The sequence below is a fragment of the Acinetobacter sp. YH12052 genome (assembly GCF_013419835.1).
GTDB classification, from domain to species: domain Bacteria; phylum Pseudomonadota; class Gammaproteobacteria; order Pseudomonadales; family Moraxellaceae; genus Acinetobacter; species Acinetobacter amyesii.
In genome coordinates this window covers 57672-115342 of sequence record NZ_VOZI01000009.1, presented here as the reverse complement: position 1 = coordinate 115342, position 57671 = coordinate 57672, and the positions used below count along the sequence as shown (strand labels likewise).

Genomic DNA, 57671 nt, shown 5'->3' with positions numbered 1-57671 from the left:
TTAGATCTATGTTGGCGCTAACGCTTTATAAAAATAAAGCCCAATAAGCATTAAACGAATAAATGATAACTTTTTCATGTTGAAATCCATTAACATATAGATGCTTTATTTTTGTTTTAAAACGAAGGATTGGTCATGCAGCGAGTGGCAATTAATGGATTTGGTCGAATCGGACGCAATGTATTACGCGCTTGGTTTGAAAATCCAAAGGAATTTCACTATGAAATTGTTGCCATAAATGATGTCGCTGATGTGGAAACCATGGTGCATTTGTTTAAATACGACACCACGCATGGTCGTTTTGCAGGCCAAGTCGACATTCTTGAACAAGATGGCGCTATTTTTCTAGAGATCTCTTGTGCCCAAGCACATCTCAAAGTGCAAGTTTTAAATGAAGCACAGCCGAGTCTTTTGCCTTGGCAACACCTGAATGTCGATGTGGTACTCGAATGTACAGGTTTATTTAGATCGCGAGAGGCAGCCACACAGCATATTGGTGCAGGTGCCAAACGTGTGATTATTGGTGCTGCGCCGTTTGACAGTGTTGATGCTGCGATTGTGTATGGTGTTAATCATCATGAAGTCAAAGCGACGGATCAAATTATTTCGAGTGTGTCGTGTACCACGCAGGCTTTGGTGCCTTTAGTCAAAATTATTGATGATGCCTTTGGTATAGACACAGCACTCATGACAGAAATTCATGCTGTGACTGCGGATCAGTCTGTATTGGATCATGCACATCGTGACTTACGTCGTGCGCGAGCTTCAGGTCAAAATATTATTCCAACGACCTCTTCAGCTCTGGGTGCGTTGAAACGGGTCATGCCGAAAATGGAAGATCGAATCGATGGCTATTCGATTCGTGTGCCGACTATCAATGTTGCTGCAATCGATTTAAGTTTTGTGTCTCAATCAGTTATCACCAAGCATGAGTTAAATGCAGTGTTAAGCAAAGCTGCACGTTTTGATTATCATGAAATTATGTCAGTAACCGATGAGCCCTTGGTCTCAAGTGATTTTAATCATTCACCTTATTCATTGATTGTCGATTTGAATCAAACCATGGTGGTAGGAAAGCAAGCAAAAGTTTTCGCATGGTATGACAATGAATGGGGCTATGCGAACCGCTTGCTCGATTTATGTGAAAGTTTTCACTCTTTATAAAAATTCAAACTTATCCAATATAGAAAACATCTACTAGCTTGTAGGTGTTTTTTATTTTCTAAAATTAGATGAAAAATCATGCGTAATGACGTTGATGTATCTCGAAAATATTGAAAAACTTTAAAAAATATTCAAGCACAGCCGATTTATTGTTTAAGATGAAAGTCAAAGAAATATATAAAGAGTATTGAGCATGATGTTGATGTTACTTTGGGGATTTATTTTATTATTGGCGCTAGCGGTTATATTTTTAATTTGGCTACAGTTTAATCGTGACGTATCGCAATCTACCGCGCATGAAACCTTGCCACTTGAAGAAAAAGTGGTGCATCTTGAAGCCAACCTGAAAAAGACTTTGGAAATTATGCAAGACCTTGCAAAGAAAATGCATATCCAGCAAGAAGTTTTAGATCAGACCACACATAAATTACAGCAAGTAGAATTGCAAAATGCAGAATTGGTGAACATTTTGGCAAAAGTGGTCAAAACCGATCAAAGCTAATCGAAAGATAAAGAAGACTGCCCATAGCTCGATATCTGCATGAAGCATGTAATCTCAAGGTGTGGGTATTTTTTATCCAATAAGATGATTCTCAATATTTATTGTCATTGGGTTCAAATCGTAGTTCACGCGTTTTTCAACATATGATCGTATGGGACTAAATCAAAATTTGTCTTAACACGGCTGCTGAAAGCATGCTAATCACAACGGTAGGCAATAATGAAAAACGTGATGCTGCAAATAGGGTAATGGCCATCACGATCAAATCAGCAGGATTATCTTTAACAAAATAAGGCGCGATCACTGAGATCAACACACAGCCGGGAACAACTTCCATAATTTGACGTTGTTTGTTGGTGAGGCTACGGTTTTTCAGTAACACATAACCCAAGATACGGGTCAGGTAAGTGGTTAAGGCAATAAATAGAATCGCGATCAGGGTGCTAGAGTGGATCATACATCATCTCCAATTAGGAAAAATGCAGAAGCAATACCCGTAACTGCGCCAATCGGAACATACCAGCCCGCAGGGAGATACAAATAAGCCAGAGATGCGGCAATCAAACTGACCAGCCATGGACGCGCCGCTTTAAAGCCTTTCCACATGCCACGTAGTAAAACAAGAAATACAGCAGGGAAGGCCATATCAAAACCAAGTCGACTAATATCGCCAAGTATCGGTCCGATCATTGCTCCTAAAGTGGTAAAGCCGACCCACATCAAATATAGAGCACAGCATAAGCCTGCATAGAACATTAAACTAAAGGCGCGCTGAATTCCCAAAGAATTAGATTTTTTTTGCGCATCGGCCAAACCTACGGCCCAACTTTCATCGCACATAAAAAATAAAGCGGTATAAACCGTGCGATTCGGGAGATGTCGTAAATACGGGACAAGGCTCGCCCCCATTAATAGGTGCCGACTATTCACTAAAAACGTAATAAACATCAGCATGAGAATATTAGGGGGATTGGTCCAAACTTGCAAAATGGCAAATTCAGAACCACCTGCAAAGTTAAGACCAGTCAAAAGCGGAACTTCTAAACTAGAAAAGCCTTTATGTGTTGCCTGAGCACCCAGAACTAATGCAAAAGGAATAATGCCCAGCAGCATTGGAATAGATGTTTTTAGACCTCGTTTAAACTCAATAGAATGCTCTGAATGGGTATGATTGAGTGTACTTTGTCTAAACATCAACATGACGTTTTCCATGAAGCGAGATCGAAAGCAATATTTTATGGATATCTGAGCAGCATTTGGCAGCTGTTTTGTGAAAGATTGCTTTTATTGTGCAATGAAATTGCTAAAATAAAGATTATTGTGAAATTTAGTGTCTTTATTGATGGATCAGATAGATAAGCGCATTTTGCAAGCATTACAGCAAAATGGAAAACTACAAAATAATGAATTGGCCCAACTAGTTGGTTTATCACCTTCGCCGTGTTTGAGACGGGTTAAGCAACTAGAAGATGAAGGCTATATTGAGAAATATGTGGCTTTACTGAATCAGTCAAAATTGAATTTAAGTTTAACGGTATTTGCGCGGATTTGGCTAAAAGGTCAAGATGCAAAAACCGTGAATGATTTTGTCGCAGCGATTCAAACGATGCCTGAGGTCGTTGAATGTCAACTCATGGCAGGGGATTGTGACTTTTTCTTACGTATCGTCGTGGCAGATTTAGAAGCCTATCGAAAGTTTCAGATTCATCATTTAACGCAGATTGCCAGTGTGCAAAATGTAAAAACAGAGATACCTTTACAGGCCGTTAAACAAACTACAGCGCTTCCATTGGATTGATGTTCGTGTCTTAAATTAAGTTATTGAGCCTGATCATATTTATAACTTTGTTTAAAACTTCATCTATAGAAAGCAGGGTGCTGATTATTTTTTATCAAATGGTTAAAAAAATAACGTTCACAGGATTTTAAAATATAAGCATAAACATGGATTTAGTTGTAAAAGTTAAAGCTGTAGATGAAGTAATGAATGCTGAAGCATCTTTTATGAAAAAGTCGTGTGCAAGCGTAAAACTATCGTGCTAAACTAGGAGAAATCGGGTGTGCTCCCGATTTTTTTATGCGGATTTGTTCCGCGCTGACAAGAATTTAGGTTTACAACATGCCCATTTCAGAGACATGGTTATTACCTGATGGTGTAGCTGATGTACTGCCAGAACAGGCGCAAGTGATTGAATCTTTGCGTCGTGAAGCATTAGATTTCCTCGCATCTCGAGGTTATCAGTTGGTGTACACGCCATTCATTGAATACATCGAATCTCTATCTTCTCTTTCAGAATCGAATCAAGATTTAGACTTAGCCACTTTTAAAGTGATCGACCAACTTTCAGGTCGTTTGCTTGGTGTGCGTGCCGATATGACACCACAAGTGGCTCGTATTGATGCGCATGTACATCCTGTCGAAGGTGTAGCTCGTTATTGCTACGCTGGTACAGTACTACATACTAAGCCACAGGGTTTTAATACCACACGTGCACCTTTACAGTTAGGTGCAGAATTATTTGGTTCAGACAGCATTGATGCTGACGTTGAGCTGATTGATGTCATGATCAACTTGCTTGCTAAAGCAGGTCATGCAGATGGTATCCATCTTGATTTAGGGCATGTCGGTTTATTCCGCAGCATGGTAAAACAAGCTGGCTTGAGCAAAGCGGTTGAACGTCAGTTATCTGACTTGTATCAACGTAAAGCTCTACCTGAACTTGCTGAATTCACACAAAGCATTCCAAATGGTGCTGACTTCTATACATTAGGTCGTTTTGCAAGTGACTTAGATGCACTGCAAGCAAATTTAAGTGCTGAAGTTTTAAATAACGAAGCATTTAAACTTGCATTTGATGCAGTGAAATCGACACAAGCCGCAATTCAGGTGCGTTGGCCAGAACTACATATTGGTATCGATGTTGTAGAACTTCGTTCATATCATTATCACACTGGTTTAATGTATGCCGTATATGCACCAAACCGTGCTGCGCCATTGGCTCAAGGTGGTCGTTATGACGGTATTGGTGAACACTTCGGTCGCGCGCGTCCAGCAACAGGTTTCTCTTGTGATCTATATGCATTAACTGCAGGTCAAGTTCAGAAAAACCAAGTTTTGGTTGCACCAAAAGGCATCGAAGCAGATTTATTAAAGGCAATTGAAGCAGCACGTACCGAAGGATTCAGTGTTGTTCAATTGTTAGGTAATGATGATTTAAGCTCAGCACCGTATGCAACGCACCAGTTGGTGAATGCAAATGGCGAGTGGACAATCAAACAAATTTAATCTCGGATGTGCCTGCGGGCACACACGTTTTTTCCAATTTTAACAGCATGATGCAATGAGGCTATTATGGGCAAGAATGTTGTGGTACTTGGTACCCAATGGGGCGACGAAGGTAAAGGTAAGATCGTCGACCTGCTCACAGATCAAGCGGCTGCGGTAGTTCGCTATCAAGGCGGACACAACGCAGGTCATACACTTGTGGTTGGTGGTAAGAAAACTGTTTTACACCTCATTCCATCTGGTATTTTACGTGACAACGTATTGTGCTTAATTGGTAATGGTGTTGTTTTATCACCTGAAGCTTTAATCCACGAAATGGAAGTTTTAGAAAAAGAAGGCGTGCCTGTACGTGAACGTCTACGTATTTCTCCAAACTGTCCGTTGATCCTTCCACACCATATCGCCCTTGACCAAGCACGTGAGAAAAAACGTGGCAATGCGAAAATTGGTACAACAGGTCGTGGTATCGGTCCTGCATACGAAGACAAAGTGGCTCGTCGTGCAATCCGTGTTGCTGACTTGGTTCGTGGTGGTGCTCATCTTAAAGCTCAACTAGAAGAGCTTCTTGAATACCATAACTTCCAATTGACTCAATTCTTCGGTGTTGAAGCCGTTAAAGTTGAAGATGTGATCGCTCTATGTGACGAATGGCGTAGAGTCATCGAACCTATGGTGATGGACGTTACTGGCGAACTTCATGCTTACCGTAAAGCAGGTAAGAAAATCATGTTTGAAGGTGCGCAAGGTTCACTTCTTGACGTTGACCACGGTACATATCCGTACGTTACTTCTTCAAATACGACTGCTGGTGGCGTAAGCTCAGGTTCAGGTCTTGGTCCATTACACCTTGACTATGTATTGGGTATTACTAAAGCGTACACAACTCGTGTAGGTGCTGGTCCGTTCCCAACTGAACTTGTTTATGATGCTGCGAACGATGTTGGTGATGCGATCGGTAAACACTTGGGTACAGTAGGTTCTGAGTTTGGTGCGTCTACTGGCCGTCAACGTCGTTGTGGTTGGTTCGATGCTGAAATTCTACGTCGTTCAGTAGAAGTAAACTCACTTTCTGGTATTTGCTTAACTAAACTAGACGTTCTAGATGGTTTAGAAGAAGTGAAAATCTGTGTAGGTTATGAAGCAGCTGATTCTGGTTGTGTAGGTTCTTCTGATGCGCTTGCATTTGAAACTTTAAAACCGATCTACGAAACTATGCCAGGTTGGTCTGAGTCTACTTTCGGTGCGAAATCACTAGATCAATTGCCACAAAATGCAATTAACTACGTGAAACGTTTAGAGCAATTGATTGAATGTCCAATCGACATCATTTCAACTGGTCCAGACCGTGATGAAACAATCGTATTACGTCATCCATTCGACGCATAATGTGCTGTTGAATTAAGATGTCAAAAGCCTCGCGAAAGCGGGGCTTTTTTTATATAGCGAAGAATAAAAATTCAAAAAACGACAGGTATTATTAACTGATAAACGCAGTAATATCCGACGTGCCATTTGATTCAAATAAAAGAATGATACGCGGTAAGGTCATCCGCAAGTGTTTGAGACAGGAAAACTTTTAATTAAAAATGTTTTTGCAATACTGTGAATAATTTGACACTAGTGAACGAGTTTTGTCGGTGAGGTGCATTGCACCGCAAGATGGTTTCCTTGCGAAGCACGTTTCTCATTTTGCCAAATGAGAAACAACGTTTCGTAAGAGGTACCTCCAGCCGAAGGCTAATCCTTTTATTTAAACCCTAGATGTAAGACTCCGTTGAATATACTTAAAAGTATTTAAAAAAATGTGAAATTATTTTTACGGGGTAACATCAGATATTAAATTTAAATAATGGAAAAATAAAGATTTTGAAAAAAATAAGCATAAAAATATTGAGTCAGTCAATTTTTTGTATATATTTGACACTCTTTATAAATAACTAGAGATCATGATGAATTATAAAAAATCTTTGGCATGCTTTGCCGTAGCAGCTTCTTTATCAGGTTGTACCACGATTGCTGATCTTGCAGGTGCTGATTCTGCATCTTTGAACTTACAAGCAACACAGTCTTATAACGCAATGCTGAAAGACGCTCAGACCAAACAAGTGCTCGATACCAAGTCTGCGACTTATCAAAAAGTAAACCGTGTTTTCTGGAAAATGAAACCATTTGCAGATCAGATGAATCAAACGGGTCAAGCTTTTGAGTGGAAAGTTGCCGTGATCAAGTCTAAAGAAATCAATGCCTATGTTGCACCCGGCGGGAAAGTTGTTTTCTATACAGGAATTGTCGAAACACTCAAACTCACGGATGATGAAGTCGCAGCAATCATGGGCCACGAAATGGTTCATGCTTTAGAAGAGCATGCAAAAAATAAAATTGGCGCTTCAGCACTGACCAATCTTGCGGTGAGTATCGGTTCACAATATGTAGGCAATGCTGCAGGTGGCTATGGTGCAACCTTGCTTGATTTGGGTAGTCAGTTCGGTGTGGGCTTACCATATTCACGTAATTTGGAAAGCCGCGCAGACAAAGGTGGCCTAGTGATGATGGCAAAGGCTGGATACAATCCAGAAGCGGCGATTTCATTGTGGAAAAAAATGAATGCAAATGACAACAGTGGCAATGATGCACTGAGCAAATTTATGTCTACACACCCAAGCAATAATGACCGTATTGCTGCTATGCAAAAAATGATGCCAGAAGCACAGCAATATTATAAAAATGCGACACCTTCGAGTGTACGTCGTTAATATCGGCTGTTTTCAAGACTAAAGTTGCATTTTAGTACGCTATACACATTGTGTTGAGTTGCTAAAATGCAATTTGAATTAGGAAGAGAAGTGCAGGATGCAAAAGAATATTTCGACCACCATTTTTTATTCTTTATTATTTGCGATGGGGGGAGCACCCACTATTGCTATGATGATCATTCGTGCCCAAACTCAAGATCCACAATTAATTTATCAAGCCCTGATTGGGTTGTCGGTGATTATTGCCTGTATTCTTGTACCTATAGTTTTGATACAAAATGCTGTCCTATTTTTTAAGCGAAAAAATGTGCAGTTAGAAGAAAAAATTAAGCCATTAATGCATGTGTATTTGGGCTTGAATGTGGTTTGTTTAATCTATTGGTTGGTTCTTCAATTTTCAGCTTAAAAAAATTACATAAATACTATTATAAGTCGCTATAACTTCGTTTTAAGCTCCAAACCATAAGAATATAATATCCATAAATTCACTTATATTTTAATGGTCTGGAGTATCCTTAATGAAAAAAATAATTCTAACGAGCCTGTGTATGGCTGGTGTAATGACGATTTCGGGCTGTGCGACAGTGGCAGATATGGCAGGAGCGGATACTGCTACATTGAACGCGCAAGCAACACAAAGTTATAACAAAATGGTGACAGATGCGCGTTCTAAAAATCAGCTCGATACCTCTTCGAGTACATATAAGCGCATTAATACTGTATTCCAAAAACTGCGTCCTTATGCAGACCAAATGAACCAAACGGGTCAAGCGTTCCAATGGCAATTGGCAGTCATGAAATCAGACCAAGTCAATGCCTTTGTCGCTCCAGGCGGTAAAGTTGTATTTTATACAGGTATCGTCAATAAACTGAATTTAACTGATGCAGAAATTGCAGCAGTTATGGGACATGAAATGGTCCATGCTCTTGAAGAACATGCAAAAAGTAAATTGGGTGCTCAAGCCTTAACGGATCTTGCGCTGAATATTGGTTTAAGTGCCGCAGGCAATAATGTCGGTCAATTGGGCACTGCTGCTGCGCAGTTAGGTAGTCAAATCGGTATAGGGTTACCGTATTCACGTTCTCTGGAAAGCCGTGCTGACCAAGGTGGTTTAATGTTAATGGCACGTGCAGGTTATAACCCACAAGCGGCGATTACACTTTGGGAAAAAATGAACAAGCTTGAAGGTGCGGGAGGTTCATCATTCCTGTCTACGCATCCATCAAACTCACAACGTATTGAAGCGATGCGTAAAAATCTACCTGCAGCGCAGCAGATTTATAACCAACATCGTTAATTCATAAGAATTAATTATCCGTTTTAAAAAGCAGGCCGTGGCCTGCTTTTTTGTATTTAATAGTTTGAAAAGTTCTTATATGGCATACCTATATCAGGCGCAATAAAAAAGGCAAAGTAAAAACTTTGCCTTTTTGCACTAGAGATCAGAAGATCTTAGTGGTGGTGACCGCCTGCACCGTGTACGTGACCGTGTTCAAGTTCTTCAGCAGAAGCCTCACGGATTTCAACGATTTCAACTTCGAAGGTTAAATCTTGACCAGCAAGTGGAAAGTTCGCATCAACAACAACGTTGTCGCCTTCAACCGCTTTAACTGTCACGATTTGAACGCCATCATCAGTTTGAGCTTGGAATTGCATACCTGGTTGGATGTTGTCCACGCCTTGGAACATTTGAGCAGGAACTTCTTGAACGAGATCAGGGTTGTATTCGCCATAACCTTCAGCAGCAGGTACAGTTACAGTGAATTTTTCACCAACTGTTTTGCCTAAAAGAACTTTTTCAAGACCTGGAATGATGTTACCAGCGCCGTGCAAATATGCTAGTGGCTCACCTTGAGATTGGTCGAGAGTTTCACCCTCTGCATTAGTCAATGTGTAGTGGAAAGAAACCACAGAGTTATTTGCAATAGCAGTCATGTTATTGATCCATTCAATTTTTTAAGGGTTACATCATAAAGTGAAATTGCACTTTTGTAGACTAAATTTATCAAAAAAATGCAATTTTTAAATGCTTATGATGCTTTTTTCATTAATCGGGGCAAATCTGTAAATTTCAATGCAATTTAATTTTAGGCGCAATTTTTCGTGTAACAAAATCTTTAGCCGTTAATAGTCCTGCATGTGCATAGCCGTAAATTGTAGCTTGATGCATTCGATAAAGTGAAACGTACATTGATTTGGCAACAAAGCCTTGAACATTGACCTGACCTAAAAGTTCACCAACCGCTTTATGCTTGCTTAATGAGACTAGGGAGCCTTTGTCTGAAAATACGAACATTGGGAGTTGTTGACCACGGATACGCGCCTTTAAACAATCCACGAGAAATGACGCTTGTTGGCTAGCAACTTGAGCGCGTGGGCCGAGGACAGGCTCATCTGCACGCGGTTGGCAATGTGCACAATCACCAAACGCGAAAATATCTGGGTGTGCCTTAGTTTGTAATGTTGCATATACACTTAAACGCCCCATGCGGTCTTTTTCAAAGCCTTCAAGTTTAGAAATTACTTCTGGTGTTTTAATGCCTGCCGCCCAAACTTTTAGTTCGGCTTTAATTTTGCTTCCATCATTAAAATAAACATGTTCAGCATCGACTTTTTCCACACGTTTAGAGGTTAAGACCTCAATTTTCATGCGTTGTAATTGCTGCTGTGCATGCTCGGCCATTTTTTCAGGGAGTGCAGGCAGAATCCGATCAGCACCTTCAATCAAATTGATCTGTACGCTTTGAGGATGAATTTTATTTAAACCATATTTATAAAAATTATTTTTGGCTTCAACCAATTCTGCTGAAAGTTCAACACCCGTTGCACCTGCGCCAATAATGGCAATTTTCAACTCACGTGCTGTATTGCTATTTTGGGCATCCAAATATAACTGTAAGAGATCTTGTTGGAAGATTTCAGCTTGTTGCAGGCTGTCCAAATAGTGACAATGTTCATACACGCCCGGCGTGTTGAAATCGTTGGAAACTGAGCCTAAAGCAAGAACAAGGGTGTCATAACTCAGTTGCAGTTGTTCTTGAGTAGATTCATATTTACCTTGTTGGACTTTGCTGAGCTGAATGGTTTTTTCAGCAGGATTGATATCTTCAAACTTAGCCAAGACAAATTCATAATTATGCTTCGCAGCATGCGCATAGTAGTTGATTTCTTCTTCGCTGACTGACATCGTGCCTGCGGCAATTTCATGTAAAAGGGGTTTCCAGACATGCGTGAGTTTCATATCTACGAGGGTAATGCGCGCTTTCTTTTTTTTTCCCGAGTAAGTCACCGAGTTGCGTAACCAGTTCTAAACCACCAGCACCACCACCGACAATGACAATATGGTGTAACTTGGAGTCATCAGCGTTATTCATTGAATTACCTATTTTATTATTGTTGAAAAAAAGAAGATGGCACGAGTATGCCATCTTCTTTATTGCACAAATAACGAATTGTCTTACAAGTTACATAATCACATCATTGACCTAAAGGGTAGGTTTTAACTTCTGCTGCATCCGTATTAAAGATGCTAAAAAGGCCTTTGATCCACATCATGAAACGCTCAAAAATATTGGCTTCTTCAATTTGCACGTCATCTTCGATATCAAAGGTATTGATCAGCTGGTTATTTTGATAAACCGTAACGGTGGCTAATTTCATCACTTCAGCCAAAGGCGCAGTGAGTTCTTTTTCATTCACTTCAACACTCAGTTTAGTCTGTGTTTCATGAAGTGGCTCAATGGCTTGAATTTGACCATTGCCTGTATTTAAAAGAATACGTTGCTGTGTGGGATCAAAAGCTTTTAAATCGATGGCATAAGCTTGATCATAAAGCGAAGTTGTAATCAGCTTAGGTTGTTGAGTTTCAACCTTAAACATTTTCAAAGTTGATTTAATCACAGGTAATTCTGCAATTAATTGCTTATCTTTGATTGCAACTTCATTACGTGTATAGGTATAAGCCAAGTTCATGAGGCTGTGTGCTACTTCTGCACGTTTTAAACCACTTTTTGCCCCTAATACCACAACAATCAAACGACGTTCTGGCGCGTCGGGATTTGCGATCAAACGGTTTGCTGTTAAAGCTAAGTTATAACCTGCAGCTTTGGTGAAACCTGTTTTTAAACCATCAACAGTAGGATCTTGTTTTAATAAGATATTTGTTGCACGGTGGAAGCGTTGGTTATAACTGAAACTTTGTTGTTTTGAATAATATAAATAGTCAGGTGTTTCGGTCACCAGTGCTTGTCCTAAACGAGCAAGGTCAGCCGCCGAAGAATAATGTTCTGGCATGGTAATGCCGGCTGGATTTTGAAAGTGGGTGTCATTCATGCCCAAAGCTTTAGCTTCTTTGTTCATGCGTTCAATAAATTTTGGAATATCACCAGAGATACGTTCAGCTAAAGTCACAGCGGCATCATTGGCAGACATGACCACAAGACCTGCCAAAAGCTGATCAACTGAAATTTGTTCACCAGCTTTGAGATACATTTGTGATTCATCCCATTGAACCACTTGTACGACAGGGGTGGCGGTCAGGATTTCATTTTTCTTTAAATGACCTGCTTTAATTTCCTTCAAAGCAATATAAGCCACCATCATTTTGGTAAGCGAAGCAGGGGCACGCTGAACATGGCTATTATGTTCTGCAATCACCTGACCCGACTGAGGGTCTAAAATGGTCCAAGCTTCAGCTTCAACGGTTTCAGGGACAATATTTAAAAGGGCAGCATTTGCTATCGTGGAGCATAGAAAACTAAGCACCGCGATGAGGTAGATCACGTGTTTCAATGAGGTTCCTTAACCAACCATTCCGTTGGTGGTAAAACGAAAAAATTTTTAGGCATGCTATGCCTTTTTTTTTCTGCTGACTAGTCATTATTGTAGACAATTGCGACAGTTCCGCATTCAGTTGTAAAAAATGTTAATCTAATTGATAAGTTATCTTTTATTTATTTTATATCGCCCATTATGTTGCATTATCAAATCGAATTTGACGATTATCGTCAGCATCTAGTCCATGTCACTGCACGTTTCTTGGCAAATCCTACACAGGTGCTTTCGTTGCCTACTTGGATTCCCGGAAGTTACTTAATCCGTGAATTTTCGAAGCATATCGAAGCCGTTCGAGCATATGATGAAGATGGGCGTTTGTTACAAATTGAGAAATTTGAAAAAAATAAATGGCGTTTATTCAATACAGATCATGAGTTGATCACGGTTGAATATGATGTATATGCCTTCGATTTATCGGTCCGTGGTGCTTATGTCGATCAAAGCCGTTTATATGTCAATCCAGCTTGCGCATGTTTAGGTTTAGTTGACCAAGAAGATACAGCCATTGAGGTTGAAGTTTTCTTGCCACCCGAGTTAAAGCATTTCCAACTTGTGACTGGATTAAAGTCAAAAAGTTTAGTGAAAGGTCGTTATACCTTATATGCAGATAACTATGCTCAGTTAATTGATGCACCGTTTGAACTGGCGGAACAAACCCGTTTTAGTTTTGAAGCCAACGGCATTCCGCATGAGTTTGTGGTGTCGGGCAAACATGCTATGAACGCGCAGCGTATGCAGCAAGACATCGAAAAAATTTGTTCGACTGAAATTTCAATGTTTGGTTCGGCGCCATTTAAAGACTATACCTTTATGACCATGGCAACGGCGAATAGCTATGGTGGTTTAGAGCATCCAAACAGTACGAGTTTAATTAGCCCGCGTGATGATTTACCAAAAGCCAATGAACCTGTAGAACCATCGGCAGATTATCAACGTTTCTTAGGGTTATGCAGCCATGAATATTTCCACTCATGGTTGGTAAAATTTATCCGTCCAGAAAACTTTGTGAATTATGACCTCAACAAAGAAGGCTATACCTCTTTGCTTTGGATTTTTGAAGGTTTTACATCGTATTATGATGATTTGATCTTGCTGCGTAGCGGTGTGATCAATCAGGATTCTTATATCAAGCTTTTAAAAGCACAAATAGATCGCTATTTGCAAAATCCGGGTCGTGAGATTCAAACTGTGGCTGAATCAAGCTTTGATGCATGGGTGAAATTCTACCGTCAGGATGAAAACTCAAATAATGCAGGTACAAGTTACTACAACAAAGGCTGCCTCGTGGCGCTGTGTTTAGATCTAGGCTTGCGTTTACGTGGTTCAAGTCTTGATGCCTTAATGCGTAAGTTATATGCAAATGCGCAAAATGGCATTCAAGTCAATGAACGGACTATTTTCAATTTATGTAATGAATTAACAGGTGATGATTGGTTAGAACAAATCAATCATTTGATTAATACTACGGATGAATTGCCGTTAGACCAGTTGTTCCCAGAGTTTGGCTTAAGCTATACGCTAAAAAATGACAAATCATTGCCATTTGGTCTAAAACTGGCTGATAAGCCTGAAGGTGTGTTGGTTCAGTCTGCTCGTCGTGATGGTGCAGCGGCAAAAGCTGGTTTGTCTGCGAACGATGTGATTATTGCGATTGATGGTCTAAAAGCGACCGTTAAATTGGTAGAAAAATATGCCAAGCAAGACGGAGCTTATAACGTACTGGCATTCCGCCGCGATGAACTGATGAGCTTTGAAGTGAAAGCAGCAAGTTCAGAATTGTCGGAAGTGGAACTTAAAGTGGAAGATCAAGCTAAAGCTGAGAAGTGGTTGAAAGCTTAATTTGATAAGTATTTAATTTTCATGTAAAACCCATACTTAGGTATGGGTTTTTTATTAGAAAAATTATGGAATTGGGGCTGCAACAATTAAATTCATTAGCAGGGTTGGTAGATGATTTATTATTGGATACAAGGCGAAAAGCTGAATTAATAAAGTGGTTTAATTTTCATTTTGATAACGAGTTCACTTTTACTGATGATGGCTGTAAAGGCTATTTTTACTATATTTTAGCGAATTGTAGTTCAGAAATTTATAAATATCAGGATGAACATTGGTTTTCGAAAAACTTAATAACTACGGTTAATTTGTATGAGAAGTCATTATATATCCTTAAAAAAACAAATGATAATCATGGATTATTATCATTTGTTTTAACAAATTTTGGGAATTTTTTATCTTCAATAGGGCGCAGTTTTTGTGCTCAATATTATTGGGATCAAGCAATAAAAATGGATAATAACCCTGTAGCGTTAGTTGCTAAAGCACAAGGTGTAATTTTTAGGTCAAGTCAACTGTATGACCAATCACATGCAAATATTCATTACTATTTTGCAAATCAGTTGATAAAGCAGGCATACATGAGTTTTGATGCTTTAGAAGAGGAACAGAAAATTCCGTTAAAGGAGACAGGTGATTTATATCATTTTACTTGTTGGTATCAAGAGCACTTCCAAGATACTGATTTTGATTATGTAAAAGAATATAAACAAAAGACAAAAACTAAGGCTGAGCTTAGGTATCTAGTTTGGAGTGCAGAAAACAAATTATTTTTAAATGACTTAAACGATTTATTTGAGGATGAAATTGTACTTCAGGACATTTTGGGGCTTCCTGATATGACCTATAAAATTAATTCGTCTTTGAGCCTTAAAGAAAGTCTCGTATATCATTCAAATTTTGATGAGCTTAGAAATGAATATACTTATGCTAGATTTTTAATTTTTCAAGCTTCTGAAATAAAAACGGATACTCAACATTTTTATAATAAAACCTATCCACATGTGTATGATACTTTACATGCAATTGATAATTTAAAAACATCACAAATGAAATCGGCTTTTAGAATTTTATATTCAATTTTTGACAAAATTTCATACTTTTTAGCTAAGTATTTAGATTTAGAAATGAATGATCGTCAAATTACTTTTTCAAAAGTTTTTGGATGGAATGAAAATAAAAAATTTAAGCCACGTGATAAACTGAAGGATTCAAAGAACTACTTTTTACATACATTGTTTTATATTTTAAAAGAAATTGAATCTGATCAGCTGAATGGTCATGATAAAGTGAGCGAATTAAATTCTAGAGAAAAAATTGAAAAGCCTAGATTATCAAAAATTCGTAACTGTCTAGAGCATAGGTCTTTTAGAGTTATTGATGATTTTGGATATGAATTAAATACCAAATTTGATATGACGTCAGAATTTGCATATCAGAACTTAAAAGATCAGCAGAATATTTTAATAAAACAAGGCGAAGTAGAGACTTTTGAATATCTGGAAATCTTAGAAAAGATAAAAGAAAAAGAAAAGAAAGCAAACTATATTTTAGAAATACCTTTATCAGAATTTGAAAACTCATTAATGGATCTTGTTCGATTAGTTAGAAATTCTTTGATGTATTTATCTTTTGCAGTGCAGTTTGAGGAAAAGATGAAACCTCAACCTGAGGGGCTAATTTTACAGCGAGAAATTCCATTAAAATAAAGCCCACTTTCGTGAGCTTTAATTCTTAAATCTTAACGTCCGTTACGACCGCGGCCACGTGGAGCTTTGGTATTTGGACGAGTTGTACCATTGGTACGGCGTTTTGGTTTTTCGCTCTCATCCATTTGCCAGATACGTTTTGTACCAGACTTTTTCACTGAGCCATCTTTATTCTTACGAACCATTGGCTTACCACCTGTACCGCCTGGTTTTTTCACATAAGAGCGTGAACGGTAAGGTTCTTCAGCAGGTATATTTTGAAAGTCAGGGTACAGTAAAGGCTCAATTTCTTTGGTTTCACCTGGCTCTAAAGCCAATTGAACTAAATCAATTGCACCAATACGTGTACGAATTAAACGTAAAGTTGGGAAACCGACTGCTGAAGTCATACGACGAACTTGGCGGTTACGGCCTTCACAAATTTGGATTTCAACCCAAGAGGTTGGAATATTTGCACGGAAACGTACAGGAGGATCACGTTCCCATAACCATTCTGGTTGTTGCACTTTGATGGCTTTGGCTGGCAAAGTCAGACCATCTTTCAGCTCAACGCCTTTACGTAATTGCTCAAGTGCTTCTTCTGTGATGTCACCATCGACTTGCACTAAGTAGGTTTTGAACTTTTTATTTTCAGGCTTGGTAATGTACTGATTTAAACCACCATGATCGGTTAAAAATACCAAACCTTCAGAGTCCATATCTAAACGACCTGCAATACGTAGACTAGGATCGTCCACGAAGTCAGATATGGTCATATGCGCTTCGTCTTTACGGAATTGGGAGAGCACGTCATATGGCTTGTTTAAGATGACGATTTTCATAGGAAATAACTTCTATTAAATACAATAATTCAAATTGGTTAAGATTTATTCAACAGGGAAATGCAGCTATTTCCCATCTAAATCTCAAAAAAGGTAGATTTGCTTTAGAGTATTATGCGTGAAGCGCAATTAAAAGTCTTATCAAACAGCAATTATTTTTTCACTCGCTTCTCAGGGAGGGTCATAAAAATGGGTTATCAAAAGATCGTCGTTCCAGTGGATGGGACAAAAATTACAGTAAATTCAGACTTATCATTCAATGTTCCCAATAATCCAATTATTCCATTTATTGAAGGCGATGGTATTGGTGTTGATATCACTCCAGTGATGAAAACCGTGGTGAATGCCGCGGTACAAAAAGCTTATGGTGGAAAACGTGCCATAGAATGGATGGAAGTTTATTGTGGTGAAAAAGCCAATAAAATTTATGGTACCTATATGCCCGAAGAAACCTTTGAGGCTTTACGCGAATTTGTGGTTTCAATTAAAGGACCGTTAACGACGCCTGTAGGTGGTGGCATTCGTTCGCTAAATGTTGCACTACGTCAAGAATTAGATCTCTACGTCTGTGTGCGCCCAGTACGTTGGTTTAAGGGCGTTCCTTCACCTGTTCAGCATCCTGAACGTACAGACATGGTGATCTTTCGAGAGAACTCAGAAGATATTTACGCAGGGATCGAATGGAAAGCAGATTCGCCTGAAGCCAAGAAAATGATCAAATTTCTCAAAGAGGAAATGGGCGTCACTAAGATTCGCTTTGAGGAAAATTGCGGTATCGGGATTAAGCCTGTATCTAAAGAAGGTTCTCAGCGTTTGGTGCGTAAGGCCATTCAATTCGCCATTGATAACGATAAGCCGAATGTCACTTTGGTGCACAAAGGTAATATCATGAAATATACCGAAGGAGCGTTTAAAGAGTGGGGCTATGAAGTCGCAGTTGAGCGCTTTGGTGGTGAATTCTTGGATGGCGGTCCTTGGGTCAAAATAAAAAATCCGAAAACGGGTAAAGAGATCGTGATTAAAGATGCGATCGCAGACGCTTTTTTACAACAAATTCTAATGCGTCCGACCGATTATTCAGTTATTGCTACCCTGAATTTAAACGGTGACTATATTTCGGATGCCTTGGCGGCTGAAGTTGGCGGTATTGGTATTGCACCGGGTGCCAATATTGGTGGCGCGGTACAAGTTTATGAAGCGACACATGGCACTGCACCTAAATATGCGGGTCAAGACAAAGTAAACCCTGGGTCTATTATTCTGTCTGCAGAAATGATGCTGCGAAATATGGGCTGGACTGAAGCGGCAGATCTAATTATTAAAGGTATTGCGGGGGCGATTGAAGCCAAAACAGTGACCTATGATTTTGAACGACTCATGCAAGGTGCAAAACTCTTGCGTTGTTCGGAGTTTGGACAAGCCATCATTGAGCATATGGACTAACTTTATTTGCTAATCTAGGTGTAAAAAAGCTAGATGCATAAAAGGCTAGGTAAAAAGGATTGAATCATTCAGTCCTTTTTTAGGACTAAACATTAAAAACACAGAATCATAGCTTCACAATACCATTCAAAAAACAGCAATCAAAAGGTGACTTCACGCAATCAATCAGATGGTCTGGCATGCTTGTCATGTTACCAAAAGTTTAAAACCGCACTATTAGCGTGAACTTAGGTAATGCAAAAAAAAGAGGGGGATTGATTTCAAATTAATTATTCGCCAGTGATTTTACAATGACGTAATTCGAAACATTTATCGGCTTGGATCCTTGAAAATTAGCGGTACATTGGTTGTTGTCCTTTAGTAGATGTACATCTAGTAACAGTACATTGTGATACTTATGATGATAAGGAGAAATGAAATGTCTCGTAAACAGCATCAACAAAACCAACAATCTGATCAACAACAGCAGCAAAATGATCAGCAACAGCAACAGCAACAGCAACAGCAACAAGACCAAAAGAAACAGAAACAACAGCCGCATCAACGAAATCAGCGTCAACAACATCATTAGTAGGCTAAAGACTTTGTGAATCAAAGTTCATTTGGCCGAATGGTTTTTAATTGATCGAAATTTAAGTTTTATACGTAGACGAGAAGGAGATGAATTTGTCTAAGAAAACCAAATCACTTAAAAAGGAAATTAAAGCGAGGTTGAACAAAATTTCAAAGCATAATTCTGCTTTGAAAAAGTTAAAGAAAAAGCTGAAAAAAGCTTAGTCCATTCACGATTTATCAAAAAGAAAAGACCTATTTAAATAGGTCTTTTCTTTATATACATGATTGGTGATGTAGTTGAATGTCTTGTGATCTACCTAGACGAGATGCTTACTTAATTTTGCTGTTCGAGTGAACCAAAAGAGTTGCATTGTTCCAATGCAGAGTACGCATGCGGCCAAAATAAATTGCTGTGAATAATCAATACCAATTCGCTGTAAAAAACTAAAGCTTAAACCACCGATCAATTGAATAGATGCAAAGCACAGAGTTGCAATACTCCAGAGCTTTTTATAGGCGCTACCATAGATTTGCAAAATGGTATAAGAGGTGAGAAAAACCACTGCTGGATTGAGCAAGCCTGTCGCAAAAGAAGACAAAAAAGTAAAAAGTGGATGGATATTAATAATTGCTATAAAAATCGCCAAGACATAGCTGCTATATAATATTTTAAGAGCACTAATATTTCCCAGTTTTTGTGCCAAGCAGTAAGCAGCAAAGGCTCCTAAAGCACTTCCTAGACCATATAAAATCCAATTGAAATTGATCCCGATCGGGCTCAGGTGTAGGGTGTGAGTTAAATAGTCAATCCAAAATAATGAATGGGGCACGTAAGCAAATGCACTGGTGCTATACACAATTAAGAGACAATAGAAAATTCCATCGACTTTATGTTCTACTGCAGGAATCGCGGTGAGTGTTGTGAGCTGTGATTTAAAACTCTTCAAAAGCACGCTGATTAAAATACAAATCAGGGTTGAAAAAGAAAACAAAATCAACCAAGCCCACATTGTCGAAATATCTTGGATGTAAGGCAAAAATAGCGTTGCCATTAACACCCCTAAGCCAATACCACTGAAACCAATAAAGTTGATTTTAAAGCGGTCTTGAAGCTGTGAACATTGGGCCACGACACTTGGGGAGAGGATCATTAGTAAGCCGCCGCTGATCCCTGAAATAACGCGCCAAGTGCTATACCAAAGTTCTGAAAAACCTGAAAATGCACAACTGAGTAAACTGAGTGTCCCTGCAATAGCTGCGAGTTGGATATAATTCACCATGCTTTTATTTTGGGGTAATTTCATGGCCCAAAATGCACCGATCAAGTAGCCGAGCAAATTGGCACTGCCTAAGATGCTGGCAAAACTTGGGCTCCAACCAAATGCTTCACGGGTTGAAGGGAGGAGTGCGGTATAGGAAAAACGTAATATCCCGATGCCTAGGCACATGCTTAGACAGAGAAATAGGCTCAGTTTAATTTTGTTAGAGAACATCCTGTACTCATGTATTTTTATGATTGGTTAAAAAATAACATGAATAGGCTATAGAAAAATCAACAGATCTTAAAGTTTTGACTAAGGTCTAAGCTAAAAATTAATTCTTAAAAACTTAACTATTCAAAAAGATAGCTGTGGTGTGCGTATAGTAAGAAATCAAATTTAAAGATACAGTAATAAAAAACCGTACATGGCGTACGGTTTTTTTATTTTTAAAGCACTTATGAATTAACGCATTTTCGCCAAGAAACGACCTAAACGAGTGAGTGCTTCACGTAGTTCATTTTCAGCAGGCAAGAACACCACACGGAAATGATCAGGTGTCGGCCAGTTAAAACCCGTACCTTGAACCAACAGTACTTTTTCAGCACGGAGGAAATCTAGCATGAATTTCTCATCGTCTTGGATTGGGTAAATTTCAGGATCCAATTTAGGGAAGCAGTACATAGCACCCTCTGGTTTCACACAAGATACACCTGGAATATCATTCAACATTTCCCAAGCAATGTTGCGTTGTTCATATAAACGACCGCCCGGACGGATGAGATCATTAATCGATTGATAACCGCCCAAGGCTGTTTGAATCGCATATTGCGCTTGGTGGTTGGCACACAGACGCATCGACGCGAGCATGTCTAAACCTTCAATGTAGTCTAGCGCACGTGATTTATCGCCTGTAATTGCCATCCAGCCTGAACGGTAACCGGCTATTCGATACGCTTTAGATAAGCCATTGAAAGAAATACACAGTTGATCACCTGCCAATGAAGCAACAGAAACATGTTCAATACCGTCATAAACGATCTTGTCGTAAATTTCATCAGCAAACAAAATTAAATCGTATTTCTTCACAAGAGCCACAATTTGCTCAAGCACATGACGTGGGTAAACCGCACCTGTTGGGTTGTTTGGGTTAATCACCACGATACCGCGGGTATTCGGGGTGATTTTACTTTCCATGTCGGCAATATCTGGATACCAGAAATTTTCTTCATCACATTTATAGTGAATAGCTGTACCGCCAGAAAGGTTAACTGCTGCTGTCCAAAGCGGATAATCCGGCATTGGCACCAGCATTTCGTCGCCATCGTCGAGCAAGCCTTGCATTGCCATCACGATCAGTTCAGATACGCCATTACCGACATACACGTCATTCACGTGCATGTTTAAGATGCCTTTTTGTTGATAATACTGACAAATCGCTTTACGCGCAGGGAAGATGCCTTTTGAGTCGGTATAACCAATTGCATTTGGCAGGTTGAGTGCCACGTCGTTAATAATTTCTTGAGGTGCTTCAAAACCAAAAGGAGCAGGGTTACCAATATTTAATTTAATAATTTTATGGCCTGCCTCTTCCATCTCATTGGCCGCTCGTAACACTGGTCCGCGAATGTCGTAGCAAACATGCTCGAGCTTAGACGATTTCTTAATTTCGCGTGGGGTGTTAAACGTATTCGGCATTTTTATATTCTCGGAAAGAGTGGAGGTCACTTTTGCATAACGGTATAAATAGCTTTTAAATGTCTCGGTCGTTACTAAATCGAGATGATGTTCGTCTCTGAGTAAAGCAACTATTTTTTCATGCGTAAACCCTGCCTGTTGATATTGTTTGATCACGGGCAGCAGATTTTTAAAAATTACGCTCTTTTTCTGCGACATTTTTTAATCCTGAGCAAGAGTAGCGCTAAGATTATCACTAAAGTTGCTCACAAAAAAGCATTTAATTTGGCATTTTGCTTACCATTGATTTAGATTTGCTTACCTTTTGCTTTTTTGGTCATTATATAGATTTTGTAAATTGTTGAATAAAGACTAGAAATTTAAGATTGAATGACGTAAATATAGGATTATCCTATTTTAAATACCACGATATAAAGGGACGTCATCATGGGAAAACTCAATAAAACAGAAAGAGAATGGCAAAGAGAATTGTCACCAGAAGAGTTTCGCATAACGCGTCAGAAAGGCACGGAGCAAGCTTTCACTGGAAAATATTGGAATACTAAACAAGCTGGTACTTATGTATGTCGTTGTTGCGGGGAACCGCTTTTTTCTTCTGAAACAAAATACGATAGCGGTTGTGGTTGGCCGAGCTTTTATAAGCCGATTGAACCTGCTGCGGTGGAAGAAAATGTAGATACGACACACGGTATGGTCAGGACAGAAATTGTTTGTCATCATTGTGACGCACATTTAGGGCATGTTTTTGCTGATGGCCCACAGCCGACTGGATTACGTTATTGTATTAATTCGGCATCCTTAGAATTAGAAACAAAAGAAAAAAATGATGAGGAAACTTATCCATGACAACTATTCACCAGTTTGAAGCAGAATTACTGGACGGAAGTAATAAATCCTTTGCAGATTATGAAGGTAAGGTTTTATTAATTGTAAATACCGCCAGCAAATGTGGGTTCACTCCTCAATTTGCAGGTTTGGAGAAAATTTACGAACAATATAAAGATCAAGGTTTGGAGGTTTTAGGCTTTCCATGCAACCAATTTGGTGGACAAGATCCGGGCTCGAATGATCAAATTGGCGCGTTTTGTCAAAAAAACTATGGCGTATCTTTCCCGATGTTTGCCAAAGTAAATGTAAAAGGCCCTGAAGCGCATGTGATTTTCCGTTATTTAACCAATAACTCGAAAGGCGTATTGGGAAATGGCATTAAGTGGAATTTTACGAAGTTTTTAATAGGGAAAAATGGTCAGGTCTTGAACCGCTATGCACCCACGACAAAGCCTGAAACCTTGAATGAAGATATTGAAAAAGCTTTGGCTCAGTCAAAATGAAGTGAATCATTGGCCGAACTGAGGTTGATATAAAGGCGCGGAAGCGTCTTTATTTTTTGGATGTTTTATACTGAAGTGTCTTTATTTGAAGGTCATAACATTGTTTAAGCAGATGGTTAAACGTCGAATTTGTGTTTTAACGTTTTTTTTACTCGTATTTGTGGGGTTAGCTTGGGCAGATAGCAATCTGAGCGCATCTGAAGTTGTAAAAACGTCTGTTGATGCCAGCAATCTAGACCGCACGACAGATGCTCGGGTCAATGCATTATTGCAATTATTAAAAACACCTGTTGAAGAATACCAACCTACGCGTGTTGCCGATGTAATTGATCCACATGTCAAACCGAAAATGTATGAAGTCTCTTGGGTAAATGCACCACAATATGTGCTGTCTGTGTCTGAAATGAAAACATATAAGCATCCTGTCAAACTACAGCTCACCGTGATTGCTGCAACAGGCTATATTGGTAGCTCAAAACTCATCGCAAGTTCAGGCTCTAAAAGCTTTGATCAAAAAGTACAAAAATCCCTATTGGTTGCGCGACTTGAACCCATTCCGATGGTCGATAAAAATCTCAGTTATACCGTTGAACATGAATTTGCTATTCATCCACCTCAATAAGCCTGTAGTAGAAGGCATATGTTAATCATTGTCTTAAGCTCCGAGAATGATTTGTCATTGTTTGGGTTTTCATCTGATAGATGAAGCTTGAAAATTGGTTTCATGAGTGGAAATTAAATTACTTAATCCTTGTGTATTTGATGAATGAAATCGCTCTTCGGCAATCAGGTGGGTGTAATTCATTAAGTTGAGCTTAATAAAAAATTACAATTAAAAAATAAAAAGTAATAAATAAAAAGCATCGTAAAAGATGAAATGAAAGAATAAATGCCAATCATTATCATTTATTATGTGTGCGTATTTTCTAGGATTACTCTCCCAATGTTAAAAATGAAGCAGCTCTGTGTGATGATGGCGTGTGCTACACAAGGGTTCACATATGTTTATGCGAATGAAGTCGCTGAAACGGAACATCCCGCTGCCAATATCGATAGTACTGAAGTTCAAACGCTAGAAGCCATTAATGTGGTCGTGAGTGCGGATGCTTCTGCAAATGGCTTGATGAAGCCTTATGCAGGGGGGCAAGTCGCGACAGGTGGTAAAGTGGGCATTTTCGGTAATCAGAAAAATTTAGAAACACCATTTAATATCACCAGTTATACCCAGCAATATATTCAAGACCGCCAAGCGAAAAGCGTTGGGGATGTGCTACAAGCAGATGCTGGTGTGCGTACCGCCAAAGGTTATGGGAACTTTCAAGAAGCCTATTTTATTCGTGGTTTTGCACTGGCATCAGATGATACGGCATATAACGGGCTGTATGGCATATTGCCACGCCAATATATTCCAACAGAACTGTTTGAGCGGGTAGAAGTCTTTAAAGGCGCTTCGGCATTTTTAAATGGTGCAATCCCAGGTGGAACAGGTATTGGTGGGTCGATTAACTTACTTCCGAAACGTGCTAGTAATGATCCATTAACACGTGTGACGGTGGGTACAAACTTCAATGGTGCCTATGTAGCATCGGATGTGTCACGTCGCTTTGGGGCAGAAGATCAATTTGGGGTGCGGGTCAATACCGCATACCATGATGGCGGAACCGAGATTGATCAAGAAAAGAAAACACTTGGATTGGCTTTGATTGCTGCGGACTACAAAGGAGATCGTTTCCGCCTATCTGGTGATTTGGGTTATAACAATAACCGCCTTTCAGAAAATCGACCAAGTTTGCGTTTAACCAATGCAGTTACACAGCTTCCGAGTGCTGCTCAGTATGCTAATTATCATGGCCAAGCATGGACTTATTCAAACGAAGAAGATTTATTCGGAAGTGTACGTGCAGAATATGACTTAACCGATGCAACGACAGCCTATGCAGCATATGGTTTTCGCAAATCAGAAGAAGCCGGTGTTTACTCAAGTCAACAATTAAGTGATACCGCAGCAGGAACGGCAAAACTTTCTGCATCGATGATTCCACGTAAAGATCGTAATCACTCAGCAGAACTGGGTGTCAAAACTAAATTTGAAACAGGTGTTTTAAAACATCAAGTGGTCGCTTCTGGTTCTTTATATCGTGCAGATAAACGCTATAGCTATGGTTATGCCACCAGTTTGAATGATAATTTTTATGATCCGATTTACACCGAAGATTCAAACATTGACAAATGGTTGGGGGTAGAAGGGACTTATCCAAAAGCGGGTGTCAGTACCTTGAAAAGTTTTGCCTTGGGCGACAATATTTCGATGTTAGATGATCGTTTGACCCTCATGCTTGGTGCGCGTTATCAGGAAGTTGATCAAGACGTATATTCTTACGGAACTTATAAATACAATATTAATAAAAATCAGCTTACTCCGGCATTGGGCGTGAGTTATAAATTAACGCCTGAATGGTCTATGTATGCCAATTACATCGAAGCTTTGGTTCAAGGCGAAGCGATTTTGGATAGCGAAGGTAATAACTTTATCGCCGATCCATTTGTCTCGAAACAAAAAGAACTGGGCGTGAAATATGAAAATGGCTTGATTGGCGGAACATTGAATTATTTCTATACAGATCGCCAAAAAGCCTCAGTGAATAGCTCAGGTACAGCACAAATCAGTCAAGCGACGAATATTCACCAAGGGCTTGAATTTAATGCCTATGGTCAATTAACAGATTCAATCAAAATATTGGGCGGCGCAACTTGGATTGATACCGAGCAAAAAGACACTTACCAAGGTTTATTTGATGGACATCGTGTGATCGGTGTGCCGGAGTTCCAAGCCAATGTTGAAGCGGATTGGAAACTACCGATTGAGCAAGATATTAGTGTAAATGGGCGCGTTGTCTATACGGGTTCAACTTATGCAAACAATGCCAACACATTGAAACTTAAAGATTGGACACGTGTAGATTTGGGTTCAAACTATAAAACGCAAATCAAGAGTGTACCTACCAGTTTGAATTTTAGTGTGACTAATGTTTTAGATAAAGACTACTGGGCTTCGGCATCTGTGAACGACTATACGTATTTGTCACTGAGCGAACCTCGAACATTTAAATTGAGTGCTACATTTGATTTCTAATGGTTTCTCAATAATTGATTCTTATTGAATGTTTCTAAATAGTTATTACTAAATGATTTTCTTTGAATGATGTTTAAGAAATAACTCAAATAAAAATGCCCCAAATCTGGGGCATTTTTTGTTCTAAGCAAAACGCTTTAAATCAATTAAAGTACTGCTTTTAAGCGACGAATCACTTCTTCACATTGGGCAATATCGGCAACAAGGGCTAAACGCACATGATTTTCGCCCGGATTACCTTGTGCTGTATCACGCGATAAATAACGGCCTGGAAGCACTTTAACGTGTGCTTTTTCCATGAGCATTTTGGCAAAGCTTTCATCATTATCCACTTTTAACCAGTAGTAGAACCCTGCATCAGGTTTTTGTAATGGTAGTAGGTGACCCAGTTCGCGTTGGAATAATTCAAATTTTGCACGGTACTGGACGCGGTTTTCTTCGACGTGTGCTTCGTCATCCCAAGCTGCAATTGAAGCTAACTGGTGTTGAACAGGCATCGCAGCGCCATGATAAGTACGATATTGTAAATAAGGTTTTAAAAGCGCAGCATCACCTGCAACAAAGCCAGAACGCATACCCGGTAAGTTAGAACGCTTAGACAGTGAGTGGAATACCACGCAGTTCTTATAATCATCACGGCCTATTTCAGCACAGACTTCAAGCAGACCAACAGGTGCTTCATCAAACCAAAGCTCTGAGTAGCATTCATCAGATGCAATCACAAAATTATATTGGTCAGACAGTGCAATCAGTTTTTTAAACTGTTCTTTAGAAAGTACCGCACCTGTAGGATTACCCGGTGTGCAGACAAACAGTAAAGCGGTTTTTTCCCAAACTTCAGCTGGCACAGCGTCAAAGTCGCCAAGGTAGTTATTTTCTTCTGTACAGTTAATGAAGTAAGGTTCTGCACCCGCAAGTAAAGTTGCGCCTTCATAGATTTGGTAGAACGGATTTGGCATCACCACATATGGGGCATCTTCACGTTTAATCAAAGCTTGTACAAACGAGAAGATCGCTTCACGTGTACCAGACACAGGCAATACGTTGGTGTCTGCACTGATGCTATTGAGTTTAAAGCGACGAGTTAACCAATTTGCAATGCTCGTGCGAAGCTCAGGTAAACCCTTGCTGTTTGGGTAAGTAGATAAGTGCTGAAAATTATCAATAATGGCCTGTTTCACAAACTCCGGTGCAGGATGCTTTGGCTCACCAATCGATAGGGGAATCAAAGGCAAATCTGCGGGTTTCACATCCTGAAATAGCTTATTTAGCTTTTCAAATGGATAAGGGTGCAATAATGACAAACTGGAGTTCATGGAATGGATACCGATAATTTAAGTTAATGATGACTACAAACCTGATTCGATGCTTCATCGAGTGCTGACTTTAACTGTGCAGCAAACGTTTCCGCTTCTGAATCACTCATAGGTGAGCCATCTTTTTTAGTGACATAGAAAATATCTTCAGCACGTTCACCGAGCGTTGCAATTTTCGCAGAGTGAATATCTAGACCTTGCATCATAAATAAACCACCAACTTTAGCAAGTAAGCCCGGATGGTCAAGTGTCGCAATTTCAACCATATTTTGTTGAAGTGCTTCATTGAAAGAAATACTCACGGTATTTTCAATATCAAAATGACGCAGTTGACGTGGGATACGACGTTGCATCAGGCCTGGATACTTATCAGATTGGCTTAAGGCTTTTTTGAGCGCTTCAATAACAGTTTGCTCACGTTCAGGATCTGTTAATAAGGTGCCAAAACGGTCAAGTACAACATAAGTGTCCAAACTAAATGCAGTGGATGCAGTGATAATTCGAGCATCCTGAACATCTAGATTCATTCTGTCCAAAATAGCCACTGTGGTCGCAAACAAGTTAGGTTGATCTTGAGTGTAAATAAAGATCTGTACCGCATCTTGTGCAAATTTGCGATGTGCTCGCATCATCACCAATGGTTCTGCATTATTGCCATGTTTTAAAATGGCGCGCGTATGCCATGCGATTTCATCGGCAGATTCTTTCAGGAAATATTCATCACCGAGTTCTTGCCAAACAGTTTCTACATCGTAGAGCGCAAAATCATTGACTAACAGTTCGCTGGCCGCAAATTTAGTGTCTTCGATCAGCATTGGATAGTCTACAGGACGACCCAAACCTGAACGAATCACATCACGCGCTTGTGTATACAGTTGACGCATGAGTGATGCACGCCATGTATTCCAAAGTGTCGGATTGGTTGCGTTGATATCAGCAACTGTTAAGGTGTAGAGATAGTCGAGATGTTCCATATCACCCATTTTCTCAGCAAATTCTTTCACCACATCTGGATCGGAAATGTCTTTTTTCTGAGAAGTAACGGACATCAATAGATGGTTTTGAATCAACCATGCGACAAGGTTACATTCACGTTCAGTAAACCCATGGGTACGGCAGAAATCAATTGCATCCGCAGCACCAAGTTCACTATGGTCACCACCACGACCTTTGGCGATATCATGGAAAATTGCCGCTAAATATACGATGTCACGGCGCGCCAGTCGTTGGAATACAGAGCTAACGACAGGGAAGTCCTTGGCAAATTCAGGTTCTTTAAAACGGTTTAAATTACGCAGTAATAATAGGGTATGGGCATCGACAGTATAAATATGGAACAAGTCGTATTGCATGAGTCCCATGATTTGCCCAAAGGCAGGAATATAGTTGCCGAGCACACCATACCGCTTCATCGCCACCATGGTGTCATATAAACGGTAGGGTGAGCGAATGATCGCCATAAATAAGGCTTGATGTGCAGGATTGTCACGGAAGTTTTGATCAATACGTTTTGCCGCAAGAGACAATAGACGTAAAGTTCGGGCACGAATCCCTTCAATTTCTGGACGATTCGCCAAGAGGTAGAAAATTTCTAAAATAGCACTTGGATTTTCAGAAAAAATTTTATGATGCTGCACCGCCAATTTGCCATCGACTAATTTGAAATTGGTATTGATCTCTTCAATTTTACGTTCATAGTCAGGCAAGCGCGGTGTGATGACCGATTCATTGAAATAAGCCAAGAGCATTTCATTTAACGTCGTCACTTGCTGAGCGCTACGGTAGTAACGTTTCATGAACTGTTCGATTGGATAATTTGGTGATTTACCTTCTTCACGTTGATAGCCAAATTTAGCGGCAATGTCACGTTGATAATCAAACAATAATCGGTTTTCGTCGCGCTTGGTTAAGCGATGTAAATGATGACGGATTTCCCAAAGAAAGCTTTCTGTTTCTTCAAGAACGCCAAGTTCAAACTCTGAAATAAAACCTAGATGTACAAGGTCATAGATGCGATTGACACGGAAATGACGCTTTGCAATCCATCCGATTTGGTTGATATCACGGATACCACCGGGCGCATTTTTAATATCGGGTTCTAAGTTGCTTTCGGTATTGTTATGTTGAGCATAGCGTTTTGCTTGCTCTTGCATTTTTGCATCATAGAAGGTTTTATCCGTCCATGTCTGCGATACGATACGGCGTGGCCATTTGGCTAGGTGTTCATTGCCCACAATCAAACGTGCTTCGATCAGCGCTGTTGCCACGGTTAAATCATTGGTGGCTTGAGCAACACAATCGTTAATAGTACGTACACTGATGCCCGGTTTGAAATTACCAACATCCCAAAGTGTTGAAATAAAGCTGGAGATGAGTTTTTCTTGTTCTGGGCTGATTTCATCCTCAGACAAAATCATGATATCGACGTCGGAGTATGGCAGCATTTCACGGCGACCATAGCCACCTACAGCAAACAAACCGAGATCGGTTTGGTCGAGTTCAGCATGTGTCCATAAGAACTTTAAAGCTTCATCGATTAGATTCGATCGCGCCAAAATCACATCACGAATCGACTGTCCATTTTCAAAGCATTCCTGTAGCTGATTTTCAACATCTGAGCGCCATTGGTTAATCGCCTGAATGTCGTGGTTACTTTTAATGTAATTCAGCAGAGGAAGCGTATTGATCATGAACAGTGGTCCGTTAAGGTGTTACAAACTTAGTTTTGTTGAACACTGACTTGTTGTGCAGCATGTTGAGCAAGTTCACGCGCATGATCTGTGGTTTCAGCACGTGCTGTTGCTACGCCCATACGGCGACGTTTAAAGCCTTCTGGTTTACCAAAGAGGCGTAAATCGGTGTCTGGATTAGCCAAAGCAAGATTTAAGCCAGTAAATGATAAATTGGTATCATCCACGCCTGCATAGATGACTGCGCTCGCAGCAGTACTGTGTCGAGCAGTATTCACAGGCAGACCAAGAATGGCACGTGCATGCAGTTCGAATTCGCTTTGGAATTGCGATGCAAGAGTGACAAGGCCTGTATCGTGTGGACGAGGTGATACCTCACTAAACCATACTTTATCGCCTTTGACAAACAGTTCCACCCCAAAAATGCCACATCCACCTAATGCAATGGTTACTTTATTGGCAATACGCTTGGCTTCCTCTAATGCAAGAGCAGTCATAAGTTGTGGCTGCCAACTTTCAACATAGTCACCAGAGTCTTGGCGGTGGCCAATTGGGTCGCAAAATGATGTTTCAATTTCACCTGTTTCTGCATTTTTAGCTCGAACAGTCAGCAGGGTGATTTCAAAGTCAAAGTCAATTTGTGATTCCACGATCAGGGTGCCTTGATTTACACGTCCACCTGTTTGTGCATATTCCCAAGCAGCATCGACTTCATCAAAGCTTTTTACACGTGACTGTCCTTTACCCGAAGACGACATGACAGGTTTAACAAAGTTTGGATAGCCAATGTCATCGCATGCTGCACGGAACGCTTCAAGGGTATTGGCAAATCGGTAGGCTGAAGTTGGGAGTCCAAGCTCTTCGGCAGCTAGACGGCGAATCCCTTCACGGTTCATCGTCAGGTTTACAGCTTTTGCTGATGGAATTACTGTTGCGATATTTTGTTCTTCAATCTCGACCAAAACTTGAGTCGCAATGGCTTCAATTTCAGGGACAATCAAATGAGGCTTAACTTGAGAAATTAAGGCTTTAAGTGCCTCAGGATCTGCCATATTTAAAGTATGAGAAAAATGTGCAACTTGCATGGCAGGAGCATGGTCATAACGATCGGCAGCATGAACTTCTACACCCAAACGTTGCAATGAAATCACAACTTCTTTACCGAGTTCACCAGAACCTAACAGTAAGACTTTATACGCTGAAGACTGAAGTGGAGTACCAATAGTGACGCTCATGTAAATCATCCATGCTTGATTTTATGGGAATTTAAGCATAGCAGAACTTGTTCGAGAGATAAGAGAGTGTTCACATAAATAAATGATATTGTCCAACAATTTTTTTTATATCTTTATGGGGGAGCGTTCGTGTAATTATTTATCTGTTAAAATCTTTAAAAAGTGGTAATTAGTTGTTTTTAGTTAAATTCACTTTAAATATGCCTACATTTTTTACAGATGCAGGTAATGGCTCAATATCCAAATTTGCACATTGCAGTGCACGGAGCTGCACAGATGTTTGACGGAAGTTGGGCCAGTACAGCAATTCGAGCAGTGGTACGGCGCATATGCATAAAATCAATATTAAGCTAATTAAAATGGCAGTGAAATAGAGCGCGTCTGCAGCTACCGATAGAAGGTGAAATGATGAATTGAGCCATGCGCCAATGCTGAAAATACACAATAGAAAAATCAATAAGAAGTCGGTCAGCTGCAGAAAATTGCTAAACAAGCGGGGTATCGATATGTGTGAAAACATCAGGCGGCGTGGATGTAAGTGCAGAATCTGCTGTGTGTAGTTATATAAGCCCACAATCGTCTTTTGCTGATTTTTCTCTATATAAATGGCGCGGATCAGATCTGCAGGTTGGCAATGTACAGCGCAGAAATTACCACTGAACAGCTGGCTTTGAATGAAGCATTGAAAATATACGCTTTCGATGGGTTTTTGCAGTCCCCAGCTTAATTCAGATGGTTGTCTAGAATGATATAAATTTTGCCTTGAATAAAATGGAACTTTGCCATCTATTGGTTTTCGCTAGATTTTTTATGTTATGCGTTGACTATCTCATAAATATTGCAGAATAAAAAGCACAGGCTAAAGAAGCATGTGTTCGAGATTTTATTTGGATTGTCGCAGACTCGGCTTTAGAGATGAAAAGGTATATAGGTATAGACTAAGCCATAAGTCAGGGCCGCAGTGAGCGTAGCAGGTACAATTTTTTTAAACTTGAAATACAAGCCTGCAAGCACAGCAAATCCAACCAACATGGCAAAGCTTTTGTTTGGTGTTTCAAGCAGAGGCGGTAAGGTTGCAACCACCAACATTGAACTAATTGCAGCGATACCAATCGAGCCCAAAGCGATTTTGAGCCATAAAGAACCACGCTGCTGTGAACCTTGCTGAAATTTCTGAATTACAAAAAATGGCCCAAACCGTGATGCAAAATTCGCAATTCCGACCAAGATCCCGACCAGGATAATTTCTAGATTCATGATGCTTCACCCATATGCTCAGGATCAGGTTTTTTTAAAACATAATGTTTGAATAAACCGGCAAAAATACCAGAAGAAATACCGATAAAAATCGCGGCAGACAAGTCAATAAAGTAGCAGGCAATCGCAGAAACAATAATTGTAACCGTGACCACAAATGTATGTTTTTTCTCAAATGCGGCAAGTAAAAAGCTTAAAAACAATGCAGGCAGTAGAAAGTCGAGTGCGGCTTGTAAAAATTGTGGAAGGTTGCTGACTTGATCGGCAAATAAACCGCCTAAAAATGAGCCTGTTGCCCAAGACAGCCAACTAAATAAGCTGAGTCCTAACATCCAAGATTCTGACCATTCTTGACGACGTTGCGACAGTTTGATCATGCCTGATGCGAAAACTTCGTCGGTTAAACCCCAAGCCCAAACTGCCGTTTTCTTTAAGTTAAGTCGATCTTGAATCAGGTTTTGTAAGGCAGGGCCATAAAGTAAATGGCGTATATCGAGAGCAATCACAGTGAGTGCAGTCATCCAAATGGATGTTCCACTTCCCAGTAAAGCAACGACGAGAAACTGACTGGCACCGGCATACATAGAGCAAGATAAAAATAAGGCTTCCCACGCAGTGAAACCAAATTGAGTCGCAGAAACCCCAAATGCAAAAGAAACAGGAAGATAGGTAAAGATAATGGCTTGACTATCTTTAGCACCTTGCCAAAAACTCGCAGGCTGAACTGTAGGAAGTTTGTGCTCAGACACGACACACCTTTGAAAGAGTTGAACAACAGGTCAAATGATGATTGAGTATTGTACTCGAATTCACTAGCATATTGCCGAATATGTTTGCTGAAATGAGCCGGATATGCAGAGGTTAAAGATGCGTGGGATACTGATTGTTTCATTATTGAGCAGCACGGTGTTGTTACAGGCCTGTGGTAATGATGGAGCTGAACAAGCTCAAGTCGAAATTAAAGCAGCACCAAAATTAACCAATGATGCAACGGAGTATGCTGCCAAAGCTTGGGCATTTATCAATGAAGTTGATCCGATTGTTTATGCAAAGCAAGTCGATCAGATGGAAGAGAAAGTCCGTGTTCCAGCGCGTAAATTGAGTACCGAATGGCGTATCAATGTCAAAATGACCGATTCTGTGACTGAAGGTAAATATGCACTGTGTCGTAAGGCTTTAACAAGTCTGGAAATTTGGGCACGTGAAAGTATTGATCAGAGTTCGACTGTTGCACAGAAGCAAGCTGATTATGAGCGTGATAAAAATCAATGCAAAGGTGCGATTGAAAACCCTGAACTCGGAAATACCGATCCGAAAAAAGTAGGCGTTTAACCCGATCAAAGCAGTGAAGATTCACTGCTTTTTTTTTGGAAAATATCAAAAAACAAGAATAAATCTATAATAGATGATTGATAATTTTTCCTCAAAGTATCGCTATTTCATATAAAAAATAAATCAGACTGCTGTCTTTGCGTTGAGCTTAGTTTCAAATTTACATGTTTATTTTTTGAATTTAAATAGATAAAGCATTGATAATGAATTGTAAAAATATCTTTTGAGAAAAATTTATTGTTAAAAACTCCCCATTATAGAACGCTAGTCGTCTGACTTTCTCTTTAATTAATATCTTTAAAATATTAATAATACAAAGTATGAATAATGTGATAAAAAAATTAAAATTATCATTATTTGATAAATTGTGTAAAAATAACTGCGTATAAGATGAAGTATGTAAATTAAATTAAAGACGTTGAATAGGTGATTAAGATGAAAAAAACATTAATGCTGTTATCGGTTTTGGCTGTTTTGACTACAGCAGTCAATGTACAAGCAGCGACTGAAGACAAATCAGAAGCATCAACTCAAGAAGTTGCAGCATGTACAAATGGTTTTGACAGTGTAAATGTTTGCCAATTATTGTCTTGATCAAAATTCGATAAAGCGAAGTGCCACAAATAAAAGCAAAATAATTATAAAGAATCATTCTGGTGCAATTAAATGCACTTATTTAAATCACAAATGTCAGACATCATGCACAGGAAGTGCATGAGCAATCTGATGTAACTGCGCTAGATCTAAAATTTCAATTTGTTTAAACGCTACACGAAGCACCTGCATTTTTTCCAACTGCTGAAGCTCCTGATTGACTGATTGTCTTGAGCAATTCATCAGTTGCGCGAGTTGTTCCTGTGAGATGTGTATGGTGTGTTGCTCAATTTCCAAATGATTTCCATATCCATTTAAAATAAACAGCAGACGCTGTGCGAGACGTTGACTTAAACTTTGCGTTTGTAAGGCTATGAGTTCCATAAAGGCATAGCGAAGTTTTTGACTGGTGAGCTGGGCAATATGAAACCAAAACTCAGGGTGTCGTTGTAATAATTGCTGAATTGCTTGAGCCGGTAAGTGTAATAAGGTGGATTTTTTGATACAGATGGCATCGTGAGAGCGTGGTAATTGGTCAACCAAGGATATTTCGCCAAACCACATAATTGGCTCAGCAATGGCGGCAATCGCTTCTTTGCCATGAATATCAATATAGCCTAAGCGAACTGCGCCATCTAAGACTGCATACATACCATTAAAACGCTGTCCTGATAAAAAAACACGTGCGTCTTTTTCGAAAGTTAAGGTCAGGGCATGGCGGCAGATAAAGTCTTGGAAGGAAATATTTAAGCCTGAATACCACACATTTTTATTGAGTTGATGCACATATTGAGCGTCCAGCACAGCATATCCTTATTTTATGGTCCAACTTGTCTATTAGATGACAACTTTATTGATGCATTTTTTATATAGTGAAATGAGTGAATGAACAAGGAGTAAGTTAATGAGCAAACTTGAAAGACTGTTAAGCCAATATGCAGCATATCATTTAGATCGAAAAAATGTGCTGACGCATTTTGTGGGTATTCCGCTTATTGTATTTTCGATTATGTGTCTAACCGCACGAGCAGGGCTAATGATTTCAGGTTTTGAACTGACCCTTGCATTGTTGTTGATTATTGCCAGTGTCATTTATTACCTGAGTTTAGATAAAATTTTCGGTTTGATTATGCTTTTGGTGTTTGCCGTCACATATCCCTTAGCCTTAATGATCGCAAAAATGAGCCTTATGTCATGGTTGATCTGGAGTGTGGGGATCTTTGTAGTGGGTTGGATCATTCAATTTATCGGTCATTATTATGAAAAGAAAAAGCCTGCGTTTATGGATGATGTCATTGGCTTGGCAATAGGGCCTTTATTTGTCCTAGCAGAGTTTGTGTTTCTACTAGGCTTTCGTAAAGAGCTTGAACAACGCATGCTGACAGAAGCAAGAAGACAGCGTGCAGAGATGGATGCAAAAGCATTACATATTGCTCACCCATAAATGATTTAAATAAAAAAGCCGGATAATTCCGGCTTTTTTTTGCGATGTACTTATTCTCAACTGTTTAGGATTTCACAGCAGCTTTATGTTGTTCCGCTGCGACCTTTTGTACAGCGATTTTTGCTTTTGCGTCAGTATTTGCAGCTTTGGCAGCATGGGCTGAAGTTTTAGTTTCTGATTTTGCTTGTGTTGCAAGATGCTGTGCTTGAGCTGCATCATGTTTTGCTAATTTTTGATTATGTTTCACTTTACTCTGAGCCAATTGGCTGGCTTGTTTTGCATCGTGTCGAGCGACTTTTGCATCATGCTGCGCAACTTGTGCTGCATGTGTAGCAGTACGTTCCTGATGTTTTGCATCTTTAGCAATGGAAACACAAGTACCACCTTTATGGTTTGCACCTGTACCACCTGTAAGTGTGGTGCCTTGTGGACATGCAAACGCAGTTGCACTAAGCATTGTAAAGATACCTGCTGTTAGAATTGTGCTGATTTTTTTCATTGCTATTGTTCTATGAAAATAGGCATTAGTGCCTATGAATAAATTTATAGCAGAACGGTAGAGGTTTAAGTCGTTGCACTGTGGTGACTCGGCAACCAAATCATGTATTCGTGTCGATATAATTTTGTTTTTAAGCAGGTTTTAAGTTTTTAAATATGCTTATTTTTTTGGCTTGAGCTTTTGCCTGAAATTAAAAAAGCCAGCAAATTGCTGGCTTCTTATGGGTGCTGTTTTATACGTTAAAACGGAAGTGTAAAACATCGCCATCTTGAACGATGTATGTTTTACCTTCTAAACACCATTTACCAGCTTCTTTAGCGCCAGCTTCACCGTTATATTGAACGAAGTCGTTGTAGGCAACACATTCAGCACGAATAAAGCCTTTTTCGAAGTCAGTGTGAATCACACCAGCAGCTTGAGGTGCAGTTGCACCAATTTTCACTGTCCAAGCACGAACTTCTTGTACACCCGCTGTGAAGTATGTTTGAAGGCCGAGTAAGCCATAACCTGCACGAATAACTACGTTTAGACCAGGTTCTTCCATGCCTAAAGCTTCAAGGAATTCCGCACGGTCTTCGTCTTCAAGTAATGAAATTTCTGCTTCGATTTGGTTGCAAAGTGGAACCACAATCGCATTTTCTTCAGCGGCTAATTTTTGTACTGCTTCTAAATGAGGGTTATTTTCGAAACCATCTTCTGCAACGTTGGCAATATACATGGTTGGTTTAAGGGTTAAGAAGCCATAACCACGCACCAATTTACGTTCATCTTCATCAAGGTCAGCTGCACGCGCAGGTTTACCTTCATCCAGTAAAGGTAAGATTTTGTCTAAAACAGCTTTGGTCGCAATCGCTTCTTTATCGCCACCTTTTGCAGATTTTGCTAGACGTGTAATTGCTTTAGAAACAGCTTCTAAGTCAGCAAGTGCAAGTTCAGTGTTGATTGTTGCGATATCGTCAAGTGGATCAATTTTGCCATTTACGTGAATGACATTCTCGTCTTCAAAACAACGTACAACATGTGCAATAGCATCCGTTTCACGAATGTTGGCTAAGAATTGGTTACCAAGGCCTTCACCTTTAGATGCACCAGCAACGAGACCTGCGATATCCACAAATTCCATCGTGGTTGGGACAACACGTTGTGGGTTTACAATTTCAGCAAGTTTATCCATACGTGGGTCAGGTACAGGTACAATCCCAGTATTTGGCTCAATTGTACAGAATGGGAAGTTTTCAGCAGCAATCGCAGCTTTGGTTAATGCGTTGAAAAGCGTTGATTTACCAACGTTCGGCAGGCCGACAATACCACAGTTAAAACCCATGAAATAACTCACAAAGTATTATAAAAAAATTGTGGATGATTTTACATGAAAGCCATAATAAAGTCAGGTGATATGGGCAGGAGAATGTATATCTTATTGAATCGCGCAGAGATAGAGATGAATTCACGTCTGAATAATGCTTGAGTTGCACTACAGATGCAGAATAGGTGCAAAAATGACATTGTGTTTCAATAACACAGTGACTAAAGTATCCCTATAAAATTACTGGGTTTTATAAACTACAGTTACAACAAAAACTTGGAGCATTTATGCGAACTCTCTACCAGTTTCCACTCTCACATTTTTGTGAAAAGGCGCGCTGGTTACTCGATCATAAAGAGTTGGATTATGTGGCTCATAATTTAATGCCGGGTGTACATCGTGCATTTGCACAGCTTAAAACAGGGCAAAACAAATTACCGATTTTACGTGATCAAGATCATTGGGTTGCAGATTCAACTCAAATCGCCTTTTACTTGGATGCGACCTACCCCGAACATAGTCTGATCCGTCCAGATGTCAAACTGCGTGAAGACGCTTTAGAAATTAATGAACTCTCCATTGAGTTAGGGCAACATGTGCGCCGTTGGGGGTTGGCACATGTATTAAATGAAAGTGAAGAATCACTTGATATTTTAATTGGTGAAAAAGGCTATTTACGTCAGTTTGAAAAATATTCAAAACCGATTATAAAGGCACTGGTTTCTAAGGGTTATCAATTAGATACAGATAAGGTTGCGGCTTCACGTGAGCGACTGGATGAAATTGTGGTTGATTTAAATCAACGTCTGATTGAACAAGGTGGGCGTTATTTTGTGGGCGACCGATTAGGTTTAGCCGATATTGCGGTGTGTTCAATGTTAGCGCCGTTATTAGAGGTTGTCGGAACGCCGTGGGAAAAAGAGCATGGCGAAACCTTGTCAGAAGAGTTCAAAGCTTATAAAGCCTATTTGAGCGATTTGCCTTTAGGTCAATATGTACAACGCATATACCAAACAGAACGGAATGCACGGGTAGATTGGCGTGGTGTATAAGCCCTTTATATGAAACTTTGCGTCATACTGCTTAAAAAAAGCGCGCCTAATGGCGCGCTTTTTTTAAGCCACTTAATACTTACTTGGTAATATAAAAAATCAAAACGTGATGAAAAAACATTCATTTAATCAAGATATTTATGCAAATTATTATTTATATGATGCATCTGAGCTTTATTATTTTTAATAAATCATGCTATACATGAGAAAACTTGCACATAAATGCTGATTTTAAAATTTAAAATAACATTGAAAATGACAACAGGTGTTTGATGAATCGGGATCATCAGCACTGTTTTCAAAAATGGCTGGAGTAGACCGATGGAACTAGACCGTTTTGATAAACAAATTTTAGAAATTTTGACCCATGAAGATGTCAATTTAAATGAACTATCAGAGCGGGTGAATTTATCGGTCAGTTCCGTTCATCGGCGGATCAAACAATTGATTGATCACAATATTATGAGCGGTTTAAAGCGTGAAATTAATTATCAGAAATTAGGGTTTAGTCTACATGTAATTTTACAGGTGTCACTCAGTAAACATGATACGGATACTTTTGCAAAATTTTTAGAAGAATTAGAAAGTATTCCTGAAGTGATTAATGCATTTTTAGTGACAGGGCAGTCAGCTGATTTCTTGGTTGAAGTGGTGGCACGAGATATGGAAAATTACAGTGAAATTTTACTCAAGCGTATTGGAAAAATTGAACATGTGGTCGCATTACACTCGAGCTTCGTGATTAAACAATATAATGTCTTTAACTGTAATGGATTGTTAAATAAGGTTTGAGTGCTGCACTTAATTCAAACTCATTATCCCTTGAAAGCTTAGCAATAAAAAACGCACCGATGGGTGCGTTTTTTATTTCATAATGAAGAAATTATAGAGCTTCTAACTCAGCCATCACTTCATCGGTGAATTCAACGTTGGTATACACGTTTTGAACGTCGTCAAGATCTTCAAACATATCAATCATTTTGATGATTTTTTTCGCTTGTTCGATATCTGAAATTAACGCTTTAGTTGAAGGGTTCATCACCACTTCGGCGTTATCAGATTTTAAACCTGCTGCTGCAAGCGCATCCTGAACTTCACCGAAAGTTTCAGGTGTAGTGATAACTAGAATTTCTTCTTCGTCCACTTCGATGTCTTCAGCACCCGCTTCTAAAGCGATGTCCATAATTTGATCTTCTAAAGAAACATCTTCAAAAGTAATCTCACCACGTTTGGTAAACATATAAGCCACTGAACCTGCAGTACCTAAATTACCATCAGTTTTAGAGAAACAGTGACGAACGTCAGGAACAGTACGGTTCAAGTTGTCAGTCATTGTTTCAATGATGACAGCAACACCACCAACGCCATAACCTTCGTAAGTGACTTCTTTTAGATCAGCATTTTCTTCACCGCCTACACCACGTTGGATTGCACGGTTAATGGTGTCACGTGTCATGTTTGCAACTAATGCTTTTTCAACAACAGCACGTAAACGTGGGTTAGACGCTACATCACCGCCGCCTAAACGTGCAGCTGTCACGATTTCACGGATAAATTTTGTGAATACTTTAGCGCGGCTCGCATCTTGTTTTGCTTTACGATGCTTAGTATTAGCCCACTTGGAATGACCCGCCATGCGAAATATGCTCCTTGTAGATTGGCCTTATGCCTATCAAATTGAGCAAATTCTACCATAATGGCTTTTTTGTGTGAAAGTACTGGATTTCAGGAATTGAGTAGTTGAAAAAAAAATATCCAAATTTGAGAAAATAATGCGAAATGTCTAAACGCTCGTACTGTAATTTTTCTTATGATGAGAATTGGGCTGAAAGGAGCGAGGTGATCTTGTTATAAAAGGAAGATATAAATGTACAATGCATGGAGCACGATACATTTATATCTTTAAGTACGTATATCTTAAAAAAACGTGAATGGCACTTAGTCTTTATTTTTAGGTTCTGGGATCACGATGTCTAAACCTACTTTATCTTTATAGAGCTGCTTAATTAAAGCTAAATCGTGATCGAGGTCAGTTGGGTAAATCTTACCGAAAATACCGCCTTGTTTGGTTTTTGAGTTGGCATACATTAATACAATTGGCACACCTGCAGCTTTAGCGATATACCAAAAGCCTGTGCGAATCGGTTTTCGTGCTTCACCACGTTCTGCTCGTGTCGCTTCTGGAGCAATGACTAAATTAAATTTTTCATTGGCTTCAAAATGCTCAACCATTTGAGTCACGATGTCTTTATTGGCTTTACGGTCTACAGGAATACCGCCAATCGCTTCAAGAACAGGTTTAAATGGACCTTTAAAGAGTTCTTTTTTAATCAGCGTGTGAATTTTAATGTCGTAAATTTGGCAAAGGGCCAGTGAAAGAACAGCATCCATCATTGAGGTGTGTTCAAAGCCGACGATCACTTGTTTATTTTCTAAAACATCAGGTTCTACGTGGTATTTCCAGCCCGCCAATTTAAATGCGGATTCGCCAATAAATTTTTTCAACATAGTCGGTGATACGGTGATTTAAAAAAGGTGTAATTTCTGCTTGTTTGGATCATGAGTCAAGAGGATTTAAGTGAGCTTTGATCTGAATTGTGCATATATTACAAATCGGAATAAGAAGGGGGATTGAAGACTGATACTTTTTAGCAATAAATCGGCTAAATTTTATATAGCAAAGCTATCATCATAGATAAAAATACTCTTAAAAATTTGCTAAATATGGCTAGGCACCGTCAGAAATTCTTATTAGACTTTTGTCGTAGGTTAAAACTTTTAACCTGTTGGTCTTAACTCGTTTTCTAACGGAGAACTCAAGCATGATTTATTTAACTGCTGTGTTATTCGCTGTTGCTATGTTTGCTTTGATTGTTATTTGGTCAATTGTTGAGTTTTATTTGGACTTAAGAAAGCCTGAGCAGGTTGAGTCTTAATATTTGTGCTTTTAAAGTGTGAAATATATAGTATTTCTAAAAGTCATGAATCAAAAAACATTTGCTTATAATGAATAAAATAATATCTTTTAAGTATAACAAATCGTGACTTTATTTAAGGGTATCTAGAACTTAAGCCTTTAAATTTTTCTTAAATGTATTTTTTTATAACCTACTTCTCGTATTAACCAATTGTGGCTTACTCAAGCTGACTTGAAGTTTTGTACGTATCTATATGTTATCTGCCATATCTTTTAAAAGCTTATACAAACTTTACTTAGCTTTTAACATTAAAAAACCCCTCACGATTAATGCACGTAAGGGGTTGTTTTATATGGTGGGCCCACACAGACTTGAACTGTGGACCAACGGATTATGAGTCCGTTAATATAAAAATAAAAAATCAACGACTTAAGTGAATATAATTAATAATATCATCTATTTAATAAATTTTTAAAGTTTACTATTCACTCTTTTTGTTGATTGATATATATTGATTTTTAGTACTATTTGCTTACCAGATGCTTACTAGAATGAAGTTTACAAAACCAGCTATAGACAAAATTGATTGTACAGATAAGACCAAACCAACTTTTTTTTGGGATGAAAGAACACCTGGATTCGGCGTTAAAGTTACACCTAAAAATAATAAGAGCTACATTTTCCAAGGCCGTATTGGACTTCAAAATCGCCGTATCAAAATTGGCGATGTTAATACGTGGAAATTAGAAGATGCTCGTAAATATGCACAAGAATTAGCGATTATGTGCAATAAAGGCATTGATCCTTTTATTGAGCGTAAGAAGGCTTTAGCTGATAATAAAGAGTTGTTAAAACAAGAAAAACGTAAGACTATTAAATTTAAAGACGTATGGTATGAATATTTAGCAGCAAGGCAACCTAATTGGCGGCCAAGAAGCTATCAGGATCATATCGAATTATCGAGAGGTGGTTATGATCCTGAAAGAAAAAGTGTGTATGCCAGTCAACCCATTTATCAACTGTTTGATTATAAACTTTCTGAATTAACTGCAGATGTATTTTGTGACTGGCTTGATCAAAATGACTACCGTCCAACAACATCAGGTAAAGCATATCGACTCACACGAGCTTTCCTCAATTGGTGTGAGGAACATGAGGATTATGAGAATCTAGTGCCTCCGAAATCATATAACTCTAAAAAGGTTAAAGATAAAGTCCCTTCTCCAAAAGCCAAAAATGATTGTTTAATGAAACAGCACCTAAAACCTTGGTTTGAAGAAGTCAATAAGTTAACTAATAGAAAAATCGCAATTTTTTTGATATGTAGTTTAATCACCGGTTGCAGAAAAAATGAGTTACTTTCATTAAAATGGAAAGATGTCGATTTTCGTTGGAAAACTGCAAAGGTAAAAGATAAAATTGAAGATACAGGTCGCCTAATCCCTCTCACAACATTTGTTGAAATTCTTTTATTAGAGCTAAAGAAAAATTCTGATTCTGAATTTGTATTTAGCAGTAAGGACTCTGAATGTGGCTATATTGTTAATCCCTACGATAGCTTAGAGAAAATATGTAAAAAATTAAATATTGTACTTACCCCCCATGGCTTAAGAAGGTCGTATAAAACGTTAGCAATTTGGGCTCAAATTAATGAAGGATCTTTAGCACAGATTTCTGGTCATAAGCCAAGTGCGTTAGTTGAAAGGCATTACATTGTACGCCCAATGGATATGCTACGCGAAACACTACAAGAATATGAGAATTGGATTTTGAATTGTGTTGGAATATCGTCAATTTAGTTGAAAAATAAGCGATTTATTTCAATTTAAAATATTTTTACCAAAAAAAAAGAGAGAAAATATAGATTTTATCTTTATATAATAGACCACTTGCGTTAGTAAAATTTAAACAGTCGCGAGCTATATTTTATAAGGTTTTTAGCTGATTTAAAAATTAAGTAAAACATACTTTCGGAAGAAGTCTAATATATTGAATAGTTCTATAGTAATAAGTTTAATGGCATCTTTGTTTATCTTTTGCAATTAGATTCTTTTATTTTTAGAAGGTATTACTATTCATTTAGAAGTTGTAGGTAAATAGTAATACTCGTAGAATACGATTTTTAATAAAGTCTCTTTATCCTAAAATCTTTTTATATAGATCTGCAAGGCTCTCATCTATGCAAGGTATTAAATGGCTTGTTTTTGGGTGGGAAATAAGCTCATCTTCAATTTTTTTAGATTTTTCTCGAATTTCAATATCCCAATTACTATTTCTGTATTGTCGCCAATTTAATTTAATTTTAAGTGGTCGATTATATCCCTTTAATTCCATAATAAATATCTGATCACATATTTCATCAAATAAAAATATATGTGATCGCTGAAGATAAGTGGTTTTTTCTAACACTAATTCTAAATTGTTTATAATTAGTGAGCAGCAATCATTTACTAGACTTGTACTTCCAATAGTATATCCCCACTGATGTAATAAATATAATGCACACAGGCTATCTAAAGAGCCATATTTAGCTAATTTTTCTAAATCAGATTTATTAAAACCTTTTATATGTCTATTTTGTATTAAATTTTCAATTATATAATCAGGAAGATTGTTTAGTTCTAGTAGTATTAAATATTCTTCTGTGGTTCGATATTTTAAATTTTTCCATATAGGATGATTGATAATATGAGATGAGCCGATACATTTTGAATCTACTGTTTTAATCCAATCATCTTTAGGTGTTGATAATCCAAATTTATATTTTTTAAATAAATTTGTTACATAGCCATTTTTTGGTTCCTTATAAAGTAACTTCTCTAAACCAAATTCATTTCTAATTTCACCGGAATTTAATAATTTATTATAAAAGAAGTCATACCAGCTTATTGTTTTTGCAAAATCTATCCTAGTTCTTAGTGGTCGGCCCATACATCATTCAGCTTTACTAATATTAATAGGTATGATTATACGAAAAATAGTAATGAAATGGTGTTTAAAATTACAATTTCTTTACTATTTTTAATGTGCTTTTATATCCTTAAATCAATTGGAATAGAAAGATATGGTACTTAAGCATAGGCAAAAGAAGATCACTGAAGATCGACTTTTGCTAACTACGAAAGAAGCAGCGAGATTGCTGGGATATGCAGAACAAACTTTGCGTAAATGGGCATTGTACGAAAACGGACCAATAAGTCCTATTAGGCATGGTCGTAGTCTTCGATGGAGTAAAGCAGAAGTCTATAAATTTGCTTGTGTCAAAGAAGAAGTCTAGAAAAATTGAGCTAGTTTTTCCTGTTTATTAGGTTAATTACATTTAATGTAAAAAGACATGCAATAACAAGAGATGCTAGCTCATCCATAAAATTTTTATCCGTAATTTTTTAAAAATATCATTAGCTTAAGTTTCATCTCAATTTAGGCTCTAGGCTTTGTCATGCTTAAAAAAAGCCTTTATGAAATTTTTAGAATAATGAATTTGGAGCTAATAATGTCCAAAAAACAAGCTAAACCAAAGAAGGGTTTTAAGCTATCTTGTGTGAATCAAGCCAAATTAACTGAAAGTTCGCTAAGAAAATTCTCCGACATAATCGACCAGACAATAAAGCTTACTAATGTTGAGGTAGGTGATCAAAAAAATGCAAAAGATCGACTGAAAAATTCAATGATTACTCGCGTTAAGAAAGACTATTTGAGTCTTACACAACATACGTATCTTTTATCTATTGAAGCTAAAAGTCATGAAGATTGGTTTAAGAATCAAGCTAACTATATTTTTTGGTCAGAGCTATTTACTTATCTTCAAAGTCACAAAATAAAATGTGAATATAGAATTAACTTCTATAAGGAACTTTTTGATTATTTAACTAAATTAGAAGATGAAAATTTATTTTATTTAATTAATAAGGAAATCTTGAAGAGGGATAAATATCATATTCCTAAAATAATTTATAAAACAGATTTTATAAATTATTTTAAATTACCTAGAAATATTTTTTGAAAAATCGAAAGTTGATATTGTGGAATGCTGAAATGAATAATAAATTAGATTTAGAAGTTTTTAAATCAAGGTGTGCTTGTTTAACTGAAATTTTATCTTCATATAGAGAAGGTTTGCTTCTATTAGAATCATGTGATTTAAAAGATTTTCATAATACTTATATCACTGATGAATTTATGAGGGAATTAAAAGTTTTATGTGAAGGTATATATTCATATTTAAACATAAATAAATCTAAAACCCAATATAAAAGTATTTTGGGGTCATCAAGTATCTGCATTTTATATAAAAATGTTGAAGATTCGGATGTTATAAATAAAGAAAAACAACTTTTGATTAACCAAAATATTTTGAAAATTTTTAATGTTGTAAATTTTTTAGTTGGGTTGATGTCCAATATGGAGAACTCTCAAGCTAAAATTGAAAGGCTAAACTATAATTTCTATCTAATTTTAAAAATGATGGAAAAAAGTTTTAAAGGTTTTCTTTCTGAAGTTTTACCTATAATTTCTCAATATTTTAATCATCTTATTGAGTTCGATCATACGGCTAAGACCATTAAAGAATTCAATACTTATGCAAAAGCCCAAAATGTACATGTCATAGCAGTCTGTAAGGATCTTGAAGTTAAGGTTTCAAAAAAGATAGTTAAAGCTTTAACAAGGTATTTAGATGAGTACAGGATCGCAGTTGAGGATATCTGTTATCGCCATAACGTAAGAATTAAAAGGACGGATGAGATTGAGAATATAGACGATTTGGATGTTGATCCGCAGACATATCATAATCCACCTTTGGTCACCGAGAGCCAGTTTGATTACTCAGATGACAAAGATAACATTGATGATGAAGTCGATGAAGATAAGACTTCTAAGCAGTATGATTATAATCTAAATGAAGATACGCGTAGACTAGCACCATTTGTCTCAAATCAAAGATTGAATCGTCATATAGATAGAACTCAGCAACCAACGGTGAGTAATATTTACTATTTGGACATACCCTTATTAAAAATTGTAAACCAGATTTTACTTGACCAACTTCATGAAAACAAAGATATCATGGAATCTGCAAAAGCAGCTTGTTGCTTGATGTCAATCTTTACGGGGCAGAGTGCCGTTATATTTCAAGATATCGACCAATTGCTAAAAACTAAACAATTAAAACGTAGCTCCAATCGTGCCTATTATTTGTGGATCGTTGATGCAAATGTAAATAAAAATTTGAAAGGTCAAATTGCTAAAAAAGACAATAAATATAACGAGCATACAACTTGGGCATTTCAAATTCCTGCTATGTGGATTGATAGAATTAGAGAGGCTAACCTTTCCAATCTAACGAATACAGATTTCGAAAAGTCTTTATCAGAATGGTTTTATCATCGTCGTATAGGCCCGATATCAGTTACTTCAATTGCTTTACAACTTTCCTTTCATTTGAACCGAATATGTAAAGATGATCTTACGAAAAATTTCTTAATCGGTAGACAGGTTTCACATCAACCTGATCTAGCGTATGGGGGATTTTCTTATAAACAGTTAAATGAGGTATATGAGCAGTATATATATCTATGGTTTCAAAATAAAAACGAGGTAAATGTTTTAGATCGTCCGCAATTTATTCAAGTAGAAGAGCAAGCCCGCGTAGGAAGTCAGCGTGTATGGTCATTTGATAAAGCGAAAAAATTCTTAAATACATTAAACTCGAAAGTTGTGCAAGTTTTAAAAGAAGAACAAGACATTGCTGAAAAATTTAATACTTTCAGTGTTTGGATCTGGTTTTGTTGTTTATTGTCTTCAGGCGCACGTCCTGCTATAGGTGCATCTAGTATCAGAGAAAACTTTGATTTTATTACTAATATTGCATATATCCATGATAAGAGCAGTAGATCTCGTCCACATGGTCGTTATTCACCTCTGATCGAATTCGTTGTTAATGAGTTACAGCATTATGATGAATTTATCAAAAACATTAATGCCTTAGAGCTAGCTAATACAGCAGATCATATCTATTACCTTTCTTATTGGAAGAAAGGTTCAGAATTCATGAGCTTCACATTGGAGCCACTTACACAAAAGCATATAGCATCTTATTTATCAGAAAACTTTCCTGAAATTGATGAGTTATATCCCAATTGGACGCGCCATTTTGTAAGGAATTTTTTAGAATTGCCCGACGCGATTTTTAAGAGTTGGTATGCGCACGATCAACAAAATGAAATTGGATTTTCAAAATACTCATCTTTACAGCCTTATACCTACATGACTGATATTAAATATGCAGTAAATCATCTGTTCAAAAGGCTTGAATTAAAATCGGTGGTGGGCTAATCATGACAGATGAAGAGTTACAGCAAATTCGAACTAAGCTAGAGACTTCGGTGAATATTTTATTTGAAAAAATTTCAGGATTACTTATTCATGAGATCACGGAATCTTGTGGAAAAAAGAAACTCGATGATCAGATTCAAACTGAAATGTATATTGCTAGAGCCAAAGTCGAAAAACACTTTCACAATAGAAAAATCTCAAAAAAAGATTTAGAAGAATTAAGGGAATTTTGGTCTGAATTATGTGTGAAAAAAAAGCAAGAAATTGAGTCAAAAATTCCGTGGTTAAAGGATCAATATGAAATTAAGCTTATTCAAAGAGCATATTCAGCTCCAAATATTAAAGACATTGAATCAACGCAAATTAAGTTGATTAGAGGGCAAAGGTTACATGAGTTTAAGCTTAAGTTGCATTTCTTTTGGGAAGCTGAATTACCGAAAAGGCTTAAAACTGATGTTTTTAATGCTGATTTTACGGATGCGCAAAAGGAATTACTTTTTCGACAATTTTTAATGGCACTAATTATTGATTGTGGGTGTAGTCATAAAGAAGACTTAATGGCGATTTTAAAATCACTCAGAGCATATTTTTCAAATGATCAGTTAAAACCATCAGAATTGTCGAGTGGACTTGTATCCTTATATTGTCAAGGCTCACCAAAAACGGGTTACTTATATAATTATCCAGTAGAAAATGAGAAATATGCGAATTTAGTATATCTCGACAATCCATTTCAAATTAAACAAATTTATCTCACACCAATCAGCCTATTAATGATGGTGCGACTCGTTAATATTATAGAATCTGAAACTCAGGTTGAAAAACGTCAGAATGAGAAATGGCTCATTCACATTTTGGATGCAATTGATACTCAGAATGAAGATCACTTAGATCAATATATTGATTTGGCTATATTGGATGTTGATCAAAATAGTGTGTTGCGCAATTATTTTTCTAAGGAAAAATATAAGTTATTTGAGCATATCGATTACGTGCAGTATTTTAGTCAAAAGAATACGCTTGACGGTTTTACAACGGCATTATCTACGGGGACGTTAGACAGCGCTGCACTATCATTGTCAACCTTAAAAATGCTTGAGACACTTGATGCATTTAAAGACAAGAAATCTTTAATAAAGAAATCGATTACTTCCGAAAATAAGTTTGATGATCCGACCGATATTTATCGAAAGCCTAAGTCTGAAAATATCCAAAAGTTGAGCACAGGGTATCATTGTGCCGCAGAAATTAAAAAAGGATTGATAGGGCAATTTCAAGGTAGAAAAAAGACCGAGACAATTAAGCAATTGTCAGAAGATATTCAGTCACTTAAAGAAAGTTACAATAATCAGAAGTATGAAATAGCTAAAGATATTGCGCTTGTGAGTGTTCAGATTGCCTTGATGACATGGTATCGGGATTACCTCGTGAGTGGTCAATCTTCAAATGTTTCTAGAGCAAAAGACGGAATTGCACTGAGTTCCTTGGATACCTACAAATCATCATTCGCTGAAGATCTTTTTATGTATGTTGTTACTCATGACCTTGATCTTCTGAAGATGGATGAAGAACAATTTGAGGGAGCATATGAGTATATTTTAAGTGAAAAATTTATTGCTGATAAGCGACGACAACATAAAGCATCTAAAAATAATGTTAGGGAGGTGAAATATAATAGCTATGGTAAAGCTGTAAAAAATTTAAAAAAATTTCATAGCAGTTTAATTCACAATTTTGGTGCTCCTCGAGTAAATTATTTAGACCAGTTAAAATCTGATGATCTTCAGATGTGTAGAGCATCATATATAACTCCAGTGATGTGGGTGCATTTTAATAATTTGATTGATCGCCAAGTTGATTTGAGTAAAGAACAAAAAAGTATATTCAAAATAATTTGTATGCTTGCTTACCGCACAGGTTTAAGGATTGGTGAGATTCTTGGGTTAAGGCTGAGAGATTTGGCTATGACGGATTTGGATGTTAAAACAATTGGCTATGAGCGATATTATTATTTAACAGCCAGCAATCCTCAAGTTATTAAAATCTTTATACATAATAACTATCATCGTCAGGTCAAGACGACGAATGCAAAACGAGGAATTCGTCTTGATGAGTTGCTAACTGAACGTGAACTGAATGAATTTATTGGCTTAATCAAAAAGCATCTTAATGTAAAAGTTGATCAAAGAAGGTTGGGGGCAGAAGATTGTTTTATCTTCCAAGATGAATTTGGTCAAATTTTTTCATCTCGTTTTATTGGTGCTAAGACAAAGGAAATTTTTGATACTTTATTCAATAACGAACCACACGATTATTCCTTTCATAGCTTTAGGCATACTGCGACAAACAATTTAGCTTTAATTTTGAAAGGAAGTGAAGCGTTAATCAGGAGTTGGATTCGCTACTCACCTGATCAGATTGCCAAAATTAAAAATTATTTATTGGGTAATATGGACAGTATTGCTGGACGTCAGGATGTTTGGAAGATTTTGGCACATTTTATTGGCCATTCATCTATTGAGATGACAGCCAACTATTACCTGCATTTTGGTTCAATGTTAGTAGGGGATGCATTATGTCCAGATGAAAGTAAAATATCAGCAAATATTGTAAGAGCTTTACTCTCTTGCAGAATATTCAAGAAACAATTGAATACGTCTCAAATGAAAGAAAAGCTTGAATTAAAAGAAATCTTAGAGAAAATAGCCCCCAATTCAAAGATTATTCAAGAGGCAATATTTCCTGATCGGTGGCATACTCAGATATTAAAATGTGAAGATGTAGAGCAAACTGATAATGTAACCGAAAGGCTCAAACTGAAATCAGAATTGAATGATATTATAGATGTACTTTCAGGAAAAAATGAAAATCTGAAGTTGAAAGAAATTGGGAGAGACTTGGCCTCAAACCTGTATAAAAATAGACACTATCAACAAAAAAACGAAATTTCTAAAAGTAATCCTTTAGACATGCTGTTAAAGCATATCAATAGAAATAAGTCTGGAAATGTATTTAGCGAAGCTGATTTTGAAATTTTCACAGCTGTGCTGGATAGTAACTTTACGTTAGATTATTTTGAGCGCCGTATTCGTCTTATAGATGCTCATATGGAGGTGTATATCCAAAGCGAAGTAGAGTATCAGGAGTTTGATAAATTTTGTCGTGAGTTAAAATTTATATACAAGCAGTTTAAAGAAAAAATTAAAATACCCAAACGGTCATGGAAGGAAATTAAAGCTGAACTTGAAGCGGCTAAAAGTAAGAAAGGGGTAAGCTTAAAAATTAGTAATGACAACTATAAAGATAATACCTGCCAAAAAATCTTTAGTGATTTATTTTTAGCAGTCATCTATCGCCGTTGGAGTTTAGCCCAGATTAATGATTAATTACTGCGTTAAATAATTTAACAAGTTTAAGAATGTGATTTCAAAAAATGGAGACGGACTACATGAAGGATACCCATATAGATGTGGATCATTGTATTCAAGACGCTTTACAAGGAAATATCGTTTATTTAGACGATAATTTATATTTAGTAAGTGCTGAAACAGCCTTACAGCAAGTTCTTATACCTGAGCATGTTTGAGTTCGCCCACCATACTGGATCCTTGGATATGAGTTGCCTAGACCAATCCAAAATAAAGAGGCATTAGATTCAGCATTTGGATGGAATAACTTTTTTGCTGAATTTGCTAGCAATGCTGATGAATTTAAAGATTTAATCCTAGAAATGAGTAATGAACTTTTGTAGTGTCATACGCTATAGTTTTTAAATTCATCCTCATGAGCATATGATAACTTCAGTATTGACTGAATATTAAAGGACTATTTGTGAGTAGAAGTGTAAAGAAGCAACTCAGTTTCTTTTTAATCGTACTTTGCGGAGTGATTAGCTATAATTATGTAGCTACTCGCCCAGTAGAAAATACAGCGGTGAATTCCAACGTTCGAGAGCGTGAGCGAGCATTTATACAAAAACGCGCTGAATACATAAAAAATCACGGCGAGACCAGTATAGCTGAGCAAGAAATTAATAAAGAATTGGCACTCAGAAGAGGGCATTCTTTAATTAATAGTTCGTCTTCGTACCAGCGTGTTGAAGAGCAAGATCTTGAAAAATTTGTAAAGTGAGGTACATATTATGGTAGATCGAATTATTTCTAAAGATAATGCAAAAAAAGCCGGTGAATCCTCAGTAAAATATCAAAAAGTGAAATAATAATGGATGGTTATATCCAGGCTATACTAAATGGAGCTAATCAACTTCCTATGAAAATCGTCAGAACTGATCAAGATATCGTGGATTTTTTAGAGGATTGATTTTTAAGACATTATTTTATTTTTATTTGATCGCTGTGATTTTAATGAAGTATTGCGGGATCATTACTCAATTTTAATTTATGTCATAATTTATTAATCTTAATTTCTGTAAAAATCAAGGAAAAAATTAATGTCGAGAAAGGTAATAATGACTACAAATGAAAGACGTCTTCAAGCATTAAATCAAATGCGTGCTAGCTACCGTGGTGTACAGCTTTTAAGGCAAGATAGAACTAGATTTATGCAAGATGGGTCTATTGTTCAATCCAGCTTTTCTTCCACAAGCGATAGTAGGTATCCTGCATGTGATGAACTATCAATGGAAACGGATGATAGTGATGTGTTGAAAGAAACTGCTGAAGCTATGTACGCATCTACAGGTGATACAATTTGGTTAAGCTTTTAAATATAAAATTCAAGCGCCTTATATCGTTTCAATGAGCAGAGTTCAAAATTGCTTGAGTACGTCGTCAATTGATATTTCCTCTTCCACATAGAAAATACCATTTTGATCTGCTTTCATTTTTTTAATAGTCATACCTTCAAGCTTGGCAATCTCGATTAAATCGTCAAGTATTTGATCTGCAATTTTATTTTTCCAATCATTTTCTGGGTCTAAAGGATTCGACATGAGTTTCTCCTAGTTCAGATGTGGTATAAATTTCATTATCAGTATCGCAGAAAATTTGAAAATAAATTGATGTAGGGAATAAAAATGGCTGAATGCAGTTACGCCTATTGAAGAGCATGATGAGTTTTTATCTATCTGCGAGCTTTTGTAATTCATCTCTATGTTGATGAATTACACGTTTTAAATGATGTAATACAATACGTTGTGTTGCTTGGCTGTTGTCAAATACCATAGGTATAATTTCAATAATTGGGCGTGATCTTTGTTTTACATTTTTAAAATCTATTAGTCTTCTCATTTTTTTCCATAAAATTTTAATGGTGTGATGTAATTTTATACTAATGAGAACCATGAGCTAAAGTTTAAAAGTCCTAACTGTACTATTAAGTATCAAAAAACTATGTGACGTCACTTATTTTAGGTTTTGATAGGGCTGATACTTCATCATTGATATGGCAAAAAAATTTAAAATCGAGTTATCTGACGCTTTAAAAAGGTTTTAGAAAAATATATCTACTTAAATCTCGATGATAAAATTTTCTCTAAACCCATTTTTACCTTGCTCCTGAGAATACCCTAATGGATTGATCACTAATCTGCATCCATCGACTACTGTATCGACAGATGTATGCGTATGTCCTGAAATCCATAACTTAAAGCCTTTGATATCTAAATCATTAATAAAATAGGGGTTGAGGGCTGATGCAACAGGGTGCCTACCCCAATAAGGATCAAGACAGGCTAAATGAGGTGGAAAATGCGTAATAACGATCACATGATCTTGCCCTCTAAACTGCAAAATATTTTGATGATATTTTTTAAATAATTCTATGTAGTCATCGGCGGTTATAGGTCTATTTTCATTGCTAATCATGATTTGATCAAAATCATAAATCGATTGTTCAGCATCTTTTTGGGACTGTAAAAGTACCTCAGGAGATGTAAGTGGAGAATTGGAGCGAAAGTTCGTAAACAGCGTGCCACCTACAAATATTTTATCTTGAATTTTGATATGGTTGTCATCAAGTAGTGCATTTTTTGGGTAGTTTTCTTTCAAGAAATTCACGACTGAACTGTAGTTAGAGCTGTAGTAATCATGATTACCTAAAACAAAGATAAATTTTTTATTCAGAGATTTACATTTTTCGGCAAACTCAATTGCACCACTTAAGCGATTAGAAAAATCGCCAGCGTGAATAATGACATCAGCTTGCTCTGATATTGAATATTTAGAATTGTGAGTATCCGATAAAATTTGCAGTTTCAATCTACTTCCTTTATTAAATCACGCTGCTTAAATATATAGAGTTTCATTGCGATTAGTTTACAGCAACTAAATATTGTAGAAATTATAAGATACTTATCTGTATTCTTAAGCCTCTAAAAATATAGGTAATTATTTTTGAATCAATTGATTAAATATTGATCATAAAATTTGACCAATTGAATTTATGCACATAAGATAAAGATGTTACAGCAAAATCTGTGACCAGGCGTGGAAACCTGTTACTCAACGAACTAAAGAGTCGCTTTTAGTGGCTCTTTTGTGTCTACATGGCGCTTTTATGGTAAGCCAGGTAGGGCAGTCTTTGACTGGCCGTTTCGTTGAGCGGTATTTCCACACCCTATTTGGTTTGCCTCCATCTCGTGGAAAAGATGTTGGCAAACGACAATCTATCAACGAGGTTTAAAATGCATCTTTATATTATTTCTATCTGTTTTTTCTCTAGCAAAAAGATACTTCTGAGTTGATGAGTTTTTAATTCATTTATCACTGATTTTAATTTTAATTACTTCTAATTTCGTAATCTCACGAGATCTAGAGAAGTATTGCCTAGAGAAAATAAAATGGCTCGTACTAAGCTTTTAACCAATATTATTCAAAGAAAAATGATGCTGCTTGACGAAATGTCGCACTCAAATCTGCACCATAACTTTGAAATATCACTTTATGACTTCGCCAACCATGAGATCCTAGAAAAACTATATAAAGCAGACAATCAACGCTCCACAGAGTGTTGGAGCCCTGCTGAAATTCAGGAGTTTATTCTAAACTGTTTGAATGATCGTAATGTCAATTTATGCGTTCGCTATTGGAAAGATGCTGCTGGTAATATTTATATCATCGATGGTGGGCACAGGATTTCAATTATCTATGCTTGGATCAAAAGATACTTTATTGATGAGCAAGTAGCAGGAGCCCCAAAATTCACGGCACCACAAAAACGAGATATTCGTCAGATTCGTAATCGATTAGGTGGATTAGCTGATTTTCAAGAGTTATGTGGCGATTCTGAGTTTCAGCAAAAATTAAAATCAACCAAAATTAATTTTATTGAAGTCATTGGGACACCTGAGGAAGCTCGAAAAGCCTTTTGTTCAATCAATTCGGATACGAAGCGATTAGATCCAGATGAAGAATATCATTTACAAAATAGGGGGAGTGATGCTTTTTATGTGATTTATGCGTGTTGTTATATAAACGATAATAAATCCAACTTGGCTGAACTGAATTACGAGCGGATAAATGAAGTGATCACTTTGGGTGAGCAAATTCATGATCATCTTTTTAAGATAATACTTTTAGAGCCGGATTTAACACACGGTAAAAAAATCGGCTTGGTCAATGAACTCCTGAATATCATGTTTGGTGATACTTGTCAGAATAATGTGAGTATAGACCAAGGTCAGCGTGTAGAAAATTTAATGCTAAAACTTAGAGTTGTGCTGTGTCGTATCGCTACACCAGCAATTAGTATTCGGATTCCAAGTCTGGGCTTACACCCAAAACTATATTTTTATAAAGATAATCGTTTTCAAGTGACATCCTTTTTGGCCTGGTTCTCTATCGTCTGTGAAATTGAAGAAGACTGTTTTGAAATACAGAATAAAAAGATAGATTTTATTGGATTTACTCGAGCACGCCGTGGTGTTGAAAGTTTAATTGAAAAAATTCCTGTGGCCATCAAAGAAACTGTCGGTAAGTTTGGTAGCGGGATCAGATCACATGAGCGATTGAAGAACGTGTATCAAGCCTTTATCTGTATTGGACTCAATATGGAATTAGATTTTGAAGATGAAGTTTGTTTGAACACCGTCATTCTTTCGATGAGTCAATCATTTGATTATATTAATTTTAATGATTTTTACCTTGACCGTTTTGGTGGTGATTATGATGAGAGCATTGTGGATGATGTTGTTAGCTTTGTGAAATCAGTAAGACTAACAAAGAAGAAAAAACCTCTAAATTTTTCACTCGCGACCAAAAGAAATCTTTATCAACGTGAGGAAAGGAAAACATGGAGCTATTGTGAAGTATGTGATAGCGCTTTATACCTTGAATCGACTGAAGTAGATCATCGAGAATCGAAAGCAGAAGGTGGTTACGGTGTTTTAGAAAATGGAGCCATTATTCATCCCATATGTAATCGTTTTAAGTCAGATCGTGCTTTGGAAGAAGTAAGAGCAGATTTATTTGACTAAAAAGATAAGGGAGCAAATGCTCCCTTATTTTTTTGTTTTTTAGTAGACTGGGGTCAGTGTTTAGCCTAAGCAATCAATATGAAAACAATAGACTATTACAACCAATACGCAGATCAATTTTTACAAGCCACGTTGTATGTGGATATGGAAAGTCTATACCAACCATTTTTAGCTGAGTTGCCAGATTCTGCACGGATCCTGGATTTAGGCTGTGGCTCAGGGCGTGACACTTTGGCTTTTAAAAATAAAGGCTATCAAGTTGATGCTATCGACTATTCTGAAGTATTGGTCGAACGAGCGAGCCAACTGACTGGTATCGCTGTTCAGCAGCAAAGTTTTTATGAGCTTGATATACACGATGTTTATGATGGGGTATGGGCATGTGCCTCTTTACTACATTGTGCTCGTAATAGACTCCCTGATGTTTTAAAACGTATTCATGCTGCGTTACGCCGTGGCGGTGTGTGCTATATGTCTTTTAAATATGGAACAGCAGATAGAGTAAAAGGCGGTAGAGCATTTACTGACTTAAATGAAGAACAGGCTCAGGAATTGTTAGATCGGTTGAATGGGGTTAGGGTATTAAAACAGTGGATTACAGTAGATCAGCGACCTGATCGACAAGAAAAATGGCTGAATGTACTTTGGAAAAAACATGCCTGACTTTATTCCTACTGCACAAGAACAACTTAAATTTCTAAAAAATATTCAGCTGATTTTACAGTCGGGTAGTTTTAGTAGCACCTATAAATTTGCATTGCTGATTAGCCTAAGCCGATTAGCTATTGAAAAAGGTGAAGATTCAGGTGAGAGTCTATCACTCGAATATACGGATATCGCTGAGAAGTTTATCGAGCTATATTGGAAGCAAGCAGTACCCTATACCTTTAATGATGAAGGGCAGCTGATTTTAAATCAGAACAATGGTAAGCAA

At 37.6% G+C, this 57671-nt stretch carries 54 protein-coding genes (1 of these 54 only partly in view); 32 read left to right on the top strand and 22 right to left on the bottom strand.

The annotated features are described in order from the left end of the window. Positions 1–135 precede the first annotated feature (135 nt). Together FTU06_RS08650 and FTU06_RS08645 are read left to right on the top strand one after the other, a co-directional pair. Positions 136–1164, top strand: coding sequence for a type I glyceraldehyde-3-phosphate dehydrogenase (locus FTU06_RS08650; protein ID WP_180009414.1), 1029 nt, complete (start codon positions 136–138; stop codon positions 1162–1164). 199 nt (positions 1165–1363) lie between these two features. Then, positions 1364–1666, top strand: coding sequence for a hypothetical protein (locus FTU06_RS08645; RefSeq protein ID WP_168379360.1), 303 nt, complete (start codon positions 1364–1366; stop codon positions 1664–1666). 157 nt (positions 1667–1823) lie between these two features. On the opposite strand, the gene FTU06_RS08640 is transcribed toward FTU06_RS08645, so the two are convergent. Then, entirely contained in the window at positions 1824–2123 is a 300-nt protein-coding gene (locus FTU06_RS08640) for an AzlD family protein (RefSeq protein WP_180003989.1), read from the bottom strand. After that, positions 2120–2866 carry an AzlC family ABC transporter permease gene (locus tag FTU06_RS08635; protein ID WP_180146056.1) on the bottom strand — a complete coding sequence of 249 codons (747 nt, stop codon included), beginning with the start codon at positions 2864–2866 and terminating at the stop codon, positions 2120–2122. The genes FTU06_RS08640 and FTU06_RS08635 overlap by 4 nt, the downstream gene beginning before the upstream one ends. 142 nt (positions 2867–3008) lie before the next feature. Between FTU06_RS08635 and FTU06_RS08630 the strand changes: the two genes are divergently transcribed. The 6 genes from FTU06_RS08630 (at position 3009) to FTU06_RS08605 (ending at position 9003) form a co-directional block, all read left to right on the top strand. Next, a complete protein-coding gene (locus FTU06_RS08630; protein WP_078189073.1) occupies positions 3009–3464 on the top strand; it encodes an Lrp/AsnC family transcriptional regulator in 456 nt (151 codons plus the stop codon). A 321-nt stretch (positions 3465–3785) separates the two neighbouring features. Then, positions 3786–4952 (top strand): ATP phosphoribosyltransferase regulatory subunit, encoded by a 1167-nt coding sequence (locus tag FTU06_RS08625; RefSeq protein WP_180009417.1) that lies wholly within the window; start codon positions 3786–3788, stop codon positions 4950–4952. 66 nt (positions 4953–5018) lie between these two features. Beyond that, complete coding sequence (locus FTU06_RS08620; RefSeq protein WP_180042082.1) at positions 5019–6338, top strand: adenylosuccinate synthase; 1320 nt, start codon at positions 5019–5021, stop codon at positions 6336–6338. A gap of 563 nt (positions 6339–6901) precedes the next feature. Continuing rightward, a complete protein-coding gene (locus tag FTU06_RS08615) occupies positions 6902–7705 on the top strand; it encodes a M48 family metallopeptidase (RefSeq protein WP_180034631.1) in 804 nt (267 codons plus the stop codon). 97 nt (positions 7706–7802) lie between these two features. Beyond that, entirely contained in the window at positions 7803–8111 is a 309-nt protein-coding gene (locus tag FTU06_RS08610; RefSeq protein ID WP_078194385.1) for a hypothetical protein, read from the top strand. 112 nt (positions 8112–8223) lie between these two features. After that, the gene (locus FTU06_RS08605) at positions 8224–9003 is read left to right on the top strand and encodes a M48 family metallopeptidase (protein ID WP_180146053.1); all 780 of its coding nucleotides are present in this window, start codon (positions 8224–8226) and stop codon (positions 9001–9003) included. Positions 9004–9158: 155 nt separating this feature from the next. Here the strand turns inward: FTU06_RS08605 and FTU06_RS08600 are convergent, their stop codons facing one another. The 4 genes from FTU06_RS08600 to FTU06_RS08590 all read right to left on the bottom strand — a co-directional run bounded on the left by FTU06_RS08600 (position 9159) and on the right by FTU06_RS08590 (position 12497). Continuing rightward, a complete protein-coding gene (locus FTU06_RS08600; RefSeq protein WP_180146050.1) occupies positions 9159–9641 on the bottom strand; it encodes a peptidylprolyl isomerase in 483 nt (160 codons plus the stop codon). 136 nt (positions 9642–9777) lie between these two features. Further along, a complete protein-coding gene (locus FTU06_RS08595) occupies positions 9778–10947 on the bottom strand; it encodes an NAD(P)/FAD-dependent oxidoreductase (RefSeq protein ID WP_373684700.1) in 1170 nt (389 codons plus the stop codon). Then, positions 10910–11080 (bottom strand): hypothetical protein, encoded by a 171-nt coding sequence (locus FTU06_RS17120; RefSeq protein WP_373684699.1) that lies wholly within the window; start codon positions 11078–11080, stop codon positions 10910–10912. Before FTU06_RS17120 ends, FTU06_RS08595 begins: the two co-directional genes overlap by 38 nt. 103 nt (positions 11081–11183) lie before the next feature. Continuing rightward, complete coding sequence (locus tag FTU06_RS08590) at positions 11184–12497, bottom strand: D-alanyl-D-alanine carboxypeptidase PBP6B (protein ID WP_180146046.1); 1314 nt, start codon at positions 12495–12497, stop codon at positions 11184–11186. 180 nt (positions 12498–12677) lie between these two features. Between FTU06_RS08590 and FTU06_RS08585 the strand changes: the two genes are divergently transcribed. Together FTU06_RS08585 and FTU06_RS08580 are read left to right on the top strand one after the other, a co-directional pair. Then, positions 12678–14381, top strand: coding sequence for a M61 family metallopeptidase (locus FTU06_RS08585; RefSeq protein ID WP_180146043.1), 1704 nt, complete (start codon positions 12678–12680; stop codon positions 14379–14381). A 65-nt stretch (positions 14382–14446) separates the two neighbouring features. Beyond that, the gene (locus FTU06_RS08580; protein ID WP_218954088.1) at positions 14447–16087 is read left to right on the top strand and encodes an LA2681 family HEPN domain-containing protein; all 1641 of its coding nucleotides are present in this window, start codon (positions 14447–14449) and stop codon (positions 16085–16087) included. Positions 16088–16119: 32 nt separating this feature from the next. On the opposite strand, the gene FTU06_RS08575 is transcribed toward FTU06_RS08580, so the two are convergent. Further along, entirely contained in the window at positions 16120–16908 is a 789-nt protein-coding gene (locus tag FTU06_RS08575) for an rRNA large subunit pseudouridine synthase E (RefSeq protein ID WP_180063172.1), read from the bottom strand. 189 nt (positions 16909–17097) lie between these two features. Here FTU06_RS08575 and icd point away from each other — a divergent pair, with 189 nt between their 5' ends. Continuing rightward, complete coding sequence (icd, locus tag FTU06_RS08570) at positions 17098–18351, top strand: NADP-dependent isocitrate dehydrogenase (RefSeq protein ID WP_180009426.1); 1254 nt, start codon at positions 17098–17100, stop codon at positions 18349–18351. Positions 18352–18769: 418 nt separating this feature from the next. Next, entirely contained in the window at positions 18770–18922 is a 153-nt protein-coding gene (locus FTU06_RS08565; protein ID WP_180106655.1) for a hypothetical protein, read from the top strand. A gap of 301 nt (positions 18923–19223) precedes the next feature. Here the strand turns inward: FTU06_RS08565 and FTU06_RS08560 are convergent, their stop codons facing one another. Together FTU06_RS08560 and FTU06_RS08555 are read right to left on the bottom strand one after the other, a co-directional pair. After that, positions 19224–20399 (bottom strand): YbfB/YjiJ family MFS transporter, encoded by a 1176-nt coding sequence (locus FTU06_RS08560; protein WP_180146040.1) that lies wholly within the window; start codon positions 20397–20399, stop codon positions 19224–19226. A 231-nt stretch (positions 20400–20630) separates the two neighbouring features. Beyond that, complete coding sequence (locus FTU06_RS08555) at positions 20631–22061, bottom strand: pyridoxal phosphate-dependent aminotransferase (protein WP_180146037.1); 1431 nt, start codon at positions 22059–22061, stop codon at positions 20631–20633. Between the two features lie 228 nt (positions 22062–22289). On the opposite strand from FTU06_RS08555, the gene msrB reads away from it, so the two are divergent. The 4 genes from msrB (at position 22290) to FTU06_RS08535 (ending at position 26327) form a co-directional block, all read left to right on the top strand. Then, positions 22290–22709: a peptide-methionine (R)-S-oxide reductase MsrB gene (msrB, locus tag FTU06_RS08550; protein WP_078189058.1), complete on the top strand. Its 420-nt coding sequence runs from the start codon at positions 22290–22292 to the stop codon at positions 22707–22709. Beyond that, on the top strand, positions 22706–23194 hold the full coding sequence (locus FTU06_RS08545) for a glutathione peroxidase (protein WP_078189057.1): 489 nt from the start codon (positions 22706–22708) through the stop codon (positions 23192–23194). The genes msrB and FTU06_RS08545 overlap by 4 nt, the downstream gene beginning before the upstream one ends. A 112-nt stretch (positions 23195–23306) precedes the next feature. Then, complete coding sequence (locus FTU06_RS08540) at positions 23307–23816, top strand: energy transducer TonB (RefSeq protein WP_180088518.1); 510 nt, start codon at positions 23307–23309, stop codon at positions 23814–23816. Between the two features lie 321 nt (positions 23817–24137). Further along, a complete protein-coding gene (locus FTU06_RS08535) occupies positions 24138–26327 on the top strand; it encodes a TonB-dependent siderophore receptor (protein ID WP_180146034.1) in 2190 nt (729 codons plus the stop codon). Positions 26328–26473: 146 nt separating this feature from the next. Here the strand turns inward: FTU06_RS08535 and dapC are convergent, their stop codons facing one another. From dapC to FTU06_RS08510, 5 genes are all read right to left on the bottom strand, one after another. Beyond that, the gene (dapC, locus tag FTU06_RS08530; protein ID WP_168379650.1) at positions 26474–27643 is read right to left on the bottom strand and encodes a succinyldiaminopimelate transaminase; all 1170 of its coding nucleotides are present in this window, start codon (positions 27641–27643) and stop codon (positions 26474–26476) included. Positions 27644–27666: 23 nt separating this feature from the next. Beyond that, entirely contained in the window at positions 27667–30333 is a 2667-nt protein-coding gene (gene glnD / locus FTU06_RS08525; RefSeq protein WP_180065995.1) for a [protein-PII] uridylyltransferase, read from the bottom strand. A gap of 29 nt (positions 30334–30362) precedes the next feature. Further along, positions 30363–31577 carry a formate-dependent phosphoribosylglycinamide formyltransferase gene (gene purT, locus FTU06_RS08520; RefSeq protein WP_180146032.1) on the bottom strand — a complete coding sequence of 405 codons (1215 nt, stop codon included), beginning with the start codon at positions 31575–31577 and terminating at the stop codon, positions 30363–30365. Between the two features lie 900 nt (positions 31578–32477). Next, on the bottom strand, positions 32478–32825 hold the full coding sequence (gene ygaH / locus FTU06_RS08515; protein WP_078189050.1) for an L-valine transporter subunit YgaH: 348 nt from the start codon (positions 32823–32825) through the stop codon (positions 32478–32480). Next, the gene (locus FTU06_RS08510) at positions 32822–33574 is read right to left on the bottom strand and encodes an AzlC family ABC transporter permease (protein WP_180146029.1); all 753 of its coding nucleotides are present in this window, start codon (positions 33572–33574) and stop codon (positions 32822–32824) included. Before FTU06_RS08510 ends, ygaH begins: the two co-directional genes overlap by 4 nt. Positions 33575–33677: 103 nt before the next feature. Between FTU06_RS08510 and FTU06_RS08505 the strand changes: the two genes are divergently transcribed. Beyond that, a complete protein-coding gene (locus FTU06_RS08505; RefSeq protein ID WP_078189048.1) occupies positions 33678–34157 on the top strand; it encodes a hypothetical protein in 480 nt (159 codons plus the stop codon). A gap of 435 nt (positions 34158–34592) precedes the next feature. Beyond that, on the top strand, positions 34593–34751 hold the full coding sequence (locus FTU06_RS08500) for a hypothetical protein (protein ID WP_257234350.1): 159 nt from the start codon (positions 34593–34595) through the stop codon (positions 34749–34751). A 96-nt stretch (positions 34752–34847) separates the two neighbouring features. On the opposite strand, the gene FTU06_RS08495 is transcribed toward FTU06_RS08500, so the two are convergent. After that, positions 34848–35555: a Crp/Fnr family transcriptional regulator gene (locus FTU06_RS08495; RefSeq protein WP_180111264.1), complete on the bottom strand. Its 708-nt coding sequence runs from the start codon at positions 35553–35555 to the stop codon at positions 34848–34850. Positions 35556–35655: 100 nt separating this feature from the next. Between FTU06_RS08495 and FTU06_RS08490 the strand changes: the two genes are divergently transcribed. Next, entirely contained in the window at positions 35656–36195 is a 540-nt protein-coding gene (locus FTU06_RS08490; protein WP_180022557.1) for a DUF962 domain-containing protein, read from the top strand. A 64-nt stretch (positions 36196–36259) separates the two neighbouring features. On the opposite strand, the gene FTU06_RS17115 is transcribed toward FTU06_RS08490, so the two are convergent. Further along, positions 36260–36694 carry a hypothetical protein gene (locus FTU06_RS17115; RefSeq protein WP_180004116.1) on the bottom strand — a complete coding sequence of 145 codons (435 nt, stop codon included), beginning with the start codon at positions 36692–36694 and terminating at the stop codon, positions 36260–36262. A 232-nt stretch (positions 36695–36926) separates the two neighbouring features. Next, positions 36927–38018, bottom strand: a complete 1092-nt coding sequence (ychF, locus tag FTU06_RS08480) for a redox-regulated ATPase YchF (RefSeq protein ID WP_180146027.1) — start codon at positions 38016–38018, stop codon at positions 36927–36929. 269 nt (positions 38019–38287) lie between these two features. Here ychF and FTU06_RS08475 point away from each other — a divergent pair, with 269 nt between their 5' ends. Both FTU06_RS08475 and FTU06_RS08470 read left to right on the top strand, forming a co-directional pair. Beyond that, positions 38288–39052 (top strand): glutathione S-transferase family protein, encoded by a 765-nt coding sequence (locus FTU06_RS08475; protein ID WP_168379640.1) that lies wholly within the window; start codon positions 38288–38290, stop codon positions 39050–39052. Between the two features lie 321 nt (positions 39053–39373). Then, entirely contained in the window at positions 39374–39844 is a 471-nt protein-coding gene (locus FTU06_RS08470; protein WP_180050071.1) for an Lrp/AsnC family transcriptional regulator, read from the top strand. A 91-nt stretch (positions 39845–39935) separates the two neighbouring features. On the opposite strand, the gene FTU06_RS08465 is transcribed toward FTU06_RS08470, so the two are convergent. After that, complete coding sequence (locus tag FTU06_RS08465) at positions 39936–40688, bottom strand: YebC/PmpR family DNA-binding transcriptional regulator (RefSeq protein ID WP_078189042.1); 753 nt, start codon at positions 40686–40688, stop codon at positions 39936–39938. A 302-nt stretch (positions 40689–40990) separates the two neighbouring features. Further along, positions 40991–41560 (bottom strand): 1-acyl-sn-glycerol-3-phosphate acyltransferase, encoded by a 570-nt coding sequence (locus FTU06_RS08460; RefSeq protein ID WP_078189041.1) that lies wholly within the window; start codon positions 41558–41560, stop codon positions 40991–40993. Between the two features lie 961 nt (positions 41561–42521). Between FTU06_RS08460 and FTU06_RS08455 the strand changes: the two genes are divergently transcribed. After that, a complete protein-coding gene (locus FTU06_RS08455) occupies positions 42522–43769 on the top strand; it encodes an integrase family protein (RefSeq protein WP_180092602.1) in 1248 nt (415 codons plus the stop codon). A gap of 337 nt (positions 43770–44106) precedes the next feature. Here FTU06_RS08455 and FTU06_RS08450 read toward each other — a convergent pair whose 3' ends face one another. Beyond that, on the bottom strand, positions 44107–44901 hold the full coding sequence (locus FTU06_RS08450) for a hypothetical protein (protein WP_180146024.1): 795 nt from the start codon (positions 44899–44901) through the stop codon (positions 44107–44109). Between the two features lie 133 nt (positions 44902–45034). Here FTU06_RS08450 and FTU06_RS08445 point away from each other — a divergent pair, with 133 nt between their 5' ends. The 7 genes from FTU06_RS08445 to FTU06_RS08415 all read left to right on the top strand — a co-directional run bounded on the left by FTU06_RS08445 (position 45035) and on the right by FTU06_RS08415 (position 53029). Next, complete coding sequence (locus FTU06_RS08445) at positions 45035–45247, top strand: helix-turn-helix domain-containing protein (protein ID WP_180005595.1); 213 nt, start codon at positions 45035–45037, stop codon at positions 45245–45247. A gap of 216 nt (positions 45248–45463) precedes the next feature. Beyond that, entirely contained in the window at positions 45464–45973 is a 510-nt protein-coding gene (locus FTU06_RS08440) for a hypothetical protein (protein ID WP_180009453.1), read from the top strand. A gap of 32 nt (positions 45974–46005) precedes the next feature. Further along, positions 46006–48303, top strand: coding sequence for a hypothetical protein (locus FTU06_RS08435; protein ID WP_180146019.1), 2298 nt, complete (start codon positions 46006–46008; stop codon positions 48301–48303). Positions 48304–48305: 2 nt separating this feature from the next. Continuing rightward, a complete protein-coding gene (locus tag FTU06_RS08430; protein WP_180146017.1) occupies positions 48306–51689 on the top strand; it encodes a site-specific integrase in 3384 nt (1127 codons plus the stop codon). 62 nt (positions 51690–51751) lie between these two features. Beyond that, on the top strand, positions 51752–51889 hold the full coding sequence (locus FTU06_RS16865) for a hypothetical protein (RefSeq protein ID WP_257234349.1): 138 nt from the start codon (positions 51752–51754) through the stop codon (positions 51887–51889). A gap of 245 nt (positions 51890–52134) precedes the next feature. Next, positions 52135–52434 (top strand): hypothetical protein, encoded by a 300-nt coding sequence (locus tag FTU06_RS08420; RefSeq protein ID WP_127800599.1) that lies wholly within the window; start codon positions 52135–52137, stop codon positions 52432–52434. 337 nt (positions 52435–52771) lie between these two features. Next, positions 52772–53029 carry a hypothetical protein gene (locus FTU06_RS08415; protein ID WP_257234347.1) on the top strand — a complete coding sequence of 86 codons (258 nt, stop codon included), beginning with the start codon at positions 52772–52774 and terminating at the stop codon, positions 53027–53029. A 42-nt stretch (positions 53030–53071) separates the two neighbouring features. Here the strand turns inward: FTU06_RS08415 and FTU06_RS08410 are convergent, their stop codons facing one another. Further along, complete coding sequence (locus FTU06_RS08410) at positions 53072–53254, bottom strand: hypothetical protein (protein ID WP_005236300.1); 183 nt, start codon at positions 53252–53254, stop codon at positions 53072–53074. 517 nt (positions 53255–53771) lie between these two features. Then, positions 53772–54521, bottom strand: coding sequence for a metallophosphoesterase (locus tag FTU06_RS08405; RefSeq protein WP_180146012.1), 750 nt, complete (start codon positions 54519–54521; stop codon positions 53772–53774). A gap of 581 nt (positions 54522–55102) precedes the next feature. Between FTU06_RS08405 and FTU06_RS08400 the strand changes: the two genes are divergently transcribed. From FTU06_RS08400 to FTU06_RS08390, 3 genes are all read left to right on the top strand, one after another. Continuing rightward, positions 55103–56737: an HNH endonuclease gene (locus tag FTU06_RS08400; RefSeq protein ID WP_180009560.1), complete on the top strand. Its 1635-nt coding sequence runs from the start codon at positions 55103–55105 to the stop codon at positions 56735–56737. A gap of 78 nt (positions 56738–56815) precedes the next feature. After that, positions 56816–57400: a class I SAM-dependent methyltransferase gene (locus FTU06_RS08395; RefSeq protein ID WP_180146009.1), complete on the top strand. Its 585-nt coding sequence runs from the start codon at positions 56816–56818 to the stop codon at positions 57398–57400. Then, positions 57393–57671 carry the beginning of an HNH endonuclease domain-containing protein gene (locus FTU06_RS08390; RefSeq protein WP_180146007.1) on the top strand. The gene runs 729 nt beyond the window's last position, so 279 of the gene's 1008 nt are visible here — the first part of the coding sequence; the start codon lies at positions 57393–57395; its stop codon lies off the right edge, out of view. The genes FTU06_RS08395 and FTU06_RS08390 overlap by 8 nt, the downstream gene beginning before the upstream one ends.

Bases quoted from the DNA above. Each gene is read 5' to 3' on its own strand.
- FTU06_RS08650 (WP_180009414.1), top strand. From the start codon at position 136: ATGCAGCGAGTGGCAATTAATGGATTTGGTCGAATCGGACGCAATGTA.
- FTU06_RS08640 (WP_180003989.1), bottom strand. From the start codon at position 2,123: ATGATCCACTCTAGCACCCTGATCGCGATTCTATTTATTGCCTTAACC.
- FTU06_RS08635 (WP_180146056.1), bottom strand. From the start codon at position 2,866: ATGTTGATGTTTAGACAAAGTACACTCAATCATACCCATTCAGAGCAT.
- FTU06_RS08630 (WP_078189073.1), top strand. From the start codon at position 3,009: ATGGATCAGATAGATAAGCGCATTTTGCAAGCATTACAGCAAAATGGA.
- FTU06_RS08625 (WP_180009417.1), top strand. From the start codon at position 3,786: ATGCCCATTTCAGAGACATGGTTATTACCTGATGGTGTAGCTGATGTA.
- FTU06_RS08620 (WP_180042082.1), top strand. From the start codon at position 5,019: ATGGGCAAGAATGTTGTGGTACTTGGTACCCAATGGGGCGACGAAGGT.
- FTU06_RS08615 (WP_180034631.1), top strand. From the start codon at position 6,902: ATGAATTATAAAAAATCTTTGGCATGCTTTGCCGTAGCAGCTTCTTTA.
- FTU06_RS08610 (WP_078194385.1), top strand. From the start codon at position 7,803: ATGCAAAAGAATATTTCGACCACCATTTTTTATTCTTTATTATTTGCG.
- FTU06_RS08605 (WP_180146053.1), top strand. From the start codon at position 8,224: ATGAAAAAAATAATTCTAACGAGCCTGTGTATGGCTGGTGTAATGACG.
- FTU06_RS08600 (WP_180146050.1), bottom strand. From the start codon at position 9,641: ATGACTGCTATTGCAAATAACTCTGTGGTTTCTTTCCACTACACATTG.
- FTU06_RS08595 (WP_373684700.1), bottom strand. From the start codon at position 10,947: ATGAAACTCACGCATGTCTGGAAACCCCTTTTACATGAAATTGCCGCA.
- FTU06_RS17120 (WP_373684699.1), bottom strand. From the start codon at position 11,080: ATGAATAACGCTGATGACTCCAAGTTACACCATATTGTCATTGTCGGT.
- FTU06_RS08585 (WP_180146043.1), top strand. From the start codon at position 12,678: ATGTTGCATTATCAAATCGAATTTGACGATTATCGTCAGCATCTAGTC.
- FTU06_RS08580 (WP_218954088.1), top strand. From the start codon at position 14,447: ATGGAATTGGGGCTGCAACAATTAAATTCATTAGCAGGGTTGGTAGAT.
- FTU06_RS08575 (WP_180063172.1), bottom strand. From the start codon at position 16,908: ATGAAAATCGTCATCTTAAACAAGCCATATGACGTGCTCTCCCAATTC.
- icd (WP_180009426.1), top strand. From the start codon at position 17,098: ATGGGTTATCAAAAGATCGTCGTTCCAGTGGATGGGACAAAAATTACA.
- FTU06_RS08565 (WP_180106655.1), top strand. From the start codon at position 18,770: ATGTCTCGTAAACAGCATCAACAAAACCAACAATCTGATCAACAACAG.
- FTU06_RS08560 (WP_180146040.1), bottom strand. From the start codon at position 20,399: ATGTTCTCTAACAAAATTAAACTGAGCCTATTTCTCTGTCTAAGCATG.
- FTU06_RS08555 (WP_180146037.1), bottom strand. From the start codon at position 22,061: ATGTCGCAGAAAAAGAGCGTAATTTTTAAAAATCTGCTGCCCGTGATC.
- msrB (WP_078189058.1), top strand. From the start codon at position 22,290: ATGGGAAAACTCAATAAAACAGAAAGAGAATGGCAAAGAGAATTGTCA.
- FTU06_RS08545 (WP_078189057.1), top strand. From the start codon at position 22,706: ATGACAACTATTCACCAGTTTGAAGCAGAATTACTGGACGGAAGTAAT.
- FTU06_RS08540 (WP_180088518.1), top strand. From the start codon at position 23,307: ATGGTTAAACGTCGAATTTGTGTTTTAACGTTTTTTTTACTCGTATTT.
- FTU06_RS08535 (WP_180146034.1), top strand. From the start codon at position 24,138: ATGTTAAAAATGAAGCAGCTCTGTGTGATGATGGCGTGTGCTACACAA.
- dapC (WP_168379650.1), bottom strand. From the start codon at position 27,643: ATGAACTCCAGTTTGTCATTATTGCACCCTTATCCATTTGAAAAGCTA.
- glnD (WP_180065995.1), bottom strand. From the start codon at position 30,333: ATGATCAATACGCTTCCTCTGCTGAATTACATTAAAAGTAACCACGAC.
- purT (WP_180146032.1), bottom strand. From the start codon at position 31,577: ATGATTTACATGAGCGTCACTATTGGTACTCCACTTCAGTCTTCAGCG.
- ygaH (WP_078189050.1), bottom strand. From the start codon at position 32,825: ATGAATCTAGAAATTATCCTGGTCGGGATCTTGGTCGGAATTGCGAAT.
- FTU06_RS08505 (WP_078189048.1), top strand. From the start codon at position 33,678: ATGCAGAGGTTAAAGATGCGTGGGATACTGATTGTTTCATTATTGAGC.
- FTU06_RS08500 (WP_257234350.1), top strand. From the start codon at position 34,593: ATGAAAAAAACATTAATGCTGTTATCGGTTTTGGCTGTTTTGACTACA.
- FTU06_RS08490 (WP_180022557.1), top strand. From the start codon at position 35,656: ATGAGCAAACTTGAAAGACTGTTAAGCCAATATGCAGCATATCATTTA.
- FTU06_RS17115 (WP_180004116.1), bottom strand. From the start codon at position 36,694: ATGAAAAAAATCAGCACAATTCTAACAGCAGGTATCTTTACAATGCTT.
- ychF (WP_180146027.1), bottom strand. From the start codon at position 38,018: ATGGGTTTTAACTGTGGTATTGTCGGCCTGCCGAACGTTGGTAAATCA.
- FTU06_RS08475 (WP_168379640.1), top strand. From the start codon at position 38,288: ATGCGAACTCTCTACCAGTTTCCACTCTCACATTTTTGTGAAAAGGCG.
- FTU06_RS08470 (WP_180050071.1), top strand. From the start codon at position 39,374: ATGGAACTAGACCGTTTTGATAAACAAATTTTAGAAATTTTGACCCAT.
- FTU06_RS08465 (WP_078189042.1), bottom strand. From the start codon at position 40,688: ATGGCGGGTCATTCCAAGTGGGCTAATACTAAGCATCGTAAAGCAAAA.
- FTU06_RS08460 (WP_078189041.1), bottom strand. From the start codon at position 41,560: ATGTTGAAAAAATTTATTGGCGAATCCGCATTTAAATTGGCGGGCTGG.
- FTU06_RS08455 (WP_180092602.1), top strand. From the start codon at position 42,522: ATGAAGTTTACAAAACCAGCTATAGACAAAATTGATTGTACAGATAAG.
- FTU06_RS08450 (WP_180146024.1), bottom strand. From the start codon at position 44,901: ATGGGCCGACCACTAAGAACTAGGATAGATTTTGCAAAAACAATAAGC.
- FTU06_RS08445 (WP_180005595.1), top strand. From the start codon at position 45,035: ATGGTACTTAAGCATAGGCAAAAGAAGATCACTGAAGATCGACTTTTG.
- FTU06_RS08440 (WP_180009453.1), top strand. From the start codon at position 45,464: ATGTCCAAAAAACAAGCTAAACCAAAGAAGGGTTTTAAGCTATCTTGT.
- FTU06_RS08435 (WP_180146019.1), top strand. From the start codon at position 46,006: ATGAATAATAAATTAGATTTAGAAGTTTTTAAATCAAGGTGTGCTTGT.
- FTU06_RS08430 (WP_180146017.1), top strand. From the start codon at position 48,306: ATGACAGATGAAGAGTTACAGCAAATTCGAACTAAGCTAGAGACTTCG.
- FTU06_RS16865 (WP_257234349.1), top strand. From the start codon at position 51,752: ATGAAGGATACCCATATAGATGTGGATCATTGTATTCAAGACGCTTTA.
- FTU06_RS08415 (WP_257234347.1), top strand. From the start codon at position 52,772: ATGACTACAAATGAAAGACGTCTTCAAGCATTAAATCAAATGCGTGCT.
- FTU06_RS08410 (WP_005236300.1), bottom strand. From the start codon at position 53,254: ATGTCGAATCCTTTAGACCCAGAAAATGATTGGAAAAATAAAATTGCA.
- FTU06_RS08400 (WP_180009560.1), top strand. From the start codon at position 55,103: ATGGCTCGTACTAAGCTTTTAACCAATATTATTCAAAGAAAAATGATG.
- FTU06_RS08395 (WP_180146009.1), top strand. From the start codon at position 56,816: ATGAAAACAATAGACTATTACAACCAATACGCAGATCAATTTTTACAA.